This is a genomic window from Pseudonocardia sp. SID8383 (assembly GCF_009864975.1).
In the GTDB taxonomy this organism is placed as follows: Bacteria; Actinomycetota; Actinomycetes; order Mycobacteriales; family Pseudonocardiaceae; genus Pseudonocardia; species Pseudonocardia alni.
Window position 1 is genome coordinate 1 of sequence record NZ_WWFY01000650.1, and the last position, 44,257, is coordinate 44,257.

General features: G+C 72.1%; 39 protein-coding genes and 1 pseudogene. 14 read left to right on the forward strand and 26 right to left on the reverse strand.

Features of this window, described 5'->3' with window-relative positions; translation table 11 throughout:
* The coding region (gene mobF / locus GTW08_RS15785; RefSeq protein WP_161152131.1) for a MobF family relaxase at positions 1–3,915 on the reverse strand (3,915 nt) is incomplete at its 3' end.
* A gap of 716 nt (positions 3,916–4,631) precedes the next feature.
* On the opposite strand from mobF (GTW08_RS15785), the gene GTW08_RS15790 reads away from it, so the two are divergent.
* Positions 4,632–5,162, forward strand: coding sequence for a hypothetical protein (locus GTW08_RS15790; RefSeq protein WP_161152132.1), 531 nt, complete (start codon positions 4,632–4,634; stop codon positions 5,160–5,162).
* Positions 5,163–5,185: 23 nt separating this feature from the next.
* Here the strand turns inward: GTW08_RS15790 and GTW08_RS15795 are convergent, their stop codons facing one another.
* The 8 genes from GTW08_RS15795 to GTW08_RS15830 form a co-directional block, all read right to left on the reverse strand.
* Positions 5,186–5,563, reverse strand: a complete 378-nt coding sequence (locus GTW08_RS15795; RefSeq protein ID WP_161152133.1) for a hypothetical protein — start codon at positions 5,561–5,563, stop codon at positions 5,186–5,188.
* A 223-nt stretch (positions 5,564–5,786) separates the two neighbouring features.
* On the reverse strand, positions 5,787–6,371 hold the full coding sequence (locus tag GTW08_RS15800) for a recombinase family protein (RefSeq protein ID WP_161152134.1): 585 nt from the start codon (positions 6,369–6,371) through the stop codon (positions 5,787–5,789).
* Positions 6,372–6,535: 164 nt separating this feature from the next.
* Entirely contained in the window at positions 6,536–7,687 is a 1,152-nt protein-coding gene (locus GTW08_RS15805; protein ID WP_161152135.1) for an acyl-CoA dehydrogenase family protein, read from the reverse strand.
* Positions 7,688–7,700: 13 nt separating this feature from the next.
* Positions 7,701–8,489, reverse strand: coding sequence for an enoyl-CoA hydratase/isomerase family protein (locus GTW08_RS15810; RefSeq protein ID WP_161152136.1), 789 nt, complete (start codon positions 8,487–8,489; stop codon positions 7,701–7,703).
* On the reverse strand, positions 8,482–10,158 hold the full coding sequence (locus GTW08_RS15815) for a long-chain-fatty-acid--CoA ligase (RefSeq protein WP_224404173.1): 1,677 nt from the start codon (positions 10,156–10,158) through the stop codon (positions 8,482–8,484). The genes GTW08_RS15810 and GTW08_RS15815 overlap by 8 nt, the downstream gene beginning before the upstream one ends.
* 31 nt (positions 10,159–10,189) lie before the next feature.
* A complete protein-coding gene (locus GTW08_RS15820) occupies positions 10,190–11,350 on the reverse strand; it encodes a thiolase family protein (protein ID WP_161152137.1) in 1,161 nt (386 codons plus the stop codon).
* 42 nt (positions 11,351–11,392) lie between these two features.
* A complete protein-coding gene (locus tag GTW08_RS15825; RefSeq protein ID WP_161152138.1) occupies positions 11,393–12,916 on the reverse strand; it encodes a class I adenylate-forming enzyme family protein in 1,524 nt (507 codons plus the stop codon).
* Entirely contained in the window at positions 12,913–13,770 is an 858-nt protein-coding gene (locus GTW08_RS15830; protein ID WP_202417230.1) for a CoA transferase, read from the reverse strand. Before GTW08_RS15830 ends, GTW08_RS15825 begins: the two co-directional genes overlap by 4 nt.
* A 133-nt stretch (positions 13,771–13,903) precedes the next feature.
* Here GTW08_RS15830 and GTW08_RS15835 point away from each other — a divergent pair, with 133 nt between their 5' ends.
* Entirely contained in the window at positions 13,904–14,524 is a 621-nt protein-coding gene (locus GTW08_RS15835; RefSeq protein ID WP_161152140.1) for a TetR/AcrR family transcriptional regulator, read from the forward strand.
* A gap of 200 nt (positions 14,525–14,724) precedes the next feature.
* Here the strand turns inward: GTW08_RS15835 and GTW08_RS31915 are convergent, their stop codons facing one another.
* The 3 genes and pseudogenes from GTW08_RS31915 to GTW08_RS15845 all read right to left on the reverse strand — a co-directional run bounded on the left by GTW08_RS31915 (position 14,725) and on the right by GTW08_RS15845 (position 18,332).
* A complete protein-coding gene (locus GTW08_RS31915) occupies positions 14,725–15,267 on the reverse strand; it encodes a Tn3 family transposase (protein ID WP_308010499.1) in 543 nt (180 codons plus the stop codon).
* Positions 15,258–17,765: pseudogene (locus GTW08_RS15840) on the reverse strand (Tn3 family transposase); the annotation flags it as partial. The gene GTW08_RS31915 and the pseudogene GTW08_RS15840, both read right to left, overlap by 10 nt.
* A gap of 15 nt (positions 17,766–17,780) precedes the next feature.
* Positions 17,781–18,332: a hypothetical protein gene (locus tag GTW08_RS15845; protein WP_161152141.1), complete on the reverse strand. Its 552-nt coding sequence runs from the start codon at positions 18,330–18,332 to the stop codon at positions 17,781–17,783.
* 267 nt (positions 18,333–18,599) lie between these two features.
* Between GTW08_RS15845 and GTW08_RS15850 the strand changes: the two genes are divergently transcribed.
* Positions 18,600–18,842 (forward strand): type II toxin-antitoxin system Phd/YefM family antitoxin, encoded by a 243-nt coding sequence (locus tag GTW08_RS15850; RefSeq protein ID WP_202417232.1) that lies wholly within the window; start codon positions 18,600–18,602, stop codon positions 18,840–18,842.
* A gap of 3 nt (positions 18,843–18,845) precedes the next feature.
* On the forward strand, positions 18,846–19,130 hold the full coding sequence (locus tag GTW08_RS15855; RefSeq protein ID WP_161152143.1) for a type II toxin-antitoxin system RelE/ParE family toxin: 285 nt from the start codon (positions 18,846–18,848) through the stop codon (positions 19,128–19,130).
* A 47-nt stretch (positions 19,131–19,177) separates the two neighbouring features.
* Here the strand turns inward: GTW08_RS15855 and GTW08_RS15860 are convergent, their stop codons facing one another.
* The 5 genes from GTW08_RS15860 to GTW08_RS15880 form a co-directional block, all read right to left on the reverse strand.
* Positions 19,178–19,528, reverse strand: coding sequence for a hypothetical protein (locus GTW08_RS15860; RefSeq protein WP_161152144.1), 351 nt, complete (start codon positions 19,526–19,528; stop codon positions 19,178–19,180).
* An 885-nt stretch (positions 19,529–20,413) separates the two neighbouring features.
* Positions 20,414–20,662 (reverse strand): hypothetical protein, encoded by a 249-nt coding sequence (locus GTW08_RS15865; RefSeq protein ID WP_161152145.1) that lies wholly within the window; start codon positions 20,660–20,662, stop codon positions 20,414–20,416.
* 9 nt (positions 20,663–20,671) lie between these two features.
* On the reverse strand, positions 20,672–21,595 hold the full coding sequence (locus GTW08_RS15870; protein WP_161152146.1) for an NAD(P)-dependent oxidoreductase: 924 nt from the start codon (positions 21,593–21,595) through the stop codon (positions 20,672–20,674).
* Between the two features lie 2 nt (positions 21,596–21,597).
* Positions 21,598–22,095 (reverse strand): kinase, encoded by a 498-nt coding sequence (locus GTW08_RS15875; RefSeq protein WP_202417233.1) that lies wholly within the window; start codon positions 22,093–22,095, stop codon positions 21,598–21,600.
* 35 nt (positions 22,096–22,130) lie between these two features.
* Positions 22,131–22,973, reverse strand: a complete 843-nt coding sequence (locus GTW08_RS15880) for a GntR family transcriptional regulator (protein WP_161152148.1) — start codon at positions 22,971–22,973, stop codon at positions 22,131–22,133.
* A gap of 202 nt (positions 22,974–23,175) precedes the next feature.
* Here GTW08_RS15880 and GTW08_RS15885 point away from each other — a divergent pair, with 202 nt between their 5' ends.
* From GTW08_RS15885 to GTW08_RS15925, 9 genes are all read left to right on the forward strand, one after another.
* Positions 23,176–23,427, forward strand: a complete 252-nt coding sequence (locus GTW08_RS15885) for a WhiB family transcriptional regulator (RefSeq protein WP_161152149.1) — start codon at positions 23,176–23,178, stop codon at positions 23,425–23,427.
* A complete protein-coding gene (locus GTW08_RS15890) occupies positions 23,424–23,831 on the forward strand; it encodes an RRQRL motif-containing zinc-binding protein (RefSeq protein WP_202417234.1) in 408 nt (135 codons plus the stop codon). The genes GTW08_RS15885 and GTW08_RS15890 overlap by 4 nt, the downstream gene beginning before the upstream one ends.
* Positions 23,821–24,588: a DUF2637 domain-containing protein gene (locus GTW08_RS15895; protein WP_161152150.1), complete on the forward strand. Its 768-nt coding sequence runs from the start codon at positions 23,821–23,823 to the stop codon at positions 24,586–24,588. Before GTW08_RS15890 ends, GTW08_RS15895 begins: the two co-directional genes overlap by 11 nt.
* Positions 24,588–24,914: a hypothetical protein gene (locus GTW08_RS15900; RefSeq protein WP_161152151.1), complete on the forward strand. Its 327-nt coding sequence runs from the start codon at positions 24,588–24,590 to the stop codon at positions 24,912–24,914. The genes GTW08_RS15895 and GTW08_RS15900 overlap by 1 nt, the downstream gene beginning before the upstream one ends.
* Before the next feature lie 11 nt (positions 24,915–24,925).
* Complete coding sequence (locus tag GTW08_RS15905) at positions 24,926–26,629, forward strand: type IV secretory system conjugative DNA transfer family protein (protein ID WP_161152152.1); 1,704 nt, start codon at positions 24,926–24,928, stop codon at positions 26,627–26,629.
* Positions 26,626–27,069: a hypothetical protein gene (locus GTW08_RS15910; RefSeq protein ID WP_161152153.1), complete on the forward strand. Its 444-nt coding sequence runs from the start codon at positions 26,626–26,628 to the stop codon at positions 27,067–27,069. The genes GTW08_RS15905 and GTW08_RS15910 overlap by 4 nt, the downstream gene beginning before the upstream one ends.
* A complete protein-coding gene (locus GTW08_RS15915; RefSeq protein WP_161152154.1) occupies positions 27,056–27,859 on the forward strand; it encodes a hypothetical protein in 804 nt (267 codons plus the stop codon). Before GTW08_RS15910 ends, GTW08_RS15915 begins: the two co-directional genes overlap by 14 nt.
* 314 nt (positions 27,860–28,173) lie before the next feature.
* Complete coding sequence (locus tag GTW08_RS15920; RefSeq protein ID WP_237453883.1) at positions 28,174–28,833, forward strand: ParA family protein; 660 nt, start codon at positions 28,174–28,176, stop codon at positions 28,831–28,833.
* Positions 28,834–29,707: 874 nt separating this feature from the next.
* On the forward strand, positions 29,708–30,415 hold the full coding sequence (locus GTW08_RS15925; RefSeq protein WP_161152156.1) for a hypothetical protein: 708 nt from the start codon (positions 29,708–29,710) through the stop codon (positions 30,413–30,415).
* A 13-nt stretch (positions 30,416–30,428) separates the two neighbouring features.
* Here the strand turns inward: GTW08_RS15925 and mobF (GTW08_RS15930) are convergent, their stop codons facing one another.
* A complete protein-coding gene (gene mobF, locus GTW08_RS15930; protein WP_161152157.1) occupies positions 30,429–34,826 on the reverse strand; it encodes a MobF family relaxase in 4,398 nt (1,465 codons plus the stop codon).
* Positions 34,827–35,542: 716 nt separating this feature from the next.
* Between mobF (GTW08_RS15930) and GTW08_RS15935 the strand changes: the two genes are divergently transcribed.
* Positions 35,543–36,073, forward strand: coding sequence for a hypothetical protein (locus GTW08_RS15935; RefSeq protein WP_161152132.1), 531 nt, complete (start codon positions 35,543–35,545; stop codon positions 36,071–36,073).
* A gap of 23 nt (positions 36,074–36,096) precedes the next feature.
* Here the strand turns inward: GTW08_RS15935 and GTW08_RS15940 are convergent, their stop codons facing one another.
* The 8 genes from GTW08_RS15940 to GTW08_RS15975 all read right to left on the reverse strand — a co-directional run.
* Entirely contained in the window at positions 36,097–36,474 is a 378-nt protein-coding gene (locus GTW08_RS15940) for a hypothetical protein (RefSeq protein WP_161152133.1), read from the reverse strand.
* 223 nt (positions 36,475–36,697) lie between these two features.
* Complete coding sequence (locus GTW08_RS15945; RefSeq protein ID WP_161152134.1) at positions 36,698–37,282, reverse strand: recombinase family protein; 585 nt, start codon at positions 37,280–37,282, stop codon at positions 36,698–36,700.
* Between the two features lie 164 nt (positions 37,283–37,446).
* Positions 37,447–38,598 carry an acyl-CoA dehydrogenase family protein gene (locus GTW08_RS15950; RefSeq protein WP_161152135.1) on the reverse strand — a complete coding sequence of 384 codons (1,152 nt, stop codon included), beginning with the start codon at positions 38,596–38,598 and terminating at the stop codon, positions 37,447–37,449.
* Positions 38,599–38,611: 13 nt separating this feature from the next.
* Positions 38,612–39,400, reverse strand: a complete 789-nt coding sequence (locus tag GTW08_RS15955) for an enoyl-CoA hydratase/isomerase family protein (protein WP_161152136.1) — start codon at positions 39,398–39,400, stop codon at positions 38,612–38,614.
* Complete coding sequence (locus tag GTW08_RS15960) at positions 39,393–41,069, reverse strand: long-chain-fatty-acid--CoA ligase (RefSeq protein WP_224404173.1); 1,677 nt, start codon at positions 41,067–41,069, stop codon at positions 39,393–39,395. Before GTW08_RS15960 ends, GTW08_RS15955 begins: the two co-directional genes overlap by 8 nt.
* 31 nt (positions 41,070–41,100) lie before the next feature.
* On the reverse strand, positions 41,101–42,261 hold the full coding sequence (locus GTW08_RS15965) for a thiolase family protein (protein ID WP_161152137.1): 1,161 nt from the start codon (positions 42,259–42,261) through the stop codon (positions 41,101–41,103).
* A 42-nt stretch (positions 42,262–42,303) separates the two neighbouring features.
* Entirely contained in the window at positions 42,304–43,827 is a 1,524-nt protein-coding gene (locus GTW08_RS15970; RefSeq protein WP_161152138.1) for a class I adenylate-forming enzyme family protein, read from the reverse strand.
* Positions 43,824–44,257: CoA transferase (locus GTW08_RS15975; protein WP_202417235.1), on the reverse strand; the 434-nt coding region annotated here is incomplete at its 5' end. The genes GTW08_RS15970 and GTW08_RS15975, both read right to left, overlap by 4 nt.

Consider the following 44,257-nt stretch of genomic DNA (forward strand, 5'->3'; position numbering starts at 1 on the left):
CTTCGACCGGTGCGCGTGGCTGTTCTCGAGGTCGGCGGCCCGCTGCTGCTGCCACTGCATCATCCGACGGAGCGAGGCACGCTCCTCGATCTTCCGGGGCAGGTCGGGGTCACCATCGCCTGCGGCGCCGATCTCGGCGGTCCGCGCGCTGACCCGCACCCGCTGCTCGTGCGCGGCCCGGTACGCCTCCCGCATCTTGTCCGCGACGAACTCCGGCGCGACGGCCTGCTCCCGCGCCCACCGCTCGGTGCGCTGGTACAGCTCCCCATCGGTGAGCGCACGGTGGTCGACCACATCGTCCGGGACCGGGCCGAGCGCGTCCCGCGCGGACTGCCACAACGCCCGCCGGAGCGGGAACTCCCGCGACGGCGCCGCACCGATCGACTCCTGATCGGCCGGTACCCGCTCCATCTCCCGGTACGCGGCCACCGCACCCGCGGACCGCTCCCACGCGGCCCGCTCGGCGACCTGCCCAACCTCCGGGACGTCGCCGAGCTGGCTCAACGCCCACCCGGTCGGCTCCTCGGCGAGCTGTCGACCCAACCGGGTCTGACGCTCGGTCGCCGCCGCGGCCAGGTCCGCGACGTACTGCCCGGCCTCGGTCCCGTCCGGGGCCGGTACCCGCGTCGTCCAGTCCGCCGGGTCCACGGCCCGCTCCGGAACCCGGGCCTCGGTCAGCTGCCGGAGCCGCCACCGGACGACGTCCGGCACACTCTCGGCGGTGTCCAGGCCGCGCACCCCGACCGCCTCGGCCAGCACCGCGGCCGGGTCGTGCCCCGCGATCTCCGCCTCCCGCGTCGCCTGCAACAACCGGCCGTACGCCGCCCGGTCGTCGGCGGCCGCGGCCGCGGCGTCCGGGCCGAGCACCTCGGCCAGCACCGCGCCGTACCGGCCGCGGGCGTGGTCATCGGACACCGCGTCCAGCGTCGCGGCCGCCATCGCGAACGAGCCCGCGGCCCGCTGCCCCTCGCGCAGCGTGTCCGTCGCGCTGCGCTGCGCCGAGCTGGCGGTGTAGATGCCGGTGAAGCACTCCCGCGCGGACTCCTCGACCCGCTCCGGGTCGTGCTCGTCCGCCGCCCGCACCGCGGGCAGGTAGACGTGGTTCTCCTCCGCACCACGGGTGAGACCGGGGTACGCGCCCTCCCGGGTCGCATCCCGGTCGGGCAGGTAGTGCCCGCGCTGCACCGTGACGCCCTGGCTGGCGTGCTCGGTCACCGCGTAGGCCAACGTCACGTGCTCCCGCACGTAGCCCGGCAGCAGGTGCGCGGTCGCGCCGCCCTGGTCCCGGACGAGCAGCGCCCCGGACTCCGCGTGCCGCCCGACCACCGTGTAGAGCGCCCGGTTCGTCACCGGGTCCGGCTCCACGGCCGCGCCCGGGCCACGGTCGACGCGGGCACGGTAGTCGTTGAGCCGTGCCTGCACCCGGTCCCCGACCGACACCTCCTGCTTTCCCTTGGCGCCGCGCACGTAGGCGACCGGAGCCTCCTCGACCCGCCCCAGCTCGATCAACCGGTCCCGGATCGACGCCGACAGCTCCCCCGCCCCCTCATTGGTGCCGGTGATGAGCAGCGTGTCCTTGCCGTCCAGGACGTCCGACAGGTACCGCTCGGCGGCGAGGGCCTGCATCTCCTCCCACGTGCCCGCGTGCACGCGGCCACGGTCGTTGTAGGCGTCGAACGCGGACGGGTCCCCGCCGCGCAGCTTCAAGCTCGCCTCGCGCTCCCACTCGGCGCGGAACCGGTGCACCTCGTGCAGTTCGTACGCGCCGCGCTCGGCGATCACCTGCCGGAACAGGCCACCGGCACCGACCGCGTCGAGCTGGTGATGGTCACCGGTCAGGACCACCTTCGCCCCCGCGGCGGAGCACAGCTCGACGATCCGGTCCAGCTCCTGCGTCGACGACATCCCGGCCTCGTCGACGATCACCAGGTCCCGACCGGTGAGCCGGTCACGGACCTCCCCCGCCTCGTCCGCGGTGAAGCCGTTGAGGAACCGGGTCGTGTTGAGCGCCTCCAAGCCGTCCCCGGCCAAGTTCTGCGTCGCGATCTGCGACGTGGCGAGACCGAGCACGCGGCCATCGGCGTGCTCTGCCCACACCCGGGCGAGCTCACCGACCGTGCGGGACTTCCCGGTCCCGGCGGGGCCGACCAGGCAGTCACCGAGACGGCCGGACCCGATGATCCCGGCCACTGCGTCGACCTGGTCACCGGACAGGCCGGCCGCGGCCAGCCGCGACCGCAGTGCCTCCACGTCCAGCCCGTCGCTGTCCGCGGTCACCGCACCGGCCAGCGGGGCGGCCATCCGGGCGGACACCCGCTGCTCCGCGGCCAGATGCGCGGCAGTCGCGTACCGCTCCGCGTTCGCGCGCCGGTAGATCGACCCGCCATCCGCGCGCCGGAACGACTCCGGAACCTCGACCGGGTCCGGCGTGGAGACCTGCACAACCTCCACCGACCGCAGCGCCTCCCGCGCGATCTCCTCCAACCGGACCGGGCGATCCTCGGCGGCCACGCCGAGATCGGCCGCGGACCCCAGACGCTTGTCGATCGCGGCCGCGAGGTTCCCCAGCGTCCACACCGAGTAGGACGCCTGCACGTCCTCGATGGCCGACGCGGACACGTCCCGCAGGTGCGCAGCGGCCACGTCCGCGGCCGTGTCCGCACCCGCGGCCACGCCGTGACCGGCGAGCCGGTCAACGGCCACCGCCCCACCGGACACGTGACCACCCGCGGACACCGGCCCGGCCGCCCGCTGTCCGGCCGCCTCGACATCGGCCACCATCGCGGCCAACCGCTCTGTCCGCTGCTCGCTCCACCGCGCGACCGCGGCCGGCCCGGACTCCGGCCCCTTCGCCTTCCGGGTCTCGTACACGGCCATGTCCGTGATCCGCTTCATCGCGGCCGCGTCCGGCTCCTTGCCGTGCCGATCCCGGTAGAGCGCGACGCGCTCGGCGACGAGCCCGGTCACCTGCCCCCGCCGCGTCGACGCCTCCGCCATCACCTCGGGGTCGATGCCGACGATCTCGCGGGCCTTGCCGTCCGGGCGCAGCTCGAACCGCGCCCCGGTCTCCTCGGTCACGAACTGCTCGGTCGCCCGCTCGTAGGCGGCGGCAATGGCCTCCTTGTAGGCCCGGAAACTCGCGCCGTCGAGAGCGCCGATCTTCCCGGCCTCGGTCACCGTCCGGTTCAACAGGGCCGCGTGCGTGTGCATCTGCGGCTCGTTCTCCCGGCTCGTGGAGTGAGCCCACACCGTCCACACCGCGCCAGTACCGGCCTCGTGCCGACCGATCGACTCATTCCCGGTCACCGTGCGAGCGTGCGACCCGGTCCGCGTGAAAATCACCCGCGACTCGGCGTACTCCAACGCGACCTGAACCGCTCGATTGTGCGCCTCCACCACCTTGTCAGCCAATTCCGTCTGACCGGTCGCCCGCAAAGCAGCCTCATACACGGAAATAGACTTCACGGCAGAGAACGTGAAATCGTAGTACGCCACCGGCTTCCGCCCGGACGTGGCAGCCTCGGACCGCAATTCCCGCTCACGCTCCGGCGTGACCTCGCCGGACTCCTTCGCGGCCAGCGCGTTGTACCGCTCCGCCTCGGTGCGGAAATGCGCAGGCCGGCGCCCCAGGAACTCCGGCTCCGCCTCGGTCGACTCCGGGCGGCGGAGCTGCCCGAACACCGCCCGCACGTCGTCCGGGTTCACCGCGTCCCCGGCCCGGAACTCCAGCCCCATCGCCTCCATGCCCGACCCGGCCCACCGGCCCGGAGCCTCACCGTGCTCCACGGCGGCGGTGTAGTACTCCGGCCCCTGCTGGCCCGCCGCCTTCTCGACGGCGTGGTCGTGCTCGCGGCACCCCGAGCCGCGGAGCAGGTACTCGACCGCTCCGGAGCCGATGGCGGTGATGCGCAGCACGAGCCCATCGTACCGGACCCGACCAAGATCACAACACTGTGCATAGGTGTGTTGTGAGAGTAGAGATCAAATGATGATGACGCTGGTAGCTGCTGTAATCATGTGCTGGTCGCTGTAGTTGAGGCTGCGTGAGCGGCTGCTGTGCGGCTGCGTGTGCTTGTCGACGTCGGAAGCAACGACGTAGGACAAGGCGGGTACGCGCTGGAAGCGAACCTAGGACCGAAGACGGCGGCGCGGCGGTCTGCATGAGGCCGCGGTGCGGCTGGGAACCGGCGCCGCGGCGCCGTGCTCGACTGGGCGCGCTCAGCCGGGGGGCGGACGGCGACGCGGTGCGTGCCATCGCCCGAGAAAGTGAGTCTCCTGCGGGGGGTCCGAAACAGGTCGCGCCGTCTCCTCCGAGTCGGCGACTGAGTCGGTATGGTGACGATATGACAGAAACGCGCGTGACAGAATCGGCCCGTCCGATCCGCTGGACGGACTCCGCGAGCACTTGACCGACGGGTCACGCACTATCCTGGAAATAGCTCTACTGTCCCATGACGGCGACGTGGTGGCCGCGCTCGACGAGATCGTGGAATCGCACGTCTATCTCTGCAAAGCAGCGGCCGCCGGAGCCACCATCACGATCCAGTGGCCGGGAGGAGACTCAGAGCCCGTGGGCATGTTCTGACATGACGTGCAGATCATCTCAACGCCAGTTGTAGTAGAATCGGGGCGTGAGCGGATGCGGGCGCCACTTCTTCGGCAGCGATCGTGACTGCCCGGACTGTGAAGCGTTGCGGCTCGGCCGCCTCCAAGGGCGCGAGCAGGCCCGGGCCTTGGCCGACGAGCAGAACCGCATCCGAGCCGAATACGAACGCGGTATCGCCCGTGAGGATCGGCGTGCGGCTCGGCGAGAGCGCAGGGCCCGGGGATCGAGCGAGGTCCCGTTGGTCTCCGGAGCTGGCCCGGGCTGGGGCGTTGGCGTGCTGGTCTTCTTCGCGCTCGGGTTCGCCGCCGTGAATGCCGCGGTGGCCGCGCTGCTGGCGGTGGTTGCGGCCGCGCTGGTCGCGAGCGAGTGGCGGAAGGGACTCGGGACCGGCGGTCGTTCTGCTGCCGTCATCGCCCCGTCAGCTGTCCTGATCACGCTGATTGCCCACCCTGCCGTTGACTTGGCGATCATCGTCGGGGCTACGTGGGTCGCCGTGCACCTGTCCACGCGGGCGGACGGCGATTCAGGTGACGAGCACCGGCAGCGATCCGTCTGATCCGCCCGCCGCCGGTGCTCACCTCACGCTCCGCGGGGTGTGAGGTCGACCCCGCCCGGGCCGACCAGGGTGACCGGGAGCCCGGGCCGCGCGGTCGGGTCAGCGGGCACCGGCTCGTCAGGGCTGCGGCCGTACATCGCGGTCCAGGGGGTCCGGTACTGCACCGCGTGCTCTCCACGGCCGTCGGTGGGGTGCCAGGTCGACACGGACACCACCAGCGCCCCGCAGCTGCTGCACGCCCCGATCGAGGCCGACATGCGCTCCCCGGGCCGTAACGGCCCGGACAGGTGGCCCCACTCGGCCGGTTCCAGGGCGAGCCGGGTCTCCTCGGGCGCCACGGGGACCGGTCCGGAGCCGATCAGGCCGTGGACGTGCGCGCCGGGGTGGGTGCAGGTGCTCATCGTGTGCTCCTCGTCGTGGCGCTCGTCGAGCGGGGAGGGGGTCGCCGTAGTACTCGCCGAAAATCGGGCGGATACGGCTGAGTAGCCTCCTGAGCTGCCGATGGTGGTTGCGCGGGGGGAGATCGCGGTTGGCGGCGCAGGTGTTGCCCACCTCGTCGCCAGGCGCGGCGGTAGTACCCAGGACTCGCGATGACCCGAGGTGCAAGGTAACTGCCGGGCCGGGTCAGCCCACCTTCGCGCGAGCGCGGGAGAGCGCTCGGTAGACCGTGGAGCGGGTGACGGAGAAGAGCTCCTCAAGCTCGCTGATGGTGTGCTCGCCGGCGGCGTGGAGTGAGACGAGGTGGGCTTCCTGTCGCGGTGAGAGCTTGGGCTGCTTGCCGCGCAGCCGGCCCTTGGCTCTGGCGACCTTCATGCCCTCGCGTGTCCTCATCCTGACGAGGTCGGCCTCGAACTCGGCGATCATGGCGAGTGCGTTGAACAGTAGCCGGCCGATGGGGTCGGTGGGGTCGTGCACCGAGGCGCCGATGCAGAGCTTGATCTCGCCGGCGGTGAGCTCGTCGGCGATCGCACGGGCGTCGGGCACCGAGCGGGCGAGGCGATCAAGCTTCGTGATCACGAGGGTGTCGCCGGCGCGGCATGCGGCAAGGGCTTCGCGTAGCCCGGGTCGGGCGCGGTTGGTGCCGGTGAGCCCGTGGTCGACGTAGATCCGCTCGGTCGCGACGCCGAGCGCGGTGAGGGCGTCGCGTTGAGCGGTGAGGTCCTGGGCGTCGGTGGAGCAGCGGGCGTAGCCGATCAGCAGTCCGGTCACCGGGGCAGTGTGCCGGTTATGGCCCCCTCACCGGAACTATTCACCGAACCAGGCTTACGGGACGCCTCGTACTGGGCCGATGCTTCAGCGCTGGTCGGCGCGGGGGTGTCCCGGTAGGGGTTCCTCTCGTGGGATATCGACGCTCCATCTGGTGGACGGCCTTCTCACAGGGACCGGGCAACAAGCTCCTTCATGATCTCGTTGGTGCCGCCGTAGATCTTCTGCACGCGGGCCGAGGTGAACATGCGCGCGATCGGGTACTCGTTCATGTAGCCGTACCCGCCGAACAGCTGCAGGCAGCGGTCGACGACGTTGTTCTGCACGTCGGTGCAGAAGAACTTCGCCATCGAAGCGGACGCGGCGTCCAGCTCGCCCGCCATGTGGCGGGGGATGAACCCGTCGACCATGCTGCGGGCGGCCGTCGCGTCGGTGGCGCACTCGGCGAGCACGAAGCGGGTGTTCTGGAAGCTCATCAGGTTCTGACCGAACGCCTCCCGCTCCTTCACGTAGGCGATCGTCTCGCGGACTGCCGCGGTGGCGGCCGCGGCGCCGGCCACCGCGATGATCAGTCGTTCCTGCGGCAGTTGCTGCATCAGCTGTGCGAAGCCGCGTCCCTGGGTGCCGAGCAGGTTGCCCGCCGGGACCCGCATGCCGGAGAAGAACAGCTCCCGGGTGTCCTGGCCGTGCTGGCCGATCTTGTCCAGCACGCGGCCGCGCTCGAAGCCCTCCAGGCCCTCGGTCTCGGCGACGATGAGGGACAGCCCCTTGCCGCCCTCGTCGTCCCCGGTGCGGGCGACGACGACCAGCAGGTCGCAGTGGGTGCCGTTGGAGATGAACGTCTTGGCACCGTCGATCACATAGTGGTCGCCGTCGCGGCGGGCGCGGGTGCGGACGCTTTGGAGGTCCGAGCCGGTTCCGGGTTCGGTCATGGCGATCGCGCCGACGAGGTCACCGGAGGCCATGCCGGGCAGCCAGCGCTGCTTCTGCTCCTCGGTACCGAACGCGTTGATGTAGTGCGCGACGATCGTGCTGTGGACCATGTTGGCCCAGGCGTCGTCACCGACGCGGGCCTGCTCCTCGGCGATGACGGCCTCATGGGCGAACGTCGCGCCGCCGCCGCCGTACTCCTCGGGGATGCTGATGCAGAGCAGCCCGGCCCGGCCGGCGGCCCGCCAGAACTCGCGGTCGACCATGTGCGCCGCCGCCCAGCGCTCCTGGTTCGGCACGACCTCCTTCGCGATGAAGGTGCGGGCGAGCCCGCGGAGGTCGTCGAGCTCCTGGGTGGCCCAGGGGGCGCGGTAGTCGTCGAGAATCATCGGATGCTCCCTCTCATCGGCCGGTGAAGGCTGGTGTGCGGCCCGCGGTGAAGGCGGACAGCCCCTCGCGGGCGTCGTCGGTGCCGAGCGCGCGCAGGAAGTTGTGGCGTTCGGTCGCCAGCCCTTCCCGCAGCGGCTGGTCGTGGGCTCGGCGGGCGGCGTCCGCGGCGAGTGCCACGGCGCGCGGCGCGTTCCCGGCGATGCGGCGGGCCAGCCCGATCGCGGCCGGGACGACCTCGTCATCGTCGACCACGTCGGCGACCAGCCCGGCGTCGCAGGCCCATGCGGCGTCGACCGCGTCGCCGGACAGCAGCATGCGCATCGCCTTGGCCTTGCCGACGGCGTGCACGAGCCGCTGCGTGCCACCGGCCCCGGGAATGACCCCGAGCTTGACCTCGGGGACGGCGAACCGGGCCGAATGGCCGGCGATCGCGATGTCGCAGGCCAACGCCAGCTCGCACCCGCCGCCGTACGCGATGCCGCGCACGGCCGCGACCGTCGGTGTCGGGTAGTCGGTGAGGACGTCGAAGAGCCGGTCGAACGGCAGCTCGTCGGTCGGCGCGGCGCCGATCATGGCCGGGACCTCGGCGATGTCGGCGCCGGCGCAGAACGCCGGGCCGGCGCCGGTGACGACCACGACGCGCACATCCGGGTCGGCGGCCGCGTCGGTGAGCCGGCCGGTCAGCTCGGCGACCAGGTCGCGGCCGAGCGCGTTGTAGGACCCGACGTGCTCCAGCGTGAGCAGTGCGACCGGGCCGTGCCGCTCGGCGGAGACCAGGGTCTCGGTGGGCTGCTCAGTCATCGGTACCGCCGTAGTGACCGGCCCACGTCGTGCGGATGGTCTTCTTGTCGCACTTGCCGACGCTGGTGCGGGGGATCTCGCTGACCGTGATGAAGGACTCCGGCAGCTGCCAGGACGCGAACGCCGACGACAGGTGCGCATGCAGGTCCGCGAGCGTCACCTCGTGCCCGGGGGTCGGGACGATGAGCACGAACGGCCGCTCCTGCCACTTGGGGTGCGGCAGCCCGACGACCGCCGCCTGGGCGACGGCGGGGTGGCCGGCCAGCAGGTTCTCCATGTCGATGGAGGAGATCCACTCGCCGCCGCTCTTGATCACGTCCTTGAGCCGGTCGGTGACCTTGAGGTAGCCGTCCGGGTCGATCGTGCCGACGTCGCCGCTGCGCCACCAGCCGCCCGTGAAACGGTCGTCGGCATCGGCCATGTTGTGATAGCGCGTGGTGATCCACGGGCCGCGCACACAGATCTCGCCCTGGGCGACGCCGTCGTGCGGGACGTCCTCGCCGGCCGCGTCGACGAGCCGGACGTCGACCAGGGTGGCGGGGAGCCCCTGCTTGCGCTTGAGCTCGAGCAGGTCGTCACCGGACAGCCGGGCACGCACGCCCGGCTTGTACCGGTTCATGGTGACCAGCGGCGTGGTCTCGGTCGCGCCGTAGGCGTGCACGATCTCCGCGCCGGTCAGCTCGGCGAAGCCGCGCATCAACGACAGCGGCGGCTCGGTCGCGCCCGACATCATCCGCAGCCGTCCCAGGTCGGGCTTGTCCTCGAGCGAGCGGATGTAGTCCAGCATCGGCCCGAAGATCGCGGGAGCACCGTTGGTGACGGTCACGTCCTCGGCGATCAGCGCGTCGGTGAGCGGCCTGGTGTCCTCGGCCGTGTACCGGCCCGGCAAGACGATCTTGTTGGCGGTCAGGGTGGCCGCCTGCGGCAGGCCCCAGGCCTGTCCGTGGAACATCGGCGTGATCAGCATCGTGCAGTCGTCGAGGGTCATGCCGATGTTCGTGGCGAGCGAGAAGGAGTGCAGGCAGATCGCGCGGTGCGAGTAGTAGACGCCCTTCGGCCGGCCGGTGGTGCCGGTCGTGTAGCAGGCGCCGTAGGCGGAGCGTTCGTCGATCTCCGGCCAGTCGATCCGGGGCGCCGCGGCAGCGACGAGGTCCTCGTAGTGGTGCACGTTCGGCAGCGTCGTGCTGATCTGGTCGAGCGGCTTGTCCGTCAGCACGACCCACGCGGTGACGTCGGGCAGCATCGGGGCCACGGCCTCGGCGACCGGCAGCAGCGTCTCGTCCACGCAGACGATCGAGGTCCCGCTGTCGGCGACGACGAAGGAGAGGTCCTCGGGCCCCAGGCGCAGGTTGAGCTGCACCATCACCGACCCGAGACCGGGGATCGCCCAGTAGAGCTCGTAGTGACGGCGGCTGTTCCAGTCGAGGATGCCGACCCGGGTGGCCGGGCCGGCGCCGAGGCCGGCCAGGGCGTTCGCCCCGCGCACGATGCGGTCGTAGGCGTCGGCGTAGGTGTAGCGGCCCCAGCCGCCGTCCGGGAGCCGGTAGACGATCTCGCGGTCGCCGTGGGTCCGGGCGGCGTGCCGGATCAGGGTGGTGGTGTTGAGCTGGACGTCGTCGCCCATCGTGGACGGGTATCCGGTCACGACGGTGCGGGTGGGTGCCGGCACGAGGGACTCCTTCGTCGGTGCGCGGGTGGGGTCAGGGGAGGCGTTCGATGACGGTGGCGTTGGCCATGCCGGCGGCTTCGCAGACGGTGAGTAGGCCGTAGCGGGCCTCGCGACGCTCCAGCTCGTCGAGGAGCTGGGTGAGCAGGCGTCCGCCGGTCGAGCCGAGCGGGTGGCCGATCGCGATCGAGCCGCCGTTCACGTTGAGCTGGTCGTCCGGGTAGCCGAACTCGTCGCGCCAGAGCATCGGGACGGGCGCGAACGCCTCGTTGACCTCGGCCAGGTCGATGTCAACGATCGTCAGCCCGGCCCGGTCGAGCGCGGCGCGGGTGGCGGCGAGGATCGCGGTGAACTGCAGAACCGGGTCGTCGGCGGCGACCGCCATCGACACGATCCGCGCCCGCGCCCGCAGGCCCACCGCCTCCGCGTACGACCGGTCGGCGACGAGCAGCGCGGCGGCGCCGTCGCTGATCTGGGACGAGTTCGCGGCGGTGATCGCGCCCGCCGGGTCGAAGACCGGCGTCAACGTGGCCATCCGCTGCCGGTCGGGCGCGGCGCGGATGCCCTCGTCGCGGGTCATCGGGCCGTCGACGCCCTCCAGCGGCACGAGCTGCGCCGCGAAGTGCCCGGCGTCGGTCGCCGCGGCGGCCCGCTGGTGGCTGCGGACGGCGAAGTCGTCGAGCTGGTCGCGGGTGTAGCCCCACTTGGCGACGACCAGCTCGGCGGACGGACCCTGGGCAGGCAGGTTGCCCTCGAACCGGGCGAGCGCCCGCTCGCCGTACCACTCGCCCCGCGGCCCGCTCGGGTCGAACAGCGGACCGAGATCGACCCGCGACATCGACTCGACACCGGCGCCGATCGCGACGTCGTACTCGCCGGAGCGCACGCCCTGCGCCGCGAAATGGACCGACTGCTGACCGGAGCCGCACTGCCGGTCCAGGGTGGTGCCGGGCAGACCGATCGGCAGCCCGGCGCCGAGCAGCGCGGTGCGGGCGACGTTGCCGGTCTGCTCGCCGCGTTGCAGGGCGCAGCCCACGATCACGTCGGCCAGCGAGTCCGGGGCCACGCCGGTGCGGTCGACGAGGTGGGTGAGGGTGTGCGCGAGCAGGTCGACCGGGTGCCAGTCGCGCAGCTGCCCGCCGCGCTTGCCGACCGGGGTGCGGACGGCGTCGACGATCACGGCTTCTCGGGTCATGCGGCGTCTCCTGTCAGCGGGTGCGGGAATCCTTCACGTTCCTCAGCCATCCAGGGCCCCCCGGAGCCGGTGCTTGAGGATCTTGCCGGACGGGTTGCGCGGCACGGCGCCGATCGTGAGCTCCCGCGGGAGCTTGTAGCCGCTGAGATGCGTGCGGCCGTACTCGCGCAGCTCGTCGAGCGTGAGCGTGGCGCCCGGGGCGAGGTCGACGACGGCGACGGCGATCTCGCCGTACTCCTCGCTCCGGCGCCCGACGACGGCCAGGTCGCCGACCGCGGGGTGTGCGGCGAGGACACCCTCCACCTCCGCGGAGTAGACGTTGGCCCCGCCGGTGATGATGAGGTCCTTCAGGCGGTCGACGAGGGTGATGTAGCCGTCCTCGTCGATCCGGGCGAGGTCGCCGGTGTGGACCCATCCGTCGCGCACGGTCTCGGCGGTCGCCTCCGGCTTGCGCCAGTAGCCCTTCATCATCGACTCGCCGCGCATGATCATCTCGCCGACGGTGCCCGGCTCGACGTCGTTCCCGCTCGGGTCGACGATCCGCACCTCGGTGTTGGGCACCGCGACCCGACCGCTGGCCTCCGGGCGCGCGACGACGTCGTCGTGGTGCAGCAGGATGCCGCCCGGGCCGCCCTCGGTCTGGCCGCACGCCTGCACGATCCAGGCGTCGGGCAGCGCTGCGACCAGGGCCTCGGCGGTGCGGGCGGGCATCGGTGCGGCGCCGTAGAGGCAGATCCGCAGGCGCGAGAGATCGCGAGCGGCGAGGTCCGGCAGCCGCAGCAGGTGGGTGTACATCGTCGGGACGCCGAAGAAGAACGTGATCCGCTCGCGGGCGAGGGTGTCGGCCACCGTGGCCGGTTCGAACGCCGGGAGGATCACGTGGGTCGCTCCGAGCATCACCCCGTTCAGTAGCAGCATGTTGAGGCTCGCCGAGTGGTACAGCGGTGCGACGTGCAGCATCCGCTCCCCGTCCCGCAGACCCATGCCGATGCTGGAGTTGATCCCGACCCACAGCACCCGGCGATGGTCGAACAGTGCCCCCTTGGGCCGCCCGGTGGTCCCGGACGTGTAGATGATCAGAGCGTCGTCGTCCTCGGAGACCTCGACGTGGGTGGGCCGGGCGGCGTGGTCCCGGGCGGCCGCGCGGACGTCCTCGTATCCCTCGACGGTGCCCAGCGCCAGCGGCTCCGCGTCGCCCGTCCGGTCGGGCAGCGAGTGCCACGCCCGGACGCCGTCGGCGACCTCGGGCCCGAACAGCAGGAGCCGGGCCCCGGTGTCGGTGACCAGGTAGTCGATCTCCGTCGGTGCCGAGCGCGGGTTGATCGGCACCACGATCGCGTCCAGGCGGAGTCCGGCGTAGACGGCGACGACGAACGCGTCGCTGTTGCCGGCCAGCAGGAGCATGCGGTCGCCCTGCTCGAGACCACGCCCGGCCAGCTCGGCCGCCAGCTCGTCCACCGCGCGGTCCAGCTCGGCGTAGGTGAGCGCCACGTCGCCGAACTGCACGGCGACCCGGTCGGGACAGCGGCGGGCGGTGCGGGCGAGGACGCCGGCGAGGGTGGTCATCGCATCTCCTGGAGGGTGTCGTCGACGGTGGGCCCGACCGAGACGATCGGGATGTCGAGCTCGTTGCCGAGCTCCTGCCAGTGCGTGCTGTCCGCCGTGGCGAACCGCGCGGCGAGCTCGGTACGGGTGCGGCCGACGGCGTCACCCAGCCGCGCGACGAAGTGCGGCTCGACCGCGCCGACGGCGACGTATCCGTCGGTCGTCGGGTAGATCCCGTACCCGGGGCTCCCCCCGCCGAGCACGTCGCCGGGCCCGGTCAGCCCGTGCCGCACGCCGGCGGCCGCGTCCCGGGCGACCCGGTCGAGCACGACCGGCTGGTGCACCGCGGCACCGCTGCGATCACGCAGGCGCAGACCAGCGACGGCGGCGAGGGCGGCCCGCTCCCCGCCGAGGAGGTCCGCGACCGGGACGGTTGGGACTGCCGGCGGCTGCAGCGTGCCGTGCGCGGCCTGGTAGGTCAGGTCGTGCCCGGCCTCGCCGGCGCGCTCGCCGTCGTAGCCGACGATCTCGACGTGCACCAGCCGGTGACGGCTCACGCTCTCGCGCAGGCCCAGCCGGTCCAGTGCCGCCGGGCGCATCGCGGTGAGCAGGACGTCGGCCGTCGCGAGCCGCTGCTCGAGCCGCTCGCGGTCGGGCGCGTCGCGCAGGTCGAGGGGCACGACCTGCTGCCGGGCGGTCAGCTCGCGGTACCAACCAGGCGCCGCGACCTGCAACGCGTCCCCGGCCGGCGGCTCCACCTTGACGACGTCGGCGCCGAGGTCGGCGAGCCGTGCCGCGGCCACCGGGCCCGGGACGTTCACCGCCAGCGACACCACGCGCACGCCGTCCAGCGGCGCGGCCGCCCCTCGGTCCACGTCGTCTCCCATCCTCGAAAATGACTATACATACGTACAGTAACCTAGGTGAAGCGTATAGTTCGCGGTGTGATCGACACAAGGGGCGGGGTCGTACTATGCGTGCCGTGACGGTGCAAGCCCGGTTGGCGACATGAGCGAGCGATCGCGGCCGCGCCGGACCGAGGACCTCACGGCCCGGGCACGGATCCGTCACGCCGCGCTGGAGCTGTTCGCGGAGCGCGGGGTGGCGGGCACGCCGATGCGCGCCGTCGCGGCCCGGGTGGGGGTCACGGTCGGGCTGATCGTCCACCACTTCGGCACGAAGGAAGCGCTGCGTGAGGCGGTCGAGCTCGACATCGTCGACCGGTTCGCCGACGCGATCCTGTCCGCGCCGGCGGACGGCTCGGGTGCGGATGTGGCCGCGGCCCGCGACCGTGCCGTGGCCGCCATGCTCGCGGAGAGCCCGGCCGTCGTGGACTACCTGCGGCGCGCGGTCTTGGACCCGCACGGCGAACGCGGCGACCTCGTCAGCAAGCTCAGCGCGCTGGCCGCGGACCAGGTGGGCGAGCTGCGCCGCCGTGGCCTCGCCTCACAGCGCAGCACGATCGGCGAGCAGGTCCTGACGATCATGATCAGGCAGCTGGGGCAGGTGTTCCTGCAGCCGCTCGCCGACCGGATCATCGACGAGTTCGGCGAGAGTTCGGACGACGCGCCGTCGCCCCTGATTGTCGTGCGCCTGGAGCACCGAATCGACACGTTCCCCGGTCAGTGAACCCGCGACGCCTGGAGACGTCCGGGCGCGCGGCCGCGGTCAAGTCGCATTGCGACTCCGTCACGGCTGGCTCTGGTTCTGGCGGTCAGGAGGACCCCGCCGCGTGACCGCCAGCGTTCACTGAGCGTCCCGCAAAGCGATCGGCTTACGGCACACTTTTGGACTCGCTGCTCGGCTGGCTGCGCCCGGCTTGTGAACGATCAGAACAGGGTGTCGCGCACGCGCAGCGGCCGGTACCCGGTGGGGTCGAGCTGGGCCAGCTCGCCATCGATGTCGACGTCGATCGTGCCGAAGAAGTTGATGTTCTCGCTGTGCGCCGGCGAGATGTGCGCGAGCACCTCATCGTCGATGCGCCGGCCCGCCGCGCGCATCGACTCCACCGCCAGGCCGTAGTACTCGGTCGTCCAGGCCACGACGGCGTTGGTGACCAGGGTGAGACACCACGCCTGCTCGGTCTGGGCCTGCAGCTGTCGGGCACGCACGGTTCCCTCGTGGGCGTAGAGCAGGTCGCGCTTGAGCGCGTGCAGCGACTCGCCCTTGTTGAGCTGACGAGAGATCCTGCGCCGGTAGGTCGGGTCGGACAGGTAGCGGGCGGCGTAGATCGTGCGCCGCAGCGCCCCGTACTCCTTGAGCGCGGCGGCCAGCGCGTTCTGCCGAGACGACGCCGAGAGTTCCCGACGATCAGCGACGCGGTGGCGTGCCCGAACTTCAGCGACCCGGCCAGGCGCAGCAGGTCGTCCCAGTGCTCGGCGATCAGCTCGACGTTCACCCGCCGGGTGAGCAGCGGCCCGATGTGGGGGTAGTCGGTCTCGGCGCGGGCCTTCGCGGCGATCCGGTGCAGCGTGATCTTGCCCAGGTCCCGGATCCGGGGCGAGAGCTGCAGGCCGAGCAGGTCGAACAGGCCGAAGTTGACCAGGGTGACGCCGTGGGTGTCGGTGGCGTGCTCGGTGATCGGGGTGTCGGTGGCGTTGCCGAGGATCTCGTCGAGCACGTAGTGGGCCTCGCGCTTGGTCGCGACGATGATCTTCGTGCCGTAGGTGGTGTGCTGGTCGGTGACGTGGGTGTAGGTCGAGAGGACCTGCCCGCCGTGGATGGTCATCTCCCGCCCGGTCGTCGTCTTGCCCCGCACCGGGAACCGTTGCCCGTCCGAGGAGGACAGGGTGCCGGTGCCGAACACCTCGGCCAGGGGCATCCGCTGGTGGTGGTCGATGATCGCGAGGTTCGCCGCGCGCAGCGTCTCCTCGCGCACGTACCACTCGGCGGTCCAGGCGAGGATGTCGTAGGAGATCCCGCACGCATCGGCCATCCGGGTCAGCCCGAGGTTGGTGGAGTGGCTGAGCAGCACCGCGATCAGGTTCCGCTTCAACTCCGGAGAACGGGTCTGCTTCCCGCCGGCGTGGGTGAAGCAGTCCAACAACCCGATCCGCCCGTCGAGCTCGATCAGCAGCGACACGATCGGCGCGAACGGCAACATGTCGGTGAGCTCGGCCTTGAGCGCGACCGCCTCGCCGGGGATGTCCTCGGCGGTCAGCGGGGAGATCACCAGGTCGCCGGCGTCGTCGAGGCGGACCGGGCCGTCACCGGTGGCCAGGACCTGCTCGAGCTCGCCGAGCGCGCCGGTCAGCTCGTCGCCGACCGCGGCCAGCGCGACCGCCGGGTCGGCGGACTTGCCGACGAGCCCGCAGAACGACGCGCGCTGCAACGACCACTGATCGGCGGTGAGCAGGTAGGCGGCGGGGTCGGCGTAGCGGCGCGAGCCGGGCACGTACACGTCCCCGGTGCGCAGCCCGTCGCGGAGCCCGAGCAGGGTGCACAGCTCCCAGAAGTGCCGGTAGGCGCTGGTGTTCCCCGATGCGTGGGCCGCGTCGAGGTAGCCGCGCCAGCGCGTGGGCACGAATCCCGTCAGGGCACCGGCCGGGACCCGGCGGGCGCCGGTGGCGTTGAGCCCGCGCAGGATCTCCACCGCCGCGAGCAGCTCGGCCGCCGCGGTGCCGCCTGCGAACTCCACCGCGGCCAGGACCTGCGGGGTGAACTGCCGCAAGTACCCGTAGGACGACACGTCGAGCGCGCCGAGGTGGCCGTGATCGCGGGGAAGGCGGGGAACGGCTTGGGCCATCGCCGCCCGGATTCGTGTCCATCCGATCCGTTCACCCCGGAGCACGCTGCCGATGTCCTCGTCGGCAATCGTGGTGTCGGCGATGACGGCCAGCAGCTCGTCGAGCAGCGCCTGGCGGTCCTCGCCGGCCTTGCCCCGTTCGGCCAGCGCGTCGCGCATCGTGCGCTCGGCCTTGCCCTCGCGCGCCGACACCGCCTGGTCGAACAGGCTCACTACCTCGTCGAGCACGTCGGTTGCGGACTGGGCCAGCAGCGTGAGCAGGATCGGGTAGCGGCGCTGCGGCTCCCGCCGCTCGAGGGCTTGGGCGGTCAGCCGGCGCCCGACCGTGGCCAGGAAGCGGCGCCGCTCGGCCGGCAGGACCGACAGATCCAGGGCGTCGGCGCCCAGCCCGCGCAGGAACTCCAGCTTCGTGACCTCGGCCTTGATCCCGGCTGGTGAGGCCTCGACCGGGGCGGTGCTCAGCCATCGCAGCCGGGTCATCCCGACCGCAGGATCGACCACCAGCAGCCCGTCGAGCCCGGCACAGCGCTGCGGCGTGAACTCGTGCGCGAGCCGGTCGTAGGTCTCTCGCTGGGCCTCTGCGCGGGCGTGCGCGACCCGCTCCAGCACGGTCACCGGGCCCGGCCGGATCACCTGTACCGAGATCAAGTACTCACACGCCAGCCGGAACAACAACGTCGGCGAGTCGTGCTCCATCGCCCGCGCCAACAGGAACTCGTCGAACTCCTTGAACTCCAGCGACGTCGGCACCCGCCAGCCGCGGTACTGCGCTACCAGTCGTAGATGCTCGGTGCGGGTCTTCGCCCGCCGGCCGTAGTGCCGCAGCACGCCCGGATCGACGGCGAGCTGGTCAGCCAGCCGGGCGACCGCCACCGGTGGCGCGGCGGCGACGTCGTCGGGCACGAACCCCAGCCACGGCAGCGTGCACAACGCCACCGACAGACCCAACCGGTCCGCCGGTCCGCGGCCCCGGCCCGGGTCGACGAACGCGACATCCGCCGGCGCCAGCGTGAAGAACCGGAACAACTCCTCCCGGCCGATCTCCGGGAACCCCCGCAGCCGCTCCAGCTCCTCGTCCGAGAACACCTGCGTCGCCAACCGCGACCTCCCCCGCGCGACCACCATCCGCAGCTCAGGAGGCTACTCAGCCGTATCCGCCCGATCTTCGGCGAGTACTACGGCGACCCCGGGAGGGGCCGGCGGGAAGGCCGCGCCCCAGCGTTCGTGGGCGGACTGGCGGGTGAGGCCGGCCGCGTCACCGATCACCGTCCAGGACGCTCCGGCCGCTCTGGCGCGTCCGACCGCGGTGTCCAGCTCGTCGCGGGCCTCGGCCAACCGAGCTGCGGCGTCGTGCACCGCAAGCCCTGGCAGCGCCTCGGCCAGGTGCGCGCGCCACTGTCCCTGAGCACCGTCGCCGTCCTCGGGGCCTTCCACCGACTCCGGGGCGACACTGGCGGCGTTCGGGTAGAGCGCGACCTGCTCGGCGTAGAGGGAGTCGGTGGCCACTACCTCCGCGCGGGACCAGAACCGGTCGCCGCGCCAGCCGCATACGCACGCGGCGCGCCAGCCCACGAACCGACTGTTGGTCAGATCGTCGTGGGTCCCGGTGACGGTGTCGTCATCGAGGACCGCGGCGGCGTAGCCCTCGTGCTCGTAGGCCGGCCGGTAACCGGTGTCCCAAGTCCATCCCATACCGTCAGGATACCCTGACACTCTCGCTTCGTCAGGAAGTCCTGACGCTAGATTTTGCAAGCGGCAGCAAGCGGCTTCACTGGGCTCGATCGAACATAATGTGCAATATCGGCTCGACCGACCTGCGAAAACGCGACCCACAGGCGTTATCAACCCTGCAAGCACCCGAAATGCCCGTTTATCCGGTGAGCGGCGCATGGTCATCCACGCAGCCACGTCGACACGACTTTGTACAAGAGGTACATTTTGAACATGACTGCTGCGGAGATGTCCTCGACCGACGCGCGGCGCCACTTCGCCGACGTCGTGGGCCGCGCTCAGCATGCCGGTGTCACGACCGCGATCACCAGCCACGGCAAGCGGGTCGCCGCCGTCGTCCCGGCCGAAGTCCTCGACCTGCTCGACGAGCTGGAAGACCGGGGGTTGTCTCGGATGGCTCGCGAGGCGAAGGCCGAGACCGGCGCGCCCGTCGATCACGCTGCCCTGCTCGCCGAGTTCGACCAGCGCTGACACGTGCCAGACGCTCCCCACTGGCGCATCACCTGGACGGGCTCGGCGAGTAAGGCCCTGCGCAAGCTCGACCCGCAGGTGGCCCGCCGCATCCTGGCCGCGGTGGGCACGCTCGCTGACCAGCCGCGCCCGGCACCACCGGTCGGGAAGCCGCTCAAGGGTGAGCCCGGAGCCTGGCGGCTCAAGGTCGGCGACTGGCGCGTGGTCTACGAACCCCAGGATGGTCACCTCGTCGTCCTGGTCCTCGCCCTCGGGCACCGCCGAGAGATCTACGACCGCCTGACCTGATCGACGGCTGAGCGCACACGGGCCCACGCGCAACACCGCGGCGGGCGTCACGCGGCCGCCCGACGTGCCCGCTGAGCGGTGGCGAACAGCTCCCGGGCCTGCTGTCGCCCGGCCGCGGTGGCGACGGCGCACGGCGGCTGCTGGGCGGGCTCGTCGAGCCGCTCGGCCAGACGCGCCGCTCGGCGGCGGCGCTCATCCGGGTCGACGGCCTGCACGGCGGCGGGCAGCTCATGCTCGCGGCCGGCCCATGCGGCGAGCCGGTGCCCGATCACGGCCAGCGGGTCGCGGGCACCCCGGATCGCGTCACCCCGGGACTCCCCGGGCCGGTCCGGGTGGTGGTCGACTGCGTAGAGCAGCCCCGCCACCGACCAGCCAGAACGCCACCAGCGCGCCAGCATCGCCGACGCCTTCCACGCCGGGACACGGCGGACCCCGGCCCGGTCCAAGACTGTCTGCGTTGCAGCCGCCCGCTCTCGGCCGTCCCTGGCCCGGTCCCGACCCGGCCATGCCGTGCGCTTCGGTGAAGCGCGCTTCACGCCCTCGCGCACAAGGGTTTGAGTGCTTACGCAAGATGCGGGGGGGTTGCCAATTTCGTCCACACCCTGGTCATCTGCGACCCGGCGGGGCCGCGGGATCGGCATCCCGGACGGGCTCACGAACACGTAGGCGGGAGCCCGGTTGGACCGGGCCCCGAGGAACGCGCCCGTCGCGCCCTTCTCCACGCACACGAGGAGTCCGACACGGCTCGCCCAGGCGAGAACCCGGCTCACCGTGCGGAGGCTGGCTCCGGCCCGCTGAGCGGCCTTCTCCCGGGTCGCTCCGGTGACCAGACCAGTACGCCAGTCCATCGCGTCGGCGAGGGTCTGCAGGACGGTCAAAGCGATGTAGCGCCGGTCCGAACGCCACCCCTCGACGTCCACGGCCCGGTCGATGAGCTCGCGAGCGGCGGGCTGGTCGGTGACCACCACCAGGCCGTGCGGGACCCGACCCCGCCAACCCGGGTGCACCGCGAACCGGCCGCCGTCGACACGGCGAGCAGCACGACGCCGGCCGTACTCGGCCCGACGGTGGGCGGCGGCCGCCACGCGATACGCCCGGCCCGCCGGTACGTGCGTAGTAGAATTAGACGAGGTAGACTCGGGCACGCGAAAGCGCCCCTTCTCTTGGAGTGAGGTAGGGAACCGCCCCGGTTCGCCGGGGCTACGGCGTCACATCGGCTGGCAGGCCGTGTGACGCGCAGGAATCACGGGGTGGCCCCGGCAAGGGCCACCCCGTTCCTGTGTCTATGAGGCTTTGGTCAGCGGTAGCTCCTCCTGCGCCTCGATCTGCTGGCGCGGGTAGCAGTACGACGGCACCGGCCGCCCGAGAGCCTCGGCGACCATCCGCGTGATGACAGACGTCAGCGGCAGGCCATCGCGCCTCGCGATCTCCTGCGCCTCAGCCCGAAAGTCATCCGGTAGGTAGATCATCGTCGCGGTCCGGGCGCCTTTCGGCTTCGGCCCCGGCTTCTTCCGCGGTCGGGTCTCCTCCATGTGATCTTCTTACCGGACTTGGCCCGGAGCTTGTGCGCGACACGCCGATTCGGAAATACAGTTCGCTTGGAGGTGGGCGATCGTGTCGGCGGCCGCCCGGTAGCAGGCCGCCGTTACGCCCGGCACAGCTCGGGCTACGTGCGGGCTGACCGTGAGCGCGTGCCATGCGGGGTGCCCGGCCGGGAGCGGTTCGGGGTCGGTGACGTCGACGACGGCGCGGAGGCGCCCTGACTGCACCTCGGTCACCAGTGCGGCCGTGTCGACGATCGCGCCCCGGGCGGCGTTGACAACGATTGCACCGTCCGGCAGACCCGCGAGGAATTCCGCGTCGACGAGGCCGCGGGTGTCCTCGGTCAGCGGGGCGGCGATGACCACCACCTCGTGCTCGGCGAGAAGCTCGCCGACGTCGGCGACGGCCCGCACGCCGGGACGGGCTGTCCGGCCGACGAGGGTCACCCCGGCGTCGAACGCGGCCAGCTTGGCTGCGGTGGCAGTCCCGATGGCACCTGCGCCGATCACCAAAGCGCGTTTCCCGCTGAGCGTGTCCGCGGCCGCGGTGTCGTGCGCCCAGTGTTCCGCGGCCTGGTGCCGGAGCAGTTCCGGCCAGCGCCGCAGCAGTAGCAGAATGGCCGAGAGCACCCATTCCGACACCGGCCCAGCGTGAGCGCCGGTCGCGGTGCCCACCGACACCCCGGGCGGTAGGTGCGGACTCCACCGGTCGTGCCCGGATGACAGGAGCTGCACGTGACGGATCTCCGGGTGGCGCCGTAGGACGCTGATCGCGCGGCGAGCCCGGTGGTAGGGCGCAACCAGCACCTCCCCGTCCGGCGCGGACTCCGGCCGGTCAGGGCTGTAGCGCAGCACCGTCACGCCGTGGACCGCGGCGAGCATTACTGCGCCGTCGCGGTCGGCGTCCTCGTCGGAAACGAGCACCCTCACCGGACAGCTCCGACGTAGGCCGCGTCCATGTGGGCGGCGATCAGGGCGGCTGACTCGTCCGGGGTCCTGATGCTGGTATCGATCCGAACAGCGCCCGACAGGGAGAGCGCTGGCGTCTGGTCGAACACTGGCATTCGCTCGCGTGGGTCTCCGCCCCGGTCAGCGACTCGGCGTTCGGCGACGTCACGCGGGCAGAACAGTTCGACCACGAGCCAGAACAACGGCACCTCGGCTGCCGTGAGCGCGGCGACGGCCTCGGGCTGCCCGACGTGGACGACCGGCCGGTGCGTGGCGGCGAGGGAAAGCAGACCGGAACGGTCCACGACGTACTCCGCGTCGTAGCGGCGGTTCTCATAAACGACGTCTCCGGCGGCCCGTAGGTCGGCGAGCTGCGCGGCGGTCACCATGCGGTAGCCCACAGTCCGGCCCGGCCCGCATTTGATGCGCCGGAACAGTCGGTACCGGGCGTCCAAGCGGGTCAGGCTCGCGGTCACGGTGTCCTTACCGACCCCTGGCGCACCGTAGAGCGTTACCGCACGCGCCACGGGCCCAACGCCTCCTCGACCTGCTCGGAAAGCGGTCGGCTCCCGAGCGAGTTGTTGATGATCGTGTGCGGCATCGATGGGGCGAAATCCTGCCGGATCCCGGCTGCGTACTCGTCCCAGTGCGTGAGTTTGTAGCTGTCCCGCGCAGCTCCGCGACGCCGTAGGTAGGTCTGCATGCTGTCGTAGTCGCACCGGATCCAGAATGCGTACACGTCAGCTCCGGCACCGTCGGCAGCATCGGCAATCCGCTTCGACCACGCCGGGTCGGACAGCTCTCGGATGAACGGGGCGGTCATGACGACGGAGTTCCCGCACGCGAGGTTCTCGAACGCCAGCATCCGCAGCGACTCGTATTCGGCCGGCCGAACATTGTCCAGGTAGACCGCTGATTCGCGGTCCTCGGGCGGCTGCCCGAGCGCCATCAACAGCGCCTCGGTCACCGGCCGTGTAGCGGTGTCCTTGTCCAGCATCGGCCAGCCGGTGCGACGGGCGATGACCCGGCCCAACTCCGTCTTGCCTGATCCGGCGTACCCGCCGACGAGCAACAGCATCGGGCGCGTCTGCTGGGACGTAGGCCGGACGCTCGGCTCCGGGTAGTTGACGACGCGACTCGACCTGTCTCGGGCGACGATGAGCCCTTCCTCGGTCAACGCCTGCATCGCACGACTGATCGTCGCGACGCTGGTTCCCCACTCGGCGGCGAGCGCCCGCGTGCTCGGGATCTGCTCCGCGTGCCGGTAAGTACCGGACTCGATCGCGGCACGGATATGACGCGCGATCACCTCGGCGCTAGTGCCGCGCCGGAGTGGCTCCGGCTTCTCAGTCATCGCGCTCCGCTCGTACCAAAGTTGTCCCGGTCCCGGGCTGAATCAGCCCGGAACAGCACCGTAGTAGAAACGTGCTCGATCTCGAAAACTGGCAGGTCAAAACCGTCCGAGCACGGAATATCACTGTACCAGACTGACTCGCACTGTTACATTCAGATACAAGCCCGGTCGGGGGCAACAGGCGATCAGCGGGAGGTCGGCGATGAGCGAGGTTCTGTGCGAGAACGATCCGGATGGCATGTTTCCGGTCGCGGAATCCACACGGCCCGGTCTGCGGACCGGGGGTGAGCGTGCGGCCCTGGCGGTGTGCGCGGCGTGCCCGGTGATGGCGTCGTGCCGTCTCGCCGTTCTCAACATGGAGATGCCTTACGGCGTCGCGGGCGGGATGACAGCGGCCGACCGGCGCGCTATCCGCGCGGCCGACCGGCGGCCCGCTGCGACGGTGGCGGCGTGAGCGGGGTCCGGCGCCGGTACGGCGTGATGACCGACCGGTGGGGCTGGCAGCCCACCGCGTGGGAGCAGGGCGGGTTGCCGACGTGGCGGTACGGCTCGGCCCCGGCGGGGCTGGTGACCCGGCGTCAGATGCGGGCGCTCGGGCTCGCGCCCGGCGGCGCCGTCCCGGTCGCACAGGTCGTGTGGCGTCACCGGCGACACGAGGTCCGCGCGCAGCTGTGGGACCGCTCCGAGCTGGTGCCCAAGCGGACGGCGTCCCCGGCTCAGCTCGTCGCGCTCGGCAAGGCGATGGCAGCCCGCCGGTGGTGCCCGTCCTGCTCTCGGGACGTCGGCTACTGCATCCCGACCTCGTTCGGCCAGTGCGCGGAGTGCGAGTTCCCGGAGGTGATGAGCGATGCAGCCTGAGCACAGCATCCGCGGCGCGTGGGGCCGCACCTGGCCCGCGCTGCTCGCGGTCGGCACCGTCGGCGCGGTCGGGGTCCCGGCCGCGGTCGCGTCCTACCGGCACGCCCGCGACGTCATCGCCGCCCACGGTGACCCCGTGATGGCGCCCTGGCTACCGCTGAGCGTTGACGGAATGCTCGTCGCCGCCCTGGTCGTGATCTGGGTACGCCGTCACCGGGGCGACCCGGCCGGGGCGTTCCCGTGGCTTGCGTTCAGCTTCGGCATGGTCGTCACCGTCCTGGCGAACCTCGCGGCCGTGGTGCAGCCCTCCCCGGTCGCGTTCGCCGTCGCCCTGTTTCCGCCCCTGGCGCTGGCGGTGACCCTCGAACTGGTGGCGCTCATCGCCTACCGGTCACGGCGGGACGCTGACCCGTACCCGGCACCGGTGGACGACCTCGACCACACCGTGACCGTGGTCGATGGGGAGGACACCCCTCGGGACTGGTGGCAGGACGCCCCGGTCGTCGAGGCCCGTCACGAACCGGCCCCGGAGCCGGTGGCGGTCGAGCACGACCAGGCCGACGACGAGACCGACGACGAGGGTGCGGACCCGCGCGTCCGGGACCTCGCCCGGCGCCTGGCCGCGGGCGAGGCGCTGACCGGCGCCGAGGTCGGCCAGCGCTACGCCGTGTCGGCGCGCACCGGCCGCCGGCTCATCCGACAGGCCACCGAGCAGGGGCCGACGCTCGCGCTGATGAGCGCGGGAGGGGATTCCTGATGCGTTCCACACTGGCGAAGATCAAGGCCGCGGCTGCGGCGTTCGTGGCGGCCGCGCTGGTGACCGCGTACGTCCCGGCAGTCGCCGACGTCCTGGTGCTCGCGCTTGTCGCCTCCTGGGCGGTGATCGGCGCCGTGCTGCTCGCACCAGCGGCCGGACTGCTGCGACCGCACATGCCCGCGCTCCGCGGGCACGTACTGCGGGCCGCGCGAGCGGCGGGCCCGTGGCTGTCGCCGCGCCCGGCGCTGGCCCGGCTGCTTCGGCCCCGCGCACTGACCCGGCCCGGCAGCCCGCTCCTGACGATGCACTCGACCCGCTGGCACTAGAGGTGGCCTTGATGCTGACTGATGCAGAGATCCGGTCCCGGCACCGGCTGATCGGCGGTGGCGGCCTCGCCGTCGCCGCCGGGTCCGCCGCGCTGTCGACGGCGCAGGTGTGGGACTCGCTGGCCGCGTTCGCCGACGGAGCCGCGCTCGTCGGCGGCGCTGGTGGCTCCCTCGCGGCCGCCGCCGCCCTGGTGCACCACCGGTGGCACTTCCACCCCGGGCGGGCGTTCCGGCGCGAGCTGGGCGGTCAGGACGGGTGGCTGTCCGGCCGCGACCTCCGGGACGCAGCGGGTGCGCGGGGCGTCCGGCTGATCGCGTCCGGGATCTTCCGGGATCGAGACGCATTCGCGGCGCCGCTACACCTGTCCGGGTGGGAGGCCGGTCGGCTCGTGTCCGGACCGGTCCACCTGCGGCGGAAACCGGTGTACGCGCCGTGGACCCGCGGGGTCGGCATCCTCGGCCCGCAGGGCTCAGGCAAGTCCCAGTACCTCACCGGGTTGGTCCTCGACGCGCCCGGCGCCGCGGTGGTGACCTCCACGAAACCGGAGCTGGCGCGGGCAACGATGGCGATCCGCCGGGCGACCCGCGGGCCGGTAGCGGTGTTCAACCCGGAGCGACTCGGCGACCTGGCATCGACGTTCCGGTGGGACCCGGTGGCCGGATGCCAGGATGGTGCGGTGGCGTCGGCCCGGGCCGCCGCCCTGGTGCGAGGCTCGGGCGGCACCGCCGGTGTGGAGGATGCCTCGTACTGGTCGGGGCAGGCCGAACTCGTCTTGCGGGGCTGCCTGATGGCGGCCGCGATCGACGGCCGCCGGTTGGATGCCGTCGTCAGCTGGGTCAACGCTCGGTACGACCCCGCCGGGCACGACCCCGTCCCGGTCGAGATCCTCTCCGACGCGGTCGAGCGCGGCTCGACGTTGGTGGACGCGACGCTGCCCGACATGCTGCGCACCGCCCTCACTCAGAACCCGAAGACTGCGGCCACGGTGATGACCAACGTGCACGCGGCGCTCGCGTTCATGCAGTCCCCGACGATCGCCGCAGCGTGCACCGCCACTGATGGCGACACCCTCGACCTGGGGGAGTTCCTCGCTGGGCACGGGACGCTGTACCTGGTCGGCGGTGCGAACGACAACCGGGTAGCACCGCTGTTCACCGCCCTGGTCGAAGCGGTCTTCGCCGAGGCGCAGCGCGCGGCCGCCGAGGCGGGCGGGATGCTGCCGACGACGTGCGCGTTCCTGCTCGATGAGGTCGCGAACCTGACCCCGGTGCCGTTGGACCGGTGGGCGGCGGACTCGCGCGGCTGGGGCATCACCGTCGTCGCGATCTTCCAGTCGCTCGCGCAGCTCTCGACCCGGTGGGGTCGCGACGCCGGAGACGTGATCTGGCAGAACCTTCCGGTGAAGGTGATCCTTCCCGGAGTGTCCGGCACCGACGATCTGGACGACCTCGCGCACCTGGGCGGGAAACGGCGGGTGCGGCTCGACACGGAGGGCGCCTCCGAGGGGGAGGGGGGCCGCCGGTCCCGGTCGGTGTCGGTGACGCGACCCCGGGAGCTGCTGGTGGAGGGTGACGTGATCTCTCGGATGCCGCGCCACCACGCCTACGTGCTCGGGCTCGCGCCGCGCCCGGCGGTGGTCCGGTACACCCCCGGGTACGAGCTGGTCCGAACCCGCCGGATCGCGCTCGGCCTCGACCGGGACACGACGGCGTGAGGATCCGGTACAGGATCGACCCCGGTACCGGCGGCCCGACGGTCGCGACGATCCAGGAGACGCTCTCTGCGCGGCTCGGGCACCGGTACCGGCGCCGGGAGCCGTGGGCGTCGCTGCTGCTGCGCTGGTCTGCCCGCACCCCGGACCGGGTCCGGCTCGCCGTCGACGGCGCAGTGTGGGTGCTGCCGCGGGAGCTGTTCGCGGCCGGGCTCGCCCGACGGGCCGGGGGCGCCGGGACCGACGGTGCCGGTCGTCTGATCGTGGCCCGGTTCGACCCGGTGGCCGATGGCCCGCCCGCCCGGGTGCTGCGCTTGATGGGCGAGGACGGCCCGGCCGCGCTGTCGTTCCCGGTCGGGCCGGCGTCCCGGTTCCTGGCCGCGTCGTACGGCATCCTCAACACCCGATTCGGATCGGAGGCCGACACCCGTGACCGCAGCTGACAACACCCGGTACGAGGTTCTCGCCGACCTCCTCGCCGACCTCGACCGTCGGGCCACGGCCCAGGGCGACGCCCTCGACCGGCTGGGGGAGACGGTGACCGAGTCCACGGACCTGCTCGCGCAGACGTTGCCGCGCCTGGACACGCTCGCCGAGCAGGTCGCCGAGCTGCGCGGGCACACCACAGGTGCGGGCGGCACCACGAGCGGCAGCGATGACGGACCGGTCCGAGGGGTCGTGTGGGAGAACCTGACCGCCGACCAGGCGGTGGAGGAGTGGACCCGGCTTGCCGCGTGGGTCGCCGACGTCCTCGGCCCCTGGTACGACTGGCGGCGGGGTCACCTGCCCGACTGCTGGGCGCTGCACCGGCCCGTGGTCCGTCGACTCTCCGCTCTGCACACCGCCTACCTGGCCGCGCACACCGGCCCGGCCGCGTCGGCGGCGGCTTCCGCGGACTGGCATGACCGGTGGCTGCCGCACACCCAAGGACTGATCCTCGGGGAGGAGCCACTCGCCGGCTCGCGGCGACAGCTGAACGAACGATCGGGGCTTGAGTGGAACTGTGAACCGGGACGGCATGACGGTGCGGACGCCGCCGGCCGCCCCTTGGTTACCGACGATGGGCGACCCCTGACCGGGAAGGTCACCCGGAAAGCGCCGGGCAAGGACCGGCACGGATCGGACACTATCCAGGTGGTGTGGGATCCGATCCACCCGGACCACTGGGCTCCGTTCTGGCGACGGGCTGTCGACCAGGACGTTGCGGAGCGCCGGGCGCGTGAGGCCGGCTGATCGGTCTGCGGTTGGGGGCGCCCGCCCCGCTCGGGTGTCTGTGGGTCATCCCGTCGCGTCGGCGGGCTCTGCCCGACCAGGTCAGGGGTTCCACGTCAACCACGCCTTTCCGGTTGACGTGGAACCCCTGACCTGGTTGTCCCTTGGGGCGCCGTCGTGGCGGGATGACCCACGCCCTTCCCCCTCATCCTGGAGCTGAGGCCCTCCCCGGAGGGGCCGCCGGAGGCACGCCCCGGCAGGGGCGCGGGTGTGTCGCTTCCCCGCAGTAGCTACGGCAGTACTGCACGCCGTACCGCAGTACGTACGCTCGCCGCATGGCTCCTTCACCCCCTTCTCCCGGGCCCGGCCTGCGCGTGGTCACTGTCACGAACTTGAAGGGCGGTAGCGGGAAGTCCACGAGCACCGGCCTTCTCGCGCACGCATGGGCCGGGGCCGGCCGCCGCGTGATTGCGGTGGATGCCGACCCGCAAGGCACGCTGACCCGCTGGGCGCAGGACGCGGACTGGTCGATTCCCGTGGTCGGGCTGGCCACCAACAAGCTGCACGCTGACCTGCCCGGGATCGTGTCGCCGGACCGCTACGACGTCGCCGTCGTGGACACCCCGCCGCTGGAGCTTCAGCGCGGCATCGTCTACTCGGCGATGCGCGCCGCGACCGACGTGGTGGTGACCCTCGCCCCCACCTCGTCGGAGTGGGACGTCCTGCCGACGGTGTGGGACGCGCTGGACGAGGTGGAGCCGCTGCGCGCCCGCCCGGCGGTGGTGTCGGTGCTGTGGAACCGAGTTCGGACGGGCACCACCAGCGCGGCGGTCTACCGGGAGATGCTGGACGAGTCGCGGCGCTACTCCTGCCGGGCGGTGATCCCGATGGCCGAGCGCTACGCCCAGGCCATCGGCGGGCCGGTGACGCTGCGGGCCGAGGACACCGCCGTGGTGGACGCCGCCGCCGAGATCGCCGGGCGGGGTGGCTGGTGACCCGACGCGACGACCTGCGGGCACGTGCAGCCCGCGCGGCGAACCGCACACCGGCCGCCGACCCGGGCGAGGTCCAGCGAGACCCGGGACCGCTCTCCCCGCCCCACGATCAGGCTCCGCCGCCCCGGGCGGCAGCTCGCCCGGGGCGCCCTGCCAGCATCGCGCCGCGGACGAAGCCGGTACGGATGACGGTGGATCTGTCCCCACTGGCTCACGAGCGGCTCCGGGCCCGGCGAAACGCTCTCCGGGAGTCCCTGGGCATGGCCGCGGACCTGCCTGGCGCGGTCGTGGTCCGGGCCCTGCTCGCCGAGCTGGACGCAAACTCAGGGCTCGCCGACGCTGTCCGGGACCGGATCGCCGAGGATCCCACCGGCTACGGCAGACAGTAGCTACGGTGTTACTGCATTACTGCAAGACGGAGTTACGGCAACACTGCACTACTGCATATGAGGCCGGAAAGCCGAGCGCGGCACGCGCCGCGCGGGGAGGTCAAGACGATGGACAAGACGCCGTATGACACCAGCGGATGCCCTCCGCTGCCTCGGTACGTGAAGTGCGCCGGATGTGCGGAGCAGGACCCGGAAATGGCCCGGTACGCGATCGACACCCGGTGCGGAGTCGCCTGCGCTCCGGTCTGCCCGCTGTGTGTCGACACGATCGAGGCGGACTGGATCCCGGACCCGGCGGCGGTGGAGGAACATGCCCGTCACCTCGGGATCGAACCTGTCGTGGATACGAGTTGGATACCGCCGGGCCCGAGCCTCTCGGACCGTTACCGCATGTAGCGCCGCGCTGTGCGGTGCCGGAGACCGGGGTGAGTTGTCGGTGGGGTCCTCTACCCTGCGACCGGCGACGCGCCTAGGAGGCGGACACGATGGCTGACCTCGGACGAATCGGGGAGACCTGGCTCGAACCCGGCCGTCTGTTCGACCCGGACGACCCCGCCGACGCACCACCCGCGGACGCGCTCGACGTGCAGTTCCGCGCCCCGCTGTCGTTCTCCGCGTTCGTCGACGACCTGTTCCGCACCGGCCGCGGCATCGACGCAGCGGCCTGCCTGCGGGTCTACGACGACGCGATCGCCCGCACCGTGCAGCAGGTGCAGCGGCTCGGCGGGTTCGTCCTCGACGAGCACGGGGCCCCGGTCCCGGCCCGCCTCGACCTCACCGCCCACGGTGAGGCCACCATGAACGGGGACCCGGACCGGGTCCGGGTCCACCATCACCTCTATGTCGGCCGGACCGGTGTGTCGGTGCGGGACGGTCGCCGCCTCCCGGTCGACGTGCACCGCCTGCGCCGCGGCATCCGCGCTGTCCTCCCGCTGTACGACCAGGTGTTGCAGGGGCGGACGGAGGACCGGTTCGGGTGCCGGTGGGGTCCGCCCCCGGGCGGGTACGACTTCGAGATCCTCGACCCGCCGATGCACGAGCGGATCACCGGGCAGGAGCACGAGGTGTGCCGGTCCCCGTGGGGACCGCGCACCACCTGGGAACAGCCGAGCCCGGAGCTGCTCGCAGCGCTCGACCAGGAGGCCGCGCTCATCGCCCGGCACACGGCCACCACAACCGACCCGCCCCAGTAGGGGGCCCGGCCGGTCACATCTCGATCGTGGGCCCGTCCTGCTCGGCGCCGCGCTCGACCGTGGCGGTCTCACGCTGGGTGCGGACATGGTCGTACCCGGCTGTGCGCTGCTGCCGCTCCGCTTCCGCCGCGGCGGCGGCCCCCTGCGTGCGTGCGGTGTCCTGCGCGGCGTCGTGGCCGCGCTGGTAGGCACGCCGCTCGTCGGACGTCTGCCGGGCCGTCCGGAGCGTCTCGATCGCCTCGGCCGTGGTCGGCACCGCCCGCCGCGCCGCTCCGCTCGACCGGCCCTCGACGTCCCGGCCCTCGACGTCCCGGTGATCGGCTGGGGCCGGCCGCCGCACGGACGGCTCCTGCCCACGGCCGGGCGCGGCGTCCGGCCCGACCTTGCGCGGATCCGGCGTGACCGCGCCGGCGCGGTCGGCCGCCCGGTTCCGCCGGGCCAGCTCCTCGGCGGCGAGCCGCGCATCCTCGGCGACGTCGCGGTGCGCCTCGGCCCACTTCGACCGGTGCGCGTGGCTGTTCTCGAGGTCGGCGGCCCGCTGCTGCTGCCACTGCATCATCCGACGGAGCGAGGCACGCTCCTCGATCTTCCGGGGCAGGTCGGGGTCACCATCGCCTGCGGCGCCGATCTCGGCGGTCCGCGCGCTGACCCGCACCCGCTGCTCGTGCGCGGCCCGGTACGCCTCCCGCATCTTGTCCGCGACGAACTCCGGCGCGACGGCCTGCTCCCGCGCCCACCGCTCGGTGCGCTGGTACAGCTCCCCATCGGTGAGCGCACGGTGGTCGACCACATCGTCCGGGACCGGGCCGAGCGCGTCCCGCGCGGACTGCCACAACGCCCGCCGGAGCGGGAACTCCCGCGACGGCGCCGCACCGATCGACTCCTGATCGGCCGGTACCCGCTCCATCTCCCGGTACGCGGCCACCGCACCCGCGGACCGCTCCCACGCGGCCCGCTCGGCGACCTGCCCAACCTCCGGGACGTCGCCGAGCTGGCTCAACGCCCACCCGGTCGGCTCCTCGGCGAGCTGTCGACCCAACCGGGTCTGACGCTCGGTCGCCGCCGCGGCCAGGTCCGCGACGTACTGCCCGGCCTCGGTCCCGTCCGGGGCCGGTACCCGCGTCGTCCAGTCCGCCGGGTCCACGGCCCGCTCCGGAACCCGGGCCTCGGTCAGCTGCCGGAGCCGCCACCGGACGACGTCCGGCACACTCTCGGCGGTGTCCAGGCCGCGCACCCCGACCGCCTCGGCCAGCACCGCGGCCGGGTCGTGCCCCGCGATCTCCGCCTCCCGCGTCGCCTGCAACAACCGGCCGTACGCCGCCCGGTCGTCGGCGGCCGCGGCCGCGGCGTCCGGGCCGAGCACCTCGGCCAGCACCGCGCCGTACCGGCCGCGGGCGTGGTCATCGGACACCGCGTCCAGCGTCGCGGCCGCCATCGCGAACGAGCCCGCGGCCCGCTGCCCCTCGCGCAGCGTGTCCGTCGCGCTGCGCTGCGCCGAGCTGGCGGTGTAGATGCCGGTGAAGCACTCCCGCGCGGACTCCTCGACCCGCTCCGGGTCGTGCTCGTCCGCCGCCCGCACCGCGGGCAGGTAGACGTGGTTCTCCTCCGCACCACGGGTGAGACCGGGGTACGCGCCCTCCCGGGTCGCATCCCGGTCGGGCAGGTAGTGCCCGCGCTGCACCGTGACGCCCTGGCTGGCGTGCTCGGTCACCGCGTAGGCCAACGTCACGTGCTCCCGCACGTAGCCCGGCAGCAGGTGCGCGGTCGCGCCGCCCTGGTCCCGGACGAGCAGCGCCCCGGACTCCGCGTGCCGCCCGACCACCGTGTAGAGCGCCCGGTTCGTCACCGGGTCCGGCTCCACGGCCGCGCCCGGGCCACGGTCGACGCGGGCACGGTAGTCGTTGAGCCGTGCCTGCACCCGGTCCCCGACCGACACCTCCTGCTTTCCCTTGGCGCCGCGCACGTAGGCGACCGGAGCCTCCTCGACCCGCCCCAGCTCGATCAACCGGTCCCGGATCGACGCCGACAGCTCCCCCGCCCCCTCATTGGTGCCGGTGATGAGCAGCGTGTCCTTGCCGTCCAGGACGTCCGACAGGTACCGCTCGGCGGCGAGGGCCTGCATCTCCTCCCACGTGCCCGCGTGCACGCGGCCACGGTCGTTGTAGGCGTCGAACGCGGACGGGTCCCCGCCGCGCAGCTTCAAGCTCGCCTCGCGCTCCCACTCGGCGCGGAACCGGTGCACCTCGTGCAGTTCGTACGCGCCGCGCTCGGCGATCACCTGCCGGAACAGGCCACCGGCACCGACCGCGTCGAGCTGGTGATGGTCACCGGTCAGGACCACCTTCGCCCCCGCGGCGGAGCACAGCTCGACGATCCGGTCCAGCTCCTGCGTCGACGACATCCCGGCCTCGTCGACGATCACCAGGTCCCGACCGGTGAGCCGGTCACGGACCTCCCCCGCCTCGTCCGCGGTGAAGCCGTTGAGGAACCGGGTCGTGTTGAGCGCCTCCAAGCCGTCCCCGGCCAAGTTCTGCGTCGCGATCTGCGACGTGGCGAGACCGAGCACGCGGCCATCGGCGTGCTCTGCCCACACCCGGGCGAGCTCACCGACCGTGCGGGACTTCCCGGTCCCGGCGGGGCCGACCAGGCAGTCACCGAGACGGCCGGACCCGATGATCCCGGCCACTGCGTCGACCTGGTCACCGGACAGGCCGGCCGCGGCCAGCCGCGACCGCAGTGCCTCCACGTCCAGCCCGTCGCTGTCCGCGGTCACCGCACCGGCCAGCGGGGCGGCCATCCGGGCGGACACCCGCTGCTCCGCGGCCAGATGCGCGGCAGTCGCGTACCGCTCCGCGTTCGCGCGCCGGTAGATCGACCCGCCATCCGCGCGCCGGAACGACTCCGGAACCTCGACCGGGTCCGGCGTGGAGACCTGCACAACCTCCACCGACCGCAGCGCCTCCCGCGCGATCTCCTCCAACCGGACCGGGCGATCCTCGGCGGCCACGCCGAGATCGGCCGCGGACCCCAGACGCTTGTCGATCGCGGCCGCGAGGTTCCCCAGCGTCCACACCGAGTAGGACGCCTGCACGTCCTCGATGGCCGACGCGGACACGTCCCGCAGGTGCGCAGCGGCCACGTCCGCGGCCGTGTCCGCACCCGCGGCCACGCCGTGACCGGCGAGCCGGTCAACGGCCACCGCCCCACCGGACACGTGACCACCCGCGGACACCGGCCCGGCCGCCCGCTGTCCGGCCGCCTCGACATCGGCCACCATCGCGGCCAACCGCTCTGTCCGCTGCTCGCTCCACCGCGCGACCGCGGCCGGCCCGGACTCCGGCCCCTTCGCCTTCCGGGTCTCGTACACGGCCATGTCCGTGATCCGCTTCATCGCGGCCGCGTCCGGCTCCTTGCCGTGCCGATCCCGGTAGAGCGCGACGCGCTCGGCGACGAGCCCGGTCACCTGCCCCCGCCGCGTCGACGCCTCCGCCATCACCTCGGGGTCGATGCCGACGATCTCGCGGGCCTTGCCGTCCGGGCGCAGCTCGAACCGCGCCCCGGTCTCCTCGGTCACGAACTGCTCGGTCGCCCGCTCGTAGGCGGCGGCAATGGCCTCCTTGTAGGCCCGGAAACTCGCGCCGTCGAGAGCGCCGATCTTCCCGGCCTCGGTCACCGTCCGGTTCAACAGGGCCGCGTGCGTGTGCATCTGCGGCTCGTTCTCCCGGCTCGTGGAGTGAGCCCACACCGTCCACACCGCGCCAGTACCGGCCTCGTGCCGACCGATCGACTCATTCCCGGTCACCGTGCGAGCGTGCGACCCGGTCCGCGTGAAAATCACCCGCGACTCGGCGTACTCCAACGCGACCTGAACCGCTCGATTGTGCGCCTCCACCACCTTGTCAGCCAATTCCGTCTGACCGGTCGCCCGCAAAGCAGCCTCATACACGGAAATAGACTTCACGGCAGAGAACGTGAAATCGTAGTACGCCACCGGCTTCCGCCCGGACGTGGCAGCCTCGGACCGCAATTCCCGCTCACGCTCCGGCGTGACCTCGCCGGACTCCTTCGCGGCCAGCGCGTTGTACCGCTCCGCCTCGGTGCGGAAATGCGCAGGCCGGCGCCCCAGGAACTCCGGCTCCGCCTCGGTCGACTCCGGGCGGCGGAGCTGCCCGAACACCGCCCGCACGTCGTCCGGGTTCACCGCGTCCCCGGCCCGGAACTCCAGCCCCATCGCCTCCATGCCCGACCCGGCCCACCGGCCCGGAGCCTCACCGTGCTCCACGGCGGCGGTGTAGTACTCCGGCCCCTGCTGGCCCGCCGCCTTCTCGACGGCGTGGTCGTGCTCGCGGCACCCCGAGCCGCGGAGCAGGTACTCGACCGCTCCGGAGCCGATGGCGGTGATGCGCAGCACGAGCCCATCGTACCGGACCCGACCAAGATCACAACACTGTGCATAGGTGTGTTGTGAGAGTAGAGATCAAATGATGATGACGCTGGTAGCTGCTGTAATCATGTGCTGGTCGCTGTAGTTGAGGCTGCGTGAGCGGCTGCTGTGCGGCTGCGTGTGCTTGTCGACGTCGGAAGCAACGACGTAGGACAAGGCGGGTACGCGCTGGAAGCGAACCTAGGACCGAAGACGGCGGCGCGGCGGTCTGCATGAGGCCGCGGTGCGGCTGGGAACCGGCGCCGCGGCGCCGTGCTCGACTGGGCGCGCTCAGCCGGGGGGCGGACGGCGACGCGGTGCGTGCCATCGCCCGAGAAAGTGAGTCTCCTGCGGGGGGTCCGAAACAGGTCGCGCCGTCTCCTCCGAGTCGGCGACTGAGTCGGTATGGTGACGATATGACAGAAACGCGCGTGACAGAATCGGCCCGTCCGATCCGCTGGACGGACTCCGCGAGCACTTGACCGACGGGTCACGCACTATCCTGGAAATAGCTCTACTGTCCCATGACGGCGACGTGGTGGCCGCGCTCGACGAGATCGTGGAATCGCACGTCTATCTCTGCAAAGCAGCGGCCGCCGGAGCCACCATCACGATCCAGTGGCCGGGAGGAGACTCAGAGCCCGTGGGCATGTTCTGACATGACGTGCAGATCATCTCAACGCCAGTTGTAGTAGAATCGGGGCGTGAGCGGATGCGGGCGCCACTTCTTCGGCAGCGATCGTGACTGCCCGGACTGTGAAGCGTTGCGGCTCGGCCGCCTCCAAGGGCGCGAGCAGGCCCGGGCCTTGGCCGACGAGCAGAACCGCATCCGAGCCGAATACGAACGCGGTATCGCCCGTGAGGATCGGCGTGCGGCTCGGCGAGAGCGCAGGGCCCGGGGATCGAGCGAGGTCCCGTTGGTCTCCGGAGCTGGCCCGGGCTGGGGCGTTGGCGTGCTGGTCTTCTTCGCGCTCGGGTTCGCCGCCGTGAATGCCGCGGTGGCCGCGCTGCTGGCGGTGGTTGCGGCCGCGCTGGTCGCGAGCGAGTGGCGGAAGGGACTCGGGACCGGCGGTCGTTCTGCTGCCGTCATCGCCCCGTCAGCTGTCCTGATCACGCTGATTGCCCACCCTGCCGTTGACTTGGCGATCATCGTCGGGGCTACGTGGGTCGCCGTGCACCTGTCCACGCGGGCGGACGGCGATTCAGGTGACGAGCACCGGCAGCGATCCGTCTGATCCGCCCGCCGCCGGTGCTCACCTCACGCTCCGCGGGGTGTGAGGTCGACCCCGCCCGGGCCGACCAGGGTGACCGGGAGCCCGGGCCGCGCGGTCGGGTCAGCGGGCACCGGCTCGTCAGGGCTGCGGCCGTACATCGCGGTCCAGGGGGTCCGGTACTGCACCGCGTGCTCTCCACGGCCGTCGGTGGGGTGCCAGGTCGACACGGACACCACCAGCGCCCCGCAGCTGCTGCACGCCCCGATCGAGGCCGACATGCGCTCCCCGGGCCGTAACGGCCCGGACAGGTGGCCCCACTCGGCCGGTTCCAGGGCGAGCCGGGTCTCCTCGGGCGCCACGGGGACCGGTCCGGAGCCGATCAGGCCGTGGACGTGCGCGCCGGGGTGGGTGCAGGTGCTCATCGTGTGCTCCTCGTCGTGGCGCTCGTCGAGCGGGGAGGGGGTCGCCGTAGTACTCGCCGAAAATCGGGCGGATACGGCTGAGTAGCCTCCTGAGCTGCCGATGGTGGTTGCGCGGGGGGAGATCGCGGTTGGCGGCGCAGGTGTTGCCCACCTCGTCGCCAGGCGCGGCGGTAGTACCCAGGACTCGCGATGACCCGAGGTGCAAGGTAACTGCCGGGCCGGGTCAGCCCACCTTCGCGCGAGCGCGGGAGAGCGCTCGGTAGACCGTGGAGCGGGTGACGGAGAAGAGCTCCTCAAGCTCGCTGATGGTGTGCTCGCCGGCGGCGTGGAGTGAGACGAGGTGGGCTTCCTGTCGCGGTGAGAGCTTGGGCTGCTTGCCGCGCAGCCGGCCCTTGGCTCTGGCGACCTTCATGCCCTCGCGTGTCCTCATCCTGACGAGGTCGGCCTCGAACTCGGCGATCATGGCGAGTGCGTTGAACAGTAGCCGGCCGATGGGGTCGGTGGGGTCGTGCACCGAGGCGCCGATGCAGAGCTTGATCTCGCCGGCGGTGAGCTCGTCGGCGATCGCACGGGCGTCGGGCACCGAGCGGGCGAGGCGATCAAGCTTCGTGATCACGAGGGTGTCGCCGGCGCGGCATGCGGCAAGGGCTTCGCGTAGCCCGGGTCGGGCGCGGTTGGTGCCGGTGAGCCCGTGGTCGACGTAGATCCGCTCGGTCGCGACGCCGAGCGCGGTGAGGGCGTCGCGTTGAGCGGTGAGGTCCTGGGCGTCGGTGGAGCAGCGGGCGTAGCCGATCAGCAGTCCGGTCACCGGGGCAGTGTGCCGGTTATGGCCCCCTCACCGGAACTATTCACCGAACCAGGCTTACGGGACGCCTCGTACTGGGCCGATGCTTCAGCGCTGGTCGGCGCGGGGGTGTCCCGGTAGGGGTTCCTCTCGTGGGATATCGACGCTCCATCTGGTGGACGGCCTTCTCACAGGGACCGGGCAACAAGCTCCTTCATGATCTCGTTGGTGCCGCCGTAGATCTTCTGCACGCGGGCCGAGGTGAACATGCGCGCGATCGGGTACTCGTTCATGTAGCCGTACCCGCCGAACAGCTGCAGGCAGCGGTCGACGACGTTGTTCTGCACGTCGGTGCAGAAGAACTTCGCCATCGAAGCGGACGCGGCGTCCAGCTCGCCCGCCATGTGGCGGGGGATGAACCCGTCGACCATGCTGCGGGCGGCCGTCGCGTCGGTGGCGCACTCGGCGAGCACGAAGCGGGTGTTCTGGAAGCTCATCAGGTTCTGACCGAACGCCTCCCGCTCCTTCACGTAGGCGATCGTCTCGCGGACTGCCGCGGTGGCGGCCGCGGCGCCGGCCACCGCGATGATCAGTCGTTCCTGCGGCAGTTGCTGCATCAGCTGTGCGAAGCCGCGTCCCTGGGTGCCGAGCAGGTTGCCCGCCGGGACCCGCATGCCGGAGAAGAACAGCTCCCGGGTGTCCTGGCCGTGCTGGCCGATCTTGTCCAGCACGCGGCCGCGCTCGAAGCCCTCCAGGCCCTCGGTCTCGGCGACGATGAGGGACAGCCCCTTGCCGCCCTCGTCGTCCCCGGTGCGGGCGACGACGACCAGCAGGTCGCAGTGGGTGCCGTTGGAGATGAACGTCTTGGCACCGTCGATCACATAGTGGTCGCCGTCGCGGCGGGCGCGGGTGCGGACGCTTTGGAGGTCCGAGCCGGTTCCGGGTTCGGTCATGGCGATCGCGCCGACGAGGTCACCGGAGGCCATGCCGGGCAGCCAGCGCTGCTTCTGCTCCTCGGTACCGAACGCGTTGATGTAGTGCGCGACGATCGTGCTGTGGACCATGTTGGCCCAGGCGTCGTCACCGACGCGGGCCTGCTCCTCGGCGATGACGGCCTCATGGGCGAACGTCGCGCCGCCGCCGCCGTACTCCTCGGGGATGCTGATGCAGAGCAGCCCGGCCCGGCCGGCGGCCCGCCAGAACTCGCGGTCGACCATGTGCGCCGCCGCCCAGCGCTCCTGGTTCGGCACGACCTCCTTCGCGATGAAGGTGCGGGCGAGCCCGCGGAGGTCGTCGAGCTCCTGGGTGGCCCAGGGGGCGCGGTAGTCGTCGAGAATCATCGGATGCTCCCTCTCATCGGCCGGTGAAGGCTGGTGTGCGGCCCGCGGTGAAGGCGGACAGCCCCTCGCGGGCGTCGTCGGTGCCGAGCGCGCGCAGGAAGTTGTGGCGTTCGGTCGCCAGCCCTTCCCGCAGCGGCTGGTCGTGGGCTCGGCGGGCGGCGTCCGCGGCGAGTGCCACGGCGCGCGGCGCGTTCCCGGCGATGCGGCGGGCCAGCCCGATCGCGGCCGGGACGACCTCGTCATCGTCGACCACGTCGGCGACCAGCCCGGCGTCGCAGGCCCATGCGGCGTCGACCGCGTCGCCGGACAGCAGCATGCGCATCGCCTTGGCCTTGCCGACGGCGTGCACGAGCCGCTGCGTGCCACCGGCCCCGGGAATGACCCCGAGCTTGACCTCGGGGACGGCGAACCGGGCCGAATGGCCGGCGATCGCGATGTCGCAGGCCAACGCCAGCTCGCACCCGCCGCCGTACGCGATGCCGCGCACGGCCGCGACCGTCGGTGTCGGGTAGTCGGTGAGGACGTCGAAGAGCCGGTCGAACGGCAGCTCGTCGGTCGGCGCGGCGCCGATCATGGCCGGGACCTCGGCGATGTCGGCGCCGGCGCAGAACGCCGGGCCGGCGCCGGTGACGACCACGACGCGCACATCCGGGTCGGCGGCCGCGTCGGTGAGCCGGCCGGTCAGCTCGGCGACCAGGTCGCGGCCGAGCGCGTTGTAGGACCCGACGTGCTCCAGCGTGAGCAGTGCGACCGGGCCGTGCCGCTCGGCGGAGACCAGGGTCTCGGTGGGCTGCTCAGTCATCGGTACCGCCGTAGTGACCGGCCCACGTCGTGCGGATGGTCTTCTTGTCGCACTTGCCGACGCTGGTGCGGGGGATCTCGCTGACCGTGATGAAGGACTCCGGCAGCTGCCAGGACGCGAACGCCGACGACAGGTGCGCATGCAGGTCCGCGAGCGTCACCTCGTGCCCGGGGGTCGGGACGATGAGCACGAACGGCCGCTCCTGCCACTTGGGGTGCGGCAGCCCGACGACCGCCGCCTGGGCGACGGCGGGGTGGCCGGCCAGCAGGTTCTCCATGTCGATGGAGGAGATCCACTCGCCGCCGCTCTTGATCACGTCCTTGAGCCGGTCGGTGACCTTGAGGTAGCCGTCCGGGTCGATCGTGCCGACGTCGCCGCTGCGCCACCAGCCGCCCGTGAAACGGTCGTCGGCATCGGCCATGTTGTGATAGCGCGTGGTGATCCACGGGCCGCGCACACAGATCTCGCCCTGGGCGACGCCGTCGTGCGGGACGTCCTCGCCGGCCGCGTCGACGAGCCGGACGTCGACCAGGGTGGCGGGGAGCCCCTGCTTGCGCTTGAGCTCGAGCAGGTCGTCACCGGACAGCCGGGCACGCACGCCCGGCTTGTACCGGTTCATGGTGACCAGCGGCGTGGTCTCGGTCGCGCCGTAGGCGTGCACGATCTCCGCGCCGGTCAGCTCGGCGAAGCCGCGCATCAACGACAGCGGCGGCTCGGTCGCGCCCGACATCATCCGCAGCCGTCCCAGGTCGGGCTTGTCCTCGAGCGAGCGGATGTAGTCCAGCATCGGCCCGAAGATCGCGGGAGCACCGTTGGTGACGGTCACGTCCTCGGCGATCAGCGCGTCGGTGAGCGGCCTGGTGTCCTCGGCCGTGTACCGGCCCGGCAAGACGATCTTGTTGGCGGTCAGGGTGGCCGCCTGCGGCAGGCCCCAGGCCTGTCCGTGGAACATCGGCGTGATCAGCATCGTGCAGTCGTCGAGGGTCATGCCGATGTTCGTGGCGAGCGAGAAGGAGTGCAGGCAGATCGCGCGGTGCGAGTAGTAGACGCCCTTCGGCCGGCCGGTGGTGCCGGTCGTGTAGCAGGCGCCGTAGGCGGAGCGTTCGTCGATCTCCGGCCAGTCGATCCGGGGCGCCGCGGCAGCGACGAGGTCCTCGTAGTGGTGCACGTTCGGCAGCGTCGTGCTGATCTGGTCGAGCGGCTTGTCCGTCAGCACGACCCACGCGGTGACGTCGGGCAGCATCGGGGCCACGGCCTCGGCGACCGGCAGCAGCGTCTCGTCCACGCAGACGATCGAGGTCCCGCTGTCGGCGACGACGAAGGAGAGGTCCTCGGGCCCCAGGCGCAGGTTGAGCTGCACCATCACCGACCCGAGACCGGGGATCGCCCAGTAGAGCTCGTAGTGACGGCGGCTGTTCCAGTCGAGGATGCCGACCCGGGTGGCCGGGCCGGCGCCGAGGCCGGCCAGGGCGTTCGCCCCGCGCACGATGCGGTCGTAGGCGTCGGCGTAGGTGTAGCGGCCCCAGCCGCCGTCCGGGAGCCGGTAGACGATCTCGCGGTCGCCGTGGGTCCGGGCGGCGTGCCGGATCAGGGTGGTGGTGTTGAGCTGGACGTCGTCGCCCATCGTGGACGGGTATCCGGTCACGACGGTGCGGGTGGGTGCCGGCACGAGGGACTCCTTCGTCGGTGCGCGGGTGGGGTCAGGGGAGGCGTTCGATGACGGTGGCGTTGGCCATGCCGGCGGCTTCGCAGACGGTGAGTAGGCCGTAGCGGGCCTCGCGACGCTCCAGCTCGTCGAGGAGCTGGGTGAGCAGGCGTCCGCCGGTCGAGCCGAGCGGGTGGCCGATCGCGATCGAGCCGCCGTTCACGTTGAGCTGGTCGTCCGGGTAGCCGAACTCGTCGCGCCAGAGCATCGGGACGGGCGCGAACGCCTCGTTGACCTCGGCCAGGTCGATGTCAACGATCGTCAGCCCGGCCCGGTCGAGCGCGGCGCGGGTGGCGGCGAGGATCGCGGTGAACTGCAGAACCGGGTCGTCGGCGGCGACCGCCATCGACACGATCCGCGCCCGCGCCCGCAGGCCCACCGCCTCCGCGTACGACCGGTCGGCGACGAGCAGCGCGGCGGCGCCGTCGCTGATCTGGGACGAGTTCGCGGCGGTGATCGCGCCCGCCGGGTCGAAGACCGGCGTCAACGTGGCCATCCGCTGCCGGTCGGGCGCGGCGCGGATGCCCTCGTCGCGGGTCATCGGGCCGTCGACGCCCTCCAGCGGCACGAGCTGCGCCGCGAAGTGCCCGGCGTCGGTCGCCGCGGCGGCCCGCTGGTGGCTGCGGACGGCGAAGTCGTCGAGCTGGTCGCGGGTGTAGCCCCACTTGGCGACGACCAGCTCGGCGGACGGACCCTGGGCAGGCAGGTTGCCCTCGAACCGGGCGAGCGCCCGCTCGCCGTACCACTCGCCCCGCGGCCCGCTCGGGTCGAACAGCGGACCGAGATCGACCCGCGACATCGACTCGACACCGGCGCCGATCGCGACGTCGTACTCGCCGGAGCGCACGCCCTGCGCCGCGAAATGGACCGACTGCTGACCGGAGCCGCACTGCCGGTCCAGGGTGGTGCCGGGCAGACCGATCGGCAGCCCGGCGCCGAGCAGCGCGGTGCGGGCGACGTTGCCGGTCTGCTCGCCGCGTTGCAGGGCGCAGCCCACGATCACGTCGGCCAGCGAGTCCGGGGCCACGCCGGTGCGGTCGACGAGGTGGGTGAGGGTGTGCGCGAGCAGGTCGACCGGGTGCCAGTCGCGCAGCTGCCCGCCGCGCTTGCCGACCGGGGTGCGGACGGCGTCGACGATCACGGCTTCTCGGGTCATGCGGCGTCTCCTGTCAGCGGGTGCGGGAATCCTTCACGTTCCTCAGCCATCCAGGGCCCCCCGGAGCCGGTGCTTGAGGATCTTGCCGGACGGGTTGCGCGGCACGGCGCCGATCGTGAGCTCCCGCGGGAGCTTGTAGCCGCTGAGATGCGTGCGGCCGTACTCGCGCAGCTCGTCGAGCGTGAGCGTGGCGCCCGGGGCGAGGTCGACGACGGCGACGGCGATCTCGCCGTACTCCTCGCTCCGGCGCCCGACGACGGCCAGGTCGCCGACCGCGGGGTGTGCGGCGAGGACACCCTCCACCTCCGCGGAGTAGACGTTGGCCCCGCCGGTGATGATGAGGTCCTTCAGGCGGTCGACGAGGGTGATGTAGCCGTCCTCGTCGATCCGGGCGAGGTCGCCGGTGTGGACCCATCCGTCGCGCACGGTCTCGGCGGTCGCCTCCGGCTTGCGCCAGTAGCCCTTCATCATCGACTCGCCGCGCATGATCATCTCGCCGACGGTGCCCGGCTCGACGTCGTTCCCGCTCGGGTCGACGATCCGCACCTCGGTGTTGGGCACCGCGACCCGACCGCTGGCCTCCGGGCGCGCGACGACGTCGTCGTGGTGCAGCAGGATGCCGCCCGGGCCGCCCTCGGTCTGGCCGCACGCCTGCACGATCCAGGCGTCGGGCAGCGCTGCGACCAGGGCCTCGGCGGTGCGGGCGGGCATCGGTGCGGCGCCGTAGAGGCAGATCCGCAGGCGCGAGAGATCGCGAGCGGCGAGGTCCGGCAGCCGCAGCAGGTGGGTGTACATCGTCGGGACGCCGAAGAAGAACGTGATCCGCTCGCGGGCGAGGGTGTCGGCCACCGTGGCCGGTTCGAACGCCGGGAGGATCACGTGGGTCGCTCCGAGCATCACCCCGTTCAGTAGCAGCATGTTGAGGCTCGCCGAGTGGTACAGCGGTGCGACGTGCAGCATCCGCTCCCCGTCCCGCAGACCCATGCCGATGCTGGAGTTGATCCCGACCCACAGCACCCGGCGATGGTCGAACAGTGCCCCCTTGGGCCGCCCGGTGGTCCCGGACGTGTAGATGATCAGAGCGTCGTCGTCCTCGGAGACCTCGACGTGGGTGGGCCGGGCGGCGTGGTCCCGGGCGGCCGCGCGGACGTCCTCGTATCCCTCGACGGTGCCCAGCGCCAGCGGCTCCGCGTCGCCCGTCCGGTCGGGCAGCGAGTGCCACGCCCGGACGCCGTCGGCGACCTCGGGCCCGAACAGCAGGAGCCGGGCCCCGGTGTCGGTGACCAGGTAGTCGATCTCCGTCGGTGCCGAGCGCGGGTTGATCGGCACCACGATCGCGTCCAGGCGGAGTCCGGCGTAGACGGCGACGACGAACGCGTCGCTGTTGCCGGCCAGCAGGAGCATGCGGTCGCCCTGCTCGAGACCACGCCCGGCCAGCTCGGCCGCCAGCTCGTCCACCGCGCGGTCCAGCTCGGCGTAGGTGAGCGCCACGTCGCCGAACTGCACGGCGACCCGGTCGGGACAGCGGCGGGCGGTGCGGGCGAGGACGCCGGCGAGGGTGGTCATCGCATCTCCTGGAGGGTGTCGTCGACGGTGGGCCCGACCGAGACGATCGGGATGTCGAGCTCGTTGCCGAGCTCCTGCCAGTGCGTGCTGTCCGCCGTGGCGAACCGCGCGGCGAGCTCGGTACGGGTGCGGCCGACGGCGTCACCCAGCCGCGCGACGAAGTGCGGCTCGACCGCGCCGACGGCGACGTATCCGTCGGTCGTCGGGTAGATCCCGTACCCGGGGCTCCCCCCGCCGAGCACGTCGCCGGGCCCGGTCAGCCCGTGCCGCACGCCGGCGGCCGCGTCCCGGGCGACCCGGTCGAGCACGACCGGCTGGTGCACCGCGGCACCGCTGCGATCACGCAGGCGCAGACCAGCGACGGCGGCGAGGGCGGCCCGCTCCCCGCCGAGGAGGTCCGCGACCGGGACGGTTGGGACTGCCGGCGGCT

Bases quoted from the DNA above. Each gene is read 5' to 3' on its own strand.
- GTW08_RS15795 (WP_161152133.1), bottom strand. From the start codon at position 5,563: ATGAGCACCTGCACCCACCCCGGCGCGCACGTCCACGGCCTGATCGGC.
- GTW08_RS15805 (WP_161152135.1), bottom strand. From the start codon at position 7,687: ATGATTCTCGACGACTACCGCGCCCCCTGGGCCACCCAGGAGCTCGAC.
- GTW08_RS15810 (WP_161152136.1), bottom strand. From the start codon at position 8,489: ATGACTGAGCAGCCCACCGAGACCCTGGTCTCCGCCGAGCGGCACGGC.
- GTW08_RS15820 (WP_161152137.1), bottom strand. From the start codon at position 11,350: ATGACCCGAGAAGCCGTGATCGTCGACGCCGTCCGCACCCCGGTCGGC.
- GTW08_RS15825 (WP_161152138.1), bottom strand. From the start codon at position 12,916: ATGACCACCCTCGCCGGCGTCCTCGCCCGCACCGCCCGCCGCTGTCCC.
- GTW08_RS15835 (WP_161152140.1), top strand. From the start codon at position 13,904: ATGAGCGAGCGATCGCGGCCGCGCCGGACCGAGGACCTCACGGCCCGG.
- GTW08_RS15845 (WP_161152141.1), bottom strand. From the start codon at position 18,332: ATGGGATGGACTTGGGACACCGGTTACCGGCCGGCCTACGAGCACGAG.
- GTW08_RS15850 (WP_202417232.1), top strand. From the start codon at position 18,600: ATGTCCTCGACCGACGCGCGGCGCCACTTCGCCGACGTCGTGGGCCGC.
- GTW08_RS15860 (WP_161152144.1), bottom strand. From the start codon at position 19,528: ATGCTGGCGCGCTGGTGGCGTTCTGGCTGGTCGGTGGCGGGGCTGCTC.
- GTW08_RS15865 (WP_161152145.1), bottom strand. From the start codon at position 20,662: ATGGAGGAGACCCGACCGCGGAAGAAGCCGGGGCCGAAGCCGAAAGGC.
- GTW08_RS15880 (WP_161152148.1), bottom strand. From the start codon at position 22,973: ATGACTGAGAAGCCGGAGCCACTCCGGCGCGGCACTAGCGCCGAGGTG.
- GTW08_RS15885 (WP_161152149.1), top strand. From the start codon at position 23,176: ATGAGCGAGGTTCTGTGCGAGAACGATCCGGATGGCATGTTTCCGGTC.
- GTW08_RS15895 (WP_161152150.1), top strand. From the start codon at position 23,821: ATGCAGCCTGAGCACAGCATCCGCGGCGCGTGGGGCCGCACCTGGCCC.
- GTW08_RS15900 (WP_161152151.1), top strand. From the start codon at position 24,588: ATGCGTTCCACACTGGCGAAGATCAAGGCCGCGGCTGCGGCGTTCGTG.
- GTW08_RS15905 (WP_161152152.1), top strand. From the start codon at position 24,926: ATGCTGACTGATGCAGAGATCCGGTCCCGGCACCGGCTGATCGGCGGT.
- GTW08_RS15920 (WP_237453883.1), top strand. From the start codon at position 28,174: ATGGCTCCTTCACCCCCTTCTCCCGGGCCCGGCCTGCGCGTGGTCACT.
- GTW08_RS15925 (WP_161152156.1), top strand. From the start codon at position 29,708: ATGGCTGACCTCGGACGAATCGGGGAGACCTGGCTCGAACCCGGCCGT.
- GTW08_RS15940 (WP_161152133.1), bottom strand. From the start codon at position 36,474: ATGAGCACCTGCACCCACCCCGGCGCGCACGTCCACGGCCTGATCGGC.
- GTW08_RS15950 (WP_161152135.1), bottom strand. From the start codon at position 38,598: ATGATTCTCGACGACTACCGCGCCCCCTGGGCCACCCAGGAGCTCGAC.
- GTW08_RS15955 (WP_161152136.1), bottom strand. From the start codon at position 39,400: ATGACTGAGCAGCCCACCGAGACCCTGGTCTCCGCCGAGCGGCACGGC.
- GTW08_RS15965 (WP_161152137.1), bottom strand. From the start codon at position 42,261: ATGACCCGAGAAGCCGTGATCGTCGACGCCGTCCGCACCCCGGTCGGC.
- GTW08_RS15970 (WP_161152138.1), bottom strand. From the start codon at position 43,827: ATGACCACCCTCGCCGGCGTCCTCGCCCGCACCGCCCGCCGCTGTCCC.